Origin of the sequence: Cohnella soli, assembly GCF_042655525.1 — a bacterium.
In the GTDB taxonomy this organism is placed as follows: domain Bacteria; phylum Bacillota; class Bacilli; order Paenibacillales; family Paenibacillaceae; genus Cohnella; species Cohnella soli.
Genome location: NZ_JBHSMI010000067.1, coordinates 1 through 56465 on the forward strand (window position 1 = coordinate 1; position 56465 = coordinate 56465).

At 54.0% G+C, this 56465-nt stretch carries 60 protein-coding genes, 1 rRNA gene and 1 riboswitch; of the genes, 13 read left to right on the plus strand and 48 right to left on the minus strand.

Translation table 11 applies throughout. The features are described 5' to 3' along the window. Both ACFPOF_RS29500 and ACFPOF_RS29505 read right to left on the minus strand, forming a co-directional pair. Window positions 1–193, minus strand: a 16S ribosomal RNA gene (locus ACFPOF_RS29500); the annotation flags it as partial. A gap of 314 nt (window positions 194–507) precedes the next feature. After that, window positions 508–1386, minus strand: coding sequence for a nucleotidyltransferase-like protein (locus tag ACFPOF_RS29505; RefSeq protein WP_378139053.1), 879 nt, complete (start codon window positions 1384–1386; stop codon window positions 508–510). 167 nt (window positions 1387–1553) lie between these two features. Between ACFPOF_RS29505 and ACFPOF_RS29510 the strand changes: the two genes are divergently transcribed. Beyond that, window positions 1554–1916 (plus strand): DUF2614 family zinc ribbon-containing protein, encoded by a 363-nt coding sequence (locus ACFPOF_RS29510; RefSeq protein WP_378139054.1) that lies wholly within the window; start codon window positions 1554–1556, stop codon window positions 1914–1916. A 61-nt stretch (window positions 1917–1977) separates the two neighbouring features. On the opposite strand, the gene ACFPOF_RS29515 is transcribed toward ACFPOF_RS29510, so the two are convergent. From ACFPOF_RS29515 to gatC, 8 genes are all read right to left on the minus strand, one after another. Then, window positions 1978–3567: a glycosyl hydrolase family 18 protein gene (locus ACFPOF_RS29515; RefSeq protein ID WP_378139056.1), complete on the minus strand. Its 1590-nt coding sequence runs from the start codon at window positions 3565–3567 to the stop codon at window positions 1978–1980. A gap of 282 nt (window positions 3568–3849) precedes the next feature. Next, on the minus strand, window positions 3850–4281 hold the full coding sequence (locus tag ACFPOF_RS29520) for a Fur family transcriptional regulator (protein WP_378139058.1): 432 nt from the start codon (window positions 4279–4281) through the stop codon (window positions 3850–3852). A 123-nt stretch (window positions 4282–4404) separates the two neighbouring features. Then, window positions 4405–5031, minus strand: a complete 627-nt coding sequence (locus tag ACFPOF_RS29525) for a hypothetical protein (protein WP_378139060.1) — start codon at window positions 5029–5031, stop codon at window positions 4405–4407. A gap of 22 nt (window positions 5032–5053) precedes the next feature. Beyond that, on the minus strand, window positions 5054–5758 hold the full coding sequence (locus ACFPOF_RS29530; RefSeq protein ID WP_378139062.1) for an MgtC/SapB family protein: 705 nt from the start codon (window positions 5756–5758) through the stop codon (window positions 5054–5056). Window positions 5759–5847: 89 nt separating this feature from the next. Further along, entirely contained in the window at window positions 5848–6318 is a 471-nt protein-coding gene (locus tag ACFPOF_RS29535; protein ID WP_378139064.1) for a GNAT family N-acetyltransferase, read from the minus strand. Window positions 6319–6388: 70 nt separating this feature from the next. Then, on the minus strand, window positions 6389–7822 hold the full coding sequence (gatB, locus tag ACFPOF_RS29540) for an Asp-tRNA(Asn)/Glu-tRNA(Gln) amidotransferase subunit GatB (RefSeq protein WP_378139066.1): 1434 nt from the start codon (window positions 7820–7822) through the stop codon (window positions 6389–6391). Window positions 7823–7834: 12 nt separating this feature from the next. After that, a complete protein-coding gene (gene gatA / locus ACFPOF_RS29545) occupies window positions 7835–9295 on the minus strand; it encodes an Asp-tRNA(Asn)/Glu-tRNA(Gln) amidotransferase subunit GatA (RefSeq protein WP_378139069.1) in 1461 nt (486 codons plus the stop codon). Between the two features lie 19 nt (window positions 9296–9314). Further along, window positions 9315–9602, minus strand: coding sequence for an Asp-tRNA(Asn)/Glu-tRNA(Gln) amidotransferase subunit GatC (gene gatC / locus ACFPOF_RS29550; protein ID WP_378139071.1), 288 nt, complete (start codon window positions 9600–9602; stop codon window positions 9315–9317). Window positions 9603–9763: 161 nt separating this feature from the next. Here gatC and ACFPOF_RS29555 point away from each other — a divergent pair, with 161 nt between their 5' ends. Continuing rightward, complete coding sequence (locus ACFPOF_RS29555; protein ID WP_378139073.1) at window positions 9764–10855, plus strand: EAL domain-containing protein; 1092 nt, start codon at window positions 9764–9766, stop codon at window positions 10853–10855. 100 nt (window positions 10856–10955) lie between these two features. Here the strand turns inward: ACFPOF_RS29555 and ACFPOF_RS29560 are convergent, their stop codons facing one another. Beyond that, complete coding sequence (locus ACFPOF_RS29560) at window positions 10956–11339, minus strand: ATPase (protein ID WP_378139074.1); 384 nt, start codon at window positions 11337–11339, stop codon at window positions 10956–10958. 251 nt (window positions 11340–11590) lie between these two features. Continuing rightward, a riboswitch (cyclic di-AMP (ydaO/yuaA leader) is annotated at window positions 11591–11759 on the plus strand. Window positions 11760–11883: 124 nt separating this feature from the next. Between ACFPOF_RS29560 and ACFPOF_RS29565 the strand changes: the two genes are divergently transcribed. Continuing rightward, window positions 11884–13707: an APC family permease gene (locus ACFPOF_RS29565; RefSeq protein WP_378139076.1), complete on the plus strand. Its 1824-nt coding sequence runs from the start codon at window positions 11884–11886 to the stop codon at window positions 13705–13707. Window positions 13708–13737: 30 nt separating this feature from the next. Here the strand turns inward: ACFPOF_RS29565 and ACFPOF_RS29570 are convergent, their stop codons facing one another. The 19 genes from ACFPOF_RS29570 to uptA form a co-directional block, all read right to left on the minus strand. After that, window positions 13738–14517, minus strand: a complete 780-nt coding sequence (locus ACFPOF_RS29570) for an ABC transporter permease (protein WP_378139078.1) — start codon at window positions 14515–14517, stop codon at window positions 13738–13740. Further along, entirely contained in the window at window positions 14514–15425 is a 912-nt protein-coding gene (locus tag ACFPOF_RS29575; protein ID WP_378139080.1) for an ABC transporter ATP-binding protein, read from the minus strand. Before ACFPOF_RS29575 ends, ACFPOF_RS29570 begins: the two co-directional genes overlap by 4 nt. A 3-nt stretch (window positions 15426–15428) precedes the next feature. Further along, a complete protein-coding gene (locus ACFPOF_RS29580; protein ID WP_378139082.1) occupies window positions 15429–15623 on the minus strand; it encodes a PLDc N-terminal domain-containing protein in 195 nt (64 codons plus the stop codon). Continuing rightward, complete coding sequence (locus ACFPOF_RS29585) at window positions 15610–15873, minus strand: sigmaY antisigma factor component (RefSeq protein WP_378139084.1); 264 nt, start codon at window positions 15871–15873, stop codon at window positions 15610–15612. Before ACFPOF_RS29585 ends, ACFPOF_RS29580 begins: the two co-directional genes overlap by 14 nt. Continuing rightward, a complete protein-coding gene (locus ACFPOF_RS29590; RefSeq protein WP_378139086.1) occupies window positions 15866–16210 on the minus strand; it encodes a YxlC family protein in 345 nt (114 codons plus the stop codon). Before ACFPOF_RS29590 ends, ACFPOF_RS29585 begins: the two co-directional genes overlap by 8 nt. Beyond that, window positions 16191–16739, minus strand: a complete 549-nt coding sequence (gene sigY / locus ACFPOF_RS29595; protein WP_378139088.1) for an RNA polymerase sigma factor SigY — start codon at window positions 16737–16739, stop codon at window positions 16191–16193. The genes ACFPOF_RS29590 and sigY overlap by 20 nt, the downstream gene beginning before the upstream one ends. Before the next feature lie 188 nt (window positions 16740–16927). Further along, window positions 16928–18172: a M24 family metallopeptidase gene (locus ACFPOF_RS29600; protein WP_378139090.1), complete on the minus strand. Its 1245-nt coding sequence runs from the start codon at window positions 18170–18172 to the stop codon at window positions 16928–16930. A gap of 98 nt (window positions 18173–18270) precedes the next feature. Then, window positions 18271–18753, minus strand: a complete 483-nt coding sequence (locus ACFPOF_RS29605) for a hypothetical protein (RefSeq protein ID WP_378139092.1) — start codon at window positions 18751–18753, stop codon at window positions 18271–18273. Between the two features lie 27 nt (window positions 18754–18780). Beyond that, entirely contained in the window at window positions 18781–19215 is a 435-nt protein-coding gene (locus ACFPOF_RS29610) for a hypothetical protein (RefSeq protein WP_378139093.1), read from the minus strand. After that, window positions 19212–19358 carry a hypothetical protein gene (locus ACFPOF_RS29615; protein ID WP_378139095.1) on the minus strand — a complete coding sequence of 49 codons (147 nt, stop codon included), beginning with the start codon at window positions 19356–19358 and terminating at the stop codon, window positions 19212–19214. Before ACFPOF_RS29615 ends, ACFPOF_RS29610 begins: the two co-directional genes overlap by 4 nt. A 16-nt stretch (window positions 19359–19374) precedes the next feature. Then, the gene (locus ACFPOF_RS29620) at window positions 19375–19524 is read right to left on the minus strand and encodes a hypothetical protein (RefSeq protein WP_378139097.1); all 150 of its coding nucleotides are present in this window, start codon (window positions 19522–19524) and stop codon (window positions 19375–19377) included. A 40-nt stretch (window positions 19525–19564) separates the two neighbouring features. Then, window positions 19565–20458: a hypothetical protein gene (locus tag ACFPOF_RS29625; protein ID WP_378139099.1), complete on the minus strand. Its 894-nt coding sequence runs from the start codon at window positions 20456–20458 to the stop codon at window positions 19565–19567. Between the two features lie 20 nt (window positions 20459–20478). Then, the gene (locus ACFPOF_RS29630) at window positions 20479–21417 is read right to left on the minus strand and encodes a hypothetical protein (protein WP_378139101.1); all 939 of its coding nucleotides are present in this window, start codon (window positions 21415–21417) and stop codon (window positions 20479–20481) included. Next, the gene (locus tag ACFPOF_RS29635) at window positions 21411–22826 is read right to left on the minus strand and encodes an ATPase, T2SS/T4P/T4SS family (protein WP_378139103.1); all 1416 of its coding nucleotides are present in this window, start codon (window positions 22824–22826) and stop codon (window positions 21411–21413) included. Before ACFPOF_RS29635 ends, ACFPOF_RS29630 begins: the two co-directional genes overlap by 7 nt. Next, window positions 22823–23659 carry a hypothetical protein gene (locus ACFPOF_RS29640; RefSeq protein WP_378139105.1) on the minus strand — a complete coding sequence of 279 codons (837 nt, stop codon included), beginning with the start codon at window positions 23657–23659 and terminating at the stop codon, window positions 22823–22825. Before ACFPOF_RS29640 ends, ACFPOF_RS29635 begins: the two co-directional genes overlap by 4 nt. Then, entirely contained in the window at window positions 23656–24375 is a 720-nt protein-coding gene (locus ACFPOF_RS29645) for a CpaB family protein (RefSeq protein WP_378139106.1), read from the minus strand. The genes ACFPOF_RS29640 and ACFPOF_RS29645 overlap by 4 nt, the downstream gene beginning before the upstream one ends. Window positions 24376–24552: 177 nt before the next feature. Next, complete coding sequence (locus ACFPOF_RS29650) at window positions 24553–25179, minus strand: MBL fold metallo-hydrolase (RefSeq protein ID WP_378139108.1); 627 nt, start codon at window positions 25177–25179, stop codon at window positions 24553–24555. A 14-nt stretch (window positions 25180–25193) separates the two neighbouring features. Next, window positions 25194–25763, minus strand: coding sequence for a thioredoxin family protein (locus ACFPOF_RS29655; protein WP_378139110.1), 570 nt, complete (start codon window positions 25761–25763; stop codon window positions 25194–25196). A 60-nt stretch (window positions 25764–25823) separates the two neighbouring features. Further along, window positions 25824–26435 carry an undecaprenyl phosphate transporter UptA gene (gene uptA, locus ACFPOF_RS29660; protein WP_378139112.1) on the minus strand — a complete coding sequence of 204 codons (612 nt, stop codon included), beginning with the start codon at window positions 26433–26435 and terminating at the stop codon, window positions 25824–25826. Between the two features lie 189 nt (window positions 26436–26624). Here uptA and ACFPOF_RS29665 point away from each other — a divergent pair, with 189 nt between their 5' ends. Beyond that, complete coding sequence (locus tag ACFPOF_RS29665) at window positions 26625–27077, plus strand: cupredoxin domain-containing protein (protein WP_378139114.1); 453 nt, start codon at window positions 26625–26627, stop codon at window positions 27075–27077. A 111-nt stretch (window positions 27078–27188) separates the two neighbouring features. Continuing rightward, a complete protein-coding gene (locus ACFPOF_RS29670) occupies window positions 27189–27500 on the plus strand; it encodes a dehydrogenase (RefSeq protein WP_378139116.1) in 312 nt (103 codons plus the stop codon). A gap of 89 nt (window positions 27501–27589) precedes the next feature. Here ACFPOF_RS29670 and ACFPOF_RS29675 read toward each other — a convergent pair whose 3' ends face one another. From ACFPOF_RS29675 to yyaC, 8 genes are all read right to left on the minus strand, one after another. Next, the gene (locus ACFPOF_RS29675) at window positions 27590–27955 is read right to left on the minus strand and encodes a hypothetical protein (RefSeq protein WP_378139118.1); all 366 of its coding nucleotides are present in this window, start codon (window positions 27953–27955) and stop codon (window positions 27590–27592) included. A gap of 188 nt (window positions 27956–28143) precedes the next feature. Further along, window positions 28144–30285 (minus strand): O-antigen ligase family protein, encoded by a 2142-nt coding sequence (locus ACFPOF_RS29680; RefSeq protein ID WP_378139120.1) that lies wholly within the window; start codon window positions 30283–30285, stop codon window positions 28144–28146. Between the two features lie 457 nt (window positions 30286–30742). Continuing rightward, window positions 30743–31450, minus strand: a complete 708-nt coding sequence (locus ACFPOF_RS29685; RefSeq protein WP_378139122.1) for a PilZ domain-containing protein — start codon at window positions 31448–31450, stop codon at window positions 30743–30745. 42 nt (window positions 31451–31492) lie between these two features. Continuing rightward, on the minus strand, window positions 31493–33151 hold the full coding sequence (locus ACFPOF_RS29690; protein ID WP_378139124.1) for a histidine kinase N-terminal 7TM domain-containing diguanylate cyclase: 1659 nt from the start codon (window positions 33149–33151) through the stop codon (window positions 31493–31495). Between the two features lie 157 nt (window positions 33152–33308). Beyond that, window positions 33309–34496 (minus strand): class I SAM-dependent methyltransferase, encoded by a 1188-nt coding sequence (locus ACFPOF_RS29695; protein WP_378139126.1) that lies wholly within the window; start codon window positions 34494–34496, stop codon window positions 33309–33311. Continuing rightward, window positions 34493–35155, minus strand: a complete 663-nt coding sequence (locus tag ACFPOF_RS29700; RefSeq protein WP_378139128.1) for a DUF6483 family protein — start codon at window positions 35153–35155, stop codon at window positions 34493–34495. The genes ACFPOF_RS29695 and ACFPOF_RS29700 overlap by 4 nt, the downstream gene beginning before the upstream one ends. Continuing rightward, window positions 35148–35954: an alpha/beta fold hydrolase gene (locus ACFPOF_RS29705; RefSeq protein WP_378139129.1), complete on the minus strand. Its 807-nt coding sequence runs from the start codon at window positions 35952–35954 to the stop codon at window positions 35148–35150. Before ACFPOF_RS29705 ends, ACFPOF_RS29700 begins: the two co-directional genes overlap by 8 nt. Window positions 35955–35991: 37 nt before the next feature. Then, window positions 35992–36531: a spore protease YyaC gene (yyaC, locus tag ACFPOF_RS29710; protein ID WP_378139131.1), complete on the minus strand. Its 540-nt coding sequence runs from the start codon at window positions 36529–36531 to the stop codon at window positions 35992–35994. A 163-nt stretch (window positions 36532–36694) separates the two neighbouring features. Between yyaC and ACFPOF_RS29715 the strand changes: the two genes are divergently transcribed. The 3 genes from ACFPOF_RS29715 (at window position 36695) to ACFPOF_RS29725 (ending at window position 38249) form a co-directional block, all read left to right on the plus strand. Then, a complete protein-coding gene (locus ACFPOF_RS29715) occupies window positions 36695–36916 on the plus strand; it encodes a DUF1128 domain-containing protein (protein WP_378139133.1) in 222 nt (73 codons plus the stop codon). Between the two features lie 228 nt (window positions 36917–37144). Further along, window positions 37145–37300, plus strand: coding sequence for a hypothetical protein (locus ACFPOF_RS29720; protein ID WP_378139135.1), 156 nt, complete (start codon window positions 37145–37147; stop codon window positions 37298–37300). Between the two features lie 37 nt (window positions 37301–37337). Further along, the gene (locus ACFPOF_RS29725; RefSeq protein ID WP_378139137.1) at window positions 37338–38249 is read left to right on the plus strand and encodes a LysR family transcriptional regulator; all 912 of its coding nucleotides are present in this window, start codon (window positions 37338–37340) and stop codon (window positions 38247–38249) included. Window positions 38250–38306: 57 nt separating this feature from the next. Here the strand turns inward: ACFPOF_RS29725 and ACFPOF_RS29730 are convergent, their stop codons facing one another. From ACFPOF_RS29730 to ACFPOF_RS29745, 4 genes are read right to left on the minus strand one after another with little or no spacing between them, the layout of a single operon-like run. After that, complete coding sequence (locus ACFPOF_RS29730) at window positions 38307–39245, minus strand: hypothetical protein (RefSeq protein WP_378139139.1); 939 nt, start codon at window positions 39243–39245, stop codon at window positions 38307–38309. Window positions 39246–39250: 5 nt separating this feature from the next. Further along, window positions 39251–40861 carry a UDP-glucose--hexose-1-phosphate uridylyltransferase gene (locus ACFPOF_RS29735; protein WP_378139141.1) on the minus strand — a complete coding sequence of 537 codons (1611 nt, stop codon included), beginning with the start codon at window positions 40859–40861 and terminating at the stop codon, window positions 39251–39253. 24 nt (window positions 40862–40885) lie between these two features. Further along, window positions 40886–41872, minus strand: a complete 987-nt coding sequence (gene galE / locus ACFPOF_RS29740) for a UDP-glucose 4-epimerase GalE (RefSeq protein WP_378139143.1) — start codon at window positions 41870–41872, stop codon at window positions 40886–40888. Window positions 41873–41874: 2 nt separating this feature from the next. Further along, on the minus strand, window positions 41875–43056 hold the full coding sequence (locus ACFPOF_RS29745; protein WP_378139145.1) for a galactokinase: 1182 nt from the start codon (window positions 43054–43056) through the stop codon (window positions 41875–41877). Window positions 43057–43243: 187 nt separating this feature from the next. Here ACFPOF_RS29745 and ACFPOF_RS29750 point away from each other — a divergent pair, with 187 nt between their 5' ends. Together ACFPOF_RS29750 and ACFPOF_RS29755 are read left to right on the plus strand one after the other, a co-directional pair. Beyond that, window positions 43244–44107: an AraC family transcriptional regulator gene (locus ACFPOF_RS29750; RefSeq protein WP_378139147.1), complete on the plus strand. Its 864-nt coding sequence runs from the start codon at window positions 43244–43246 to the stop codon at window positions 44105–44107. 61 nt (window positions 44108–44168) lie between these two features. Further along, window positions 44169–44507, plus strand: a complete 339-nt coding sequence (locus ACFPOF_RS29755) for a hypothetical protein (protein ID WP_378139149.1) — start codon at window positions 44169–44171, stop codon at window positions 44505–44507. Window positions 44508–44946: 439 nt separating this feature from the next. On the opposite strand, the gene ACFPOF_RS29760 is transcribed toward ACFPOF_RS29755, so the two are convergent. From ACFPOF_RS29760 to ACFPOF_RS29770, 3 genes are read right to left on the minus strand one after another with little or no spacing between them, the layout of a single operon-like run. Continuing rightward, window positions 44947–46008, minus strand: coding sequence for an asparaginase (locus tag ACFPOF_RS29760; RefSeq protein ID WP_378139150.1), 1062 nt, complete (start codon window positions 46006–46008; stop codon window positions 44947–44949). A 36-nt stretch (window positions 46009–46044) separates the two neighbouring features. Continuing rightward, a complete protein-coding gene (locus tag ACFPOF_RS29765) occupies window positions 46045–47046 on the minus strand; it encodes a glycosyltransferase family 2 protein (protein ID WP_378139152.1) in 1002 nt (333 codons plus the stop codon). A 15-nt stretch (window positions 47047–47061) separates the two neighbouring features. Then, window positions 47062–48858: a phospholipid carrier-dependent glycosyltransferase gene (locus ACFPOF_RS29770; RefSeq protein ID WP_378139154.1), complete on the minus strand. Its 1797-nt coding sequence runs from the start codon at window positions 48856–48858 to the stop codon at window positions 47062–47064. A 180-nt stretch (window positions 48859–49038) separates the two neighbouring features. Between ACFPOF_RS29770 and ACFPOF_RS29775 the strand changes: the two genes are divergently transcribed. Next, window positions 49039–50274, plus strand: a complete 1236-nt coding sequence (locus ACFPOF_RS29775) for an NAD(P)/FAD-dependent oxidoreductase (RefSeq protein WP_378139156.1) — start codon at window positions 49039–49041, stop codon at window positions 50272–50274. A gap of 85 nt (window positions 50275–50359) precedes the next feature. Here the strand turns inward: ACFPOF_RS29775 and ACFPOF_RS29780 are convergent, their stop codons facing one another. After that, window positions 50360–50815: a hypothetical protein gene (locus ACFPOF_RS29780; RefSeq protein ID WP_378139158.1), complete on the minus strand. Its 456-nt coding sequence runs from the start codon at window positions 50813–50815 to the stop codon at window positions 50360–50362. Between the two features lie 444 nt (window positions 50816–51259). Here ACFPOF_RS29780 and ACFPOF_RS29785 point away from each other — a divergent pair, with 444 nt between their 5' ends. Both ACFPOF_RS29785 and ACFPOF_RS29790 read left to right on the plus strand, forming a co-directional pair. After that, complete coding sequence (locus tag ACFPOF_RS29785) at window positions 51260–52441, plus strand: glycosyltransferase family 4 protein (protein ID WP_378139160.1); 1182 nt, start codon at window positions 51260–51262, stop codon at window positions 52439–52441. Continuing rightward, window positions 52431–53699, plus strand: a complete 1269-nt coding sequence (locus ACFPOF_RS29790) for a hypothetical protein (protein ID WP_378139162.1) — start codon at window positions 52431–52433, stop codon at window positions 53697–53699. Before ACFPOF_RS29785 ends, ACFPOF_RS29790 begins: the two co-directional genes overlap by 11 nt. 646 nt (window positions 53700–54345) lie before the next feature. Here ACFPOF_RS29790 and ACFPOF_RS29795 read toward each other — a convergent pair. Both ACFPOF_RS29795 and ACFPOF_RS29800 read right to left on the minus strand, forming a co-directional pair. Next, window positions 54346–54606, minus strand: coding sequence for a hypothetical protein (locus ACFPOF_RS29795; RefSeq protein WP_378139163.1), 261 nt, complete (start codon window positions 54604–54606; stop codon window positions 54346–54348). Window positions 54607–54765: 159 nt separating this feature from the next. Further along, complete coding sequence (locus ACFPOF_RS29800; protein ID WP_378139165.1) at window positions 54766–56019, minus strand: RluA family pseudouridine synthase; 1254 nt, start codon at window positions 56017–56019, stop codon at window positions 54766–54768. Window positions 56020–56465: the final 446 nt, after the last annotated feature.

A 56465-nucleotide genomic window follows, 5' to 3' on the forward strand; every position in this document is an offset into this window, starting at 1 on the left:
CAAGCGATGTATCCGGTCTTAGCATTCGTTTCCGAATGTTATCCCGATCTGAGGGGCAGGTTGCCTACGTGTTACTCACCCGTCCGCCGCTAACCAAGTTTGAGAGCAAGCTCTCAAACAAGGTCCGCTCGACTTGCATGTATTAGGCACGCCGCCAGCGTTCGTCCTGAGCCAGGATCAAACTCTCCATAATAGTTGAAGCCGAAGCTTCTTATTACAGAGCCTTTTGAGGCTCATTCACTGCTGGTCTTACTTTTGTTTCTTACGCTCTATGTTCAGTTTTCAAAGTACAATTTTGTTTCTCATCTTTCGTCGTTCGCGTTAGCGGCGACTAGAAGAATATATCACAGTTCGTATCTTCAATGCAAGTACTTTTTTTAATTTCTTTTGCATTTCCGATTTCGTACTGCGCCGCGTCGTTTGTCTTTTTCAGCGGCGAGTTATAATTTATCACAGAACGAATGCCTAAGTCAACACTTGATTCGACATTTCTTTCACTTCTTTTCATCATACTTTCGAGGCGTATTTGAGCTCCAACAATCCGCTATAACCAAGGGGGGACGACCTGATCGTTTCCCTGATGCAACCCCGGCTGACAAGCTTCTGCAGAAGAACGGACAGTTCGAGCGAGAGTCCCGCCAGATCAGGATGAAGCTTTAATTCCGCAGGTGTCCACCCTTCCGCCCTACTCTCGATCAACCGAATGAGTAACGCGCACGAGGACTCCATTTTATTCAGAATCGAAAATTCGCAAGCAAGCAACACCAATTGCACTCGTTGTTCAAGCGTTTCTCTGCTTGTCGTCAATTCCTCAAATAACTTATAAATCCCCGGATTAACCCGTCGCATCTGCTCCCATACGGTCAATTCCGGCTGCATCCCTTCTTCCAGCAGCGCTATGTGCGCCCAATAATGAAGGGATGATAACACGTTCGAGTAAGCATCGAGCGCTTGGCCGTCCGCCAAATCTTGCTTCGCCTGCAAATACGAACGAACCAATCGGGAAAACTCGCTAAGCAGCTTCCTCTCCTTCATCAAAGGAGAGCCTTCCAATAACCGCGCGCGTAGCATCGCCAAATACCCACCTCGGTCGATCAGCAGATCCCCTTGAAGCAGCCAATAGATCACATTGCGATTGGAACCACTTACGATCCAGCTTTCCAGATGCTCGGGAGAAACACGCCTTACGAGTATCCGATGATCGTTCCACATCCAATGCTCCGTATCTTTGACCGGATCGGGCGCATCCGTCACGACAAGCGCCAGGCGGTCCATGCCATCGATAAGCTGCCGGTAGGAAAAAGGATTCGCCACGAGCAGGAAGCTGACGAGTCCTTCTTCTTTGCCGATCAAACCGATAATAGCGTCTCTTGGCGATTGCGACACTTTTTATTCACATCCTGTTCTAAACGTAGTGAACCACATCATAGCAAGGTGGTCTGCTCCACAAATGTAAGCTATAATGGAGTACGCGAATAAAGTTAAATTCTACAATAGAACTCGCGTTTCCTGCCGGGAATTGCGAATCATCGTAAGATAGGGGATAAATCGAAATGAAATGGAAAGCGAGCAAAATTTCATCGATGCGTACTTGGGGACTTCTCCTAGTGCTTGTCGGTATGGGCGTCATGGTATTCGGGACAAGCGGCATTCTGCTGTTCGGCAATGTCGGTAAAATTATCGCCGCCGTATTCATGGTGTTCGGGTTGATCAGTTGCTTCATAAGCATGGGCATCTACTTCTATGTCGGCGTTCTGTCGACGAGCGCGCCAGTTATCGATTGTCCAGAATGCAACAAAAAAACGAAAATGCTTGGAACGACCGACCGTTGCATGTATTGCCACACTATCCTGACCTGGGACCCGACGGTCGCGACGAATACAAACACGGAAATACCCTCGAGCCCGCAAGCTTAATCAGACGCTTTAAAACAGAACCCCTCCGGAGAAAATTCATCCGGAGGGGTTTCTTATGAGATCAATATCCGTTTTGCAGTGCTTGATCGAGCGCCGACCATACATCCTTCGATTCGAAGCCGCGCCTCCATGACGCAACGCCTGCCAAACCGTGCGTTATCGCTAGCTTCGCGCGTGCGGCAATCGTCGACGCGTCTTCAATCCATATTTTTTTGACGGCATTGCCGTCCTTGAATTCCACATACTTCTGACCTGTTTCTTCTGACAAAGCCGGTGTTAACTTCTTCTCGGCGACCAGTGAATTGACAGCGTTCATGCTCATCGTCTTCGAAGATACTTTCGTTCCGCCTTTGCCGTCCGGTTCTTCCGTCCAAATCCGCGTGTAGAACGGCATACCCAAAATCAACTTGCCAGGAGGCACCCTATCCTCCTCTATAATGCGCTGAACGGAGTTCTCCGCCCACGGCAAGGAGGAAACCGAACCAGCCGAAGGACTGGAAGCCCAATGTTCGTCATAAGCCATCACCATCATATAGTCGACAACGGCGCCTAGCTTCTCCCGATCTAGAAACGCCGACCACATTTCGCTGTTCGACTTTGGCGTAACGTCGACCGAGACAACCAAGTTCTGCTCGTGAAGAAGCGGCGTCAGCTCTCGGACGAATTGCACGAAGTTTTCTTTATCTTTCGTATATACATTCTCAAAGTCAAGATTAATCCCTTGTAATTTAAAAGCTTTCGCATACGCCAGCACCTGACGAATCATCGCGGACCGAGTGTCAAAAGTCGATAAAGCCTCATGCGTGCGGTCCGGTTCGAATCCGTTGCTGAACATTCCCCATACTTGAATGCCCTTCGCCCTCGCCCACGCGGAATAAGAAGCGTCGGCCTTGCTTCTAATGTCACCTTTGCCATCGAGAAGTTCGAACCACGAAGGGCTTACGACATTAACGCCGGCCATTTCCACGATCTGATCCGTGTCGGGGTTTTTGTTATATACGGCTTCCCATGTCAAGTTGATTCGCTTGCCCTCCATATGCCAGGCTACGAACGGTTCTTCATTCCCCTCCGACGAAGGGACTTGTTCAACGGAAAGCAGCGATATGCCACTTTTGGCCACATAACCAATATACCCGTTCTCTGACTGCGCTTTGTACCAACCCTCTTCTTCTCCCCATACCCGAAGCCGCGTGCCCGCTTCCAATTGCTCTACGATGGCAAACTTCTTGCCTGCGCCTTCGCGGAGAGCGATTCGCTTCTTCTTCCCTGCGACGGGTACTTCGGCATGCTGAACCTTTTCTCCCGGTAACAACAGCGTTAAGATATTTCCCTTTGTGCCGAACTCCGCTTTCAAACCGAACAATTCGGTCAACGGGGCAACCGGAAGCCACACTTTCCCGTTCGCGTTTTTGGCAGCGAATCGCAATGCGGTCGGTTTGCTGTTTAACGTCGCGTCCAACGCTCCGGTTTTGAAGTGCAGTACTTCTTTATCCGTCGTCAAAATAATCGATTCTGTTTTCTTCTCATAGGCAACGCCGTCACCGAGCAAGGAGCGTGCCGTATCGAGAGGGATAAGGAGCCCTTCACCCTTCCCATCGGCATATTCGCCAGTCCATGCTCCCTCTGCCATAATCGCTTGAGGTTTGGCCATATATTCAGGAGTCACCATTGAAGTATTGCCTTCGAGGGATATCTTCCACCACATCGCAGCCGCAGCAGCAACTACGAAACAAATAGCAAGTCCTATCCAACGGCCTGATCGCCGGCGTCTCTTGCGAGGACCGGCAGCAAGGTCGGTATGCAATTGCGTTCACTCCTTCTCAACTATAAAAGAAACGACAAATCGCCCTATAAAGTTGCTTAGCCAAATAAAAAACACGCGAAGGCGTCTACCTTACCGCGTGCTTTATTCCGACTGGCTTTGTGCCAATAATCAAGAATGCATCCCTCTGCACCCTGGACAAATTCCGTATATTTCCAGCCTGTGACCCAGAACGGTGAACCCAGTCGATGATGCGGCCACACGCTCCACTTCTACTACGGGCGGGTGGTCGAAATCGACGATCGTGCCGCATGTCGTGCACGTCACATGGTAATGATCGGACATATCCGCATCGAAGCGACTGGAATCGTCCCCGTATTTCAGTTCCCGCACAAGCCCGGTGTCGACGAAAACCTTTAAATTATTATACACGGTAGCGACGCTTAAGCTCGGAAACTGCGGCGACAGCGCCTTAAAAATCTCATCTGCCGTCGGGTGCGTACAAGACTCCATCAAAAATTGCAAAATCGCGTATCGTTGCGGAGTCATGCGGACGCCGCCCGATTTGAGCTGGTCCACGGCATGCTCGACCTTGAATTCCATGCCCTCACAGCCTTTCGTTAATAACGTCTGCCCATCGAGTTCATGTCGACGATGCTTAGTCTTTATTCTATTGTTCTCATTCGAAGGTTGTCAATGGAAGATCTGCCCCTAACGCGGGAAGGGTTAGTTTTCTTTGCGATGATCCGCCTTATTCTCCCACACCCACAATGCGATGCCGGCTCCCACAAGAAGAACGGCTCCGACGATCGCTCCCGACGAACGAAACAGGTGGTTCATAAAGTTGTCGCCTATGATGCCCACAAGCACGATGCCCACGCCGACGAGCAGAAGCATGCCGAGAGGAGAGATGCTCCGATGCGCTTGACCGTCATTAGGATTCAAAGGGACTTTCGTTAATGGAATCGAATGTTGCGACTCTCCGACCATCGGTTGTTCCGGGGAATGTTCCATGTAAGGAACATTCGGAGGAATCGGAGGCAACGGCTGTGCAGCATACGCGGCTTGAGCGACCTTGCGTTCATTAACCGCATCGGTGCTTTGGATCGCATCAAACAAACTATAGAAGTAGATGATCGGCATGAGCAAACTAAGCAGCACGATAGGCAACACATTATCGTCGTCCATCGAGAGGTAGACGATGCCCAAAATATCCAACACGATAAGCATCATTATGACGATTGCCTTTACCATCAAGCCGAGATACATATGGCCGATTCCCGGAATAAAGAATGCCAGGCTACCGGCGATCCATTTTTTCTTTGTTACCGGCTGAGCTACCGGGTAGTTCATCTTATTCCCTCCATGTAATAACCTATTCTACCACGATTCCGATGACGCCTTGCAGCCGGCTGATGTCGTTCGCAACTTCAAGCAATTGCCCTTTGCCCGGAAGCACGACGCTCATCGTAATTCGACGTCTTCTAGCATCGGGATCGTCAAGCGTCACTTCCGATTCTTCGAATCGCACTTTGACGAGTTTTACTCCATGGGCGTTAAGCAGTCGCTGAACGTCGTCGATCTGCAACACACCTCCCGCCGTCGTAATCGAGAACGAGCAATCGCTGCGACTGTTCACGAATTTTTTCTCTACAATATTCAGTCCCCATAAAATCAGCAGCACCATAATGACGGAGACAATCGCCGGCAAATAAAATCCTGCCCCTATTGTCAGGCCGATAGCCATCACGACCCAGACGGATGCCGCCGTCGTCAACCCGGTAATCGATTTGCCGGTAAACAGAATCGTACCGGCCCCGAGAAACCCGACACCGGTAATGACCTGCGCCGCAAGTCTGGCCGGATCGAGCCTTACGTTAGGCTCGTTCACAAAATCGGCGAATCCATACATCGACAACATCATGATCAAACAAGAACCCAGACAAACCAGCGTGTGGGTACGCAGACCCGCAGCGTGATTTTTGCGCTCCCGTTCGAACCCGATTAGTCCGCCCAGCAGCACGGATAGAAACAACCGGATAATCAGATGCACGCTATCGATTTCCCATGGGTTAGTCATGTGCATCACTTCCGGAAGCAATATTTTCTTCATTGTAGCACGCGAGAATTTGGCCATTCAACGGTTTTTCGGCGGGGACGAACCTAGTCTTAAGTCGAGTGGATCGGTTCGCGAACAAGTCGAAGCAGCATCACACCAGGCGAAGGACTAAACGTATCTCTGCCCTGAAAACCGAATCGTTCGTACAAAGAAATCGCCGGCAAATTACGCACTTCGGCAGTGACTGTCCAACAACTGTTCTCTCGCCCTGCCAACAAGCTCTCTACTAACTTTGTCCCGATTCCTCGCCGGTGGTGATCGGGATGCACCATCAGTCTGCATATCGTCCACATCGTGCCGTCAAGCTCGCACGAGACGGCGCCGATCAGTTCACCCGCTTCGCTCTCGAAACCGATGAAGCTTTCACCGCACGACTGCAGCGTCTCAACCGTATCCCTCAACGGCGGCAAGTCAGATACGCCGATGAGCGCCGCTTCAGCCCGGTAAGCTGGATGCTGCAACGCCCATATGGCCTCCGCCGTCTCCCGATCTCGAATGTCCAGTTCATGAATGCCGTTCATGCGCATGTTCCTTTCTTGAACAAAACGACAAATCCGCCGAAAGCGAATTTGCCGTTTTGGATAATTAGACTTAAGCGTTCAGACGCTCAATCAGCAATTTGTTGACGAGACCCGGGTTGGCTTTGCCCTTCGTTTCTTTCATGATTTGCCCGACAAGGAAACCGATCGCCTTGTCCTTGCCTCCGCGGTAATCTTCGACCGATTGCGGGTTGGCGGCGATTACCGAATCCACAATCGCCACGATGGCGCCTTCATCGCTAATTTGGACAAGTCCTTGCTCCTCGACGATCGCTTGCGGAGATTTGCCGGTTTCGAGCATGGACTTGAACACCGTCTTGGCGATTTTGTTGCTGATCGTACCTTTCTCGATCAATTGAATCATCTCGCCCAGCCCTTGGCCCGTCACCTTCACGTCACCAAATTCCAAATTGTTCGCGTTTAAATAACCGAGCAAGTCGCCCATAATCCAGTTCGCCGACGCTTTGGCATCGGTCGTATGCTTCAAGCTTTCCTCGAAGAAATCGGCTAGCTTCATCGAAGCGGTAAGAACGCCGGCGTCGTAGGAGGACAGACCGTATTGCTCGATGTATCGAGCCTGACGGGCGTCCGGCAGCTCCGGAATCGACGCTTTCACGCGCGCTTTCCATTCTGCATCGATATGGAGGCGGACGAGATCAGGGTCCGGGAAGTAACGATAATCATGCGCTTCTTCCTTGCCGCGCATGCTGAACGTCTTTCCTTGCGTTTCGTCCCAACGGCGCGTTTCCTGAACCACTTCTCCGCCGCCGTCAAGGATGTCCGCTTGACGCAGCTCTTCGTATTCGAGGCCGCGCTGCACGCCGCGGAACGAGTTCATGTTTTTCAACTCGGCGCGCGTGCCGAACTTCTCCTGCCCGTAAGGTCGGAGACTGATATTGGCGTCGCAGCGCAGGCTGCCTTCTTCCATTTTGACGTCGGAGACGTCGCAATATTGCATGATCGCGCGAAGTTTCTCCAAGTACGCTTTCGCTTCTTCCGGAGACCGGATATCCGGTTCGGACACGATCTCAACGAGCGGCGTACCGACACGGTTTAAGTCGACGAGCGAGCCGAAGCCGCCATCGATATGCGTTAGCTTGCCCGCGTCTTCTTCCAGATGAAGGCGAGTAATGCCGATCCGTTTCGTTTTGCCGTTCACTTCGATGTCGATCCAACCGTTCTGTCCGACCGGTTGGTCATATTGCGAAATTTGATACGCTTTAGGCGAATCAGGGTAAAAATAGTTTTTCCGGTCGAATTTGCACCATTCCGCGATTTCGCAATTGATCGCCATGGCGGCTTTCATCGCGTATTCGACCGCCTGGCGGTTCAACACAGGAAGTACGCCCGGATGACCGAGACAGACCGGGCAAGTATGCGTATTCGGCGGCGCGCCGAAGGACGTCGAGCAGCCGCAAAAAATTTTCGATTTCGTATGCAGCTCGACGTGGACTTCGAGGCCGACGACCGTTTCGTATTTGGACATCGATTTTTCCTCCTAGGACAATGCCGGACGCGAAGCGTGGAAGCCAGTCTGGCTCTCGAATGCGTGCGCCGCTCTTAGTACCGTGCTTTCGTCGAAAGGCTTGCCGATAATTTGCAATCCGACCGGGAGACCGTCCGCCATGCCGCACGGAATGCTGATAGCCGGCACGCCCGCAAGGCTGACCGGAATCGTGCAAATATCATTTAAGTACATCGTCAGCGGATCGCCGACTTGCGCGCCGAGCTTAAACGCCGGCGTCGGTGCCGTCGGACCGACGATAAGATCGTATTTCTCGAAAGCTTGATCGAAGTCGCGCTTGATGAGCGTGCGAACTTGCTGAGCTTTCTTGTAATAAGCGTCATAATATCCGGAGCTTAGCGCATACGTACCTAACATGATCCGTCTTTTTACTTCCGGTCCGAATCCTTCGCTTCTGGACTTGCGGTACAAGTCGATCAAGTTCGCCGGATTGTCCGCGCGCACGCCGTAACGAACGCCGTCGAAGCGAGCAAGATTGGAAGAAGCCTCGGAAGAGGCGAGCAAGTAATAAGTCGCGATGGCGTACTCCGTATGCGGAAGCGAAATTTCTTCCCATGTCGCTCCAAGCGACTCGTAAACTTTGAGCGCTTCAAGCACGCGTTCCTTCACTTGAGGGTCGATGCCTTGGCCGAGGTACTCTTTCGGCACGCCGATGCGCAGCCCTTTGACATCGCCCGTCAACGCTGCGGTATAGTCCGGAATATCGACTTTGGCGGACGTGCTGTCGCGCTCGTCATGGCCGGCGATCGCTTGCAGCACATAAGCGGAATCCTCGACATTTTTCGTGATCGGCCCGATCTGGTCAAGCGAAGACGCGAACGCGACGAGACCGAACCGCGAGACGAGGCCGTATGTCGGCTTCAAGCCGACGACGCCGCAATAAGCAGCCGGTTGGCGAATGGAACCGCCTGTATCGGAGCCGAGCGAGAAGTACACTTGCCCTGCGGCGACGGATGCGGCGGAACCGCCGGATGAACCGCCGGGAACGCGCTCCAAGTCCCACGGATTGCGAACGACGCCGAAAGCGGAGTTCTCGTTGGAACCGCCCATTGCGAATTCATCCATGTTCAGCTTACCGATCGTAACCGATTGCGCCGCATGCAGCTTCGTCACGACAGCCGCATCGTAGATCGGATCGTGGTTGGCAAGAAACTTCGAGCCGCACGTCGTGCGCAGCCCTTCGGTAACGATGTTGTCCTTGATGCCTGCCGGCAAGCCGAACAACAGCCCTCTTTCCCCGCCGTCAGCAATTTGTACGTCAAGCGCTTTCGCCTGCTCGCGCGCGCCTTCTTCGTTCAGCGCCAGAAACGCGCCGATCCGCTCGTCCGTACCGGAAATCCGTTCGAACGCATGCTCTACGAGCTCTGATACGGATAATTGCTTATGTTGAAGCCGATTATGTACTTCGGACAGTTTCAAATCGAAAAGCGACATGCTTAAATCCTCCTAGTCGTTATTCCAGCACGGCAGGCACTTTGAACTGCCCATTTTCTTCTTCAGGCGCGTTAAGGAGAACTTTCTCGATCGGCCAGGAAGCTTTTACCGTATCTTCTCTCATAACATTGGCCAAAGGAAGAACGTGGGTTGTCGGCTCAACGCCGTCCGTATTCAATCCGTTCAACTTCTCCGCGTATTTCAAGATTGCATTCAGTTGTCCGGAAAATTGTTCTTTCTCCGCATCGGACAGCTCGAGACGGGCCAGATTGGCGACATGCTCAACATCTTTAATCGTAATGCTCATAGTTGCTTCCCCCTCCTAATACCGCATATCCGCTCATTCTTTTCATTATATCGGACAAACTAAGGGAACTCAACGACACTTTGCAAGCCTAGGGCGTATCTGAAAATCTGCTGCCTTCGGAGTTTCCAGACACGCCATTCGCTTGCGGACAGGAGGATAAGATGCCCCGATACTATCGCGCGAAATTTCCGTCGCCGCTTCGGGATGCCGGTCTCGTCGAGTTCGCGTCGGACGATCCAGTCTTGCGCCGAACGCTCGGCAAAGCTGTCGAAAATACGTCGAACGATGTTACGTCTCCGCTTGCGACAACCTACGACGTTCCCGAGCAATTGCTAAAGTTACTCGGTCACCTGCAACGCAATATGTCCGTCGCAGACGCGGACAACGTTCGCTGCAGAATCGATTATGGCGACCCCCGAGTGTCGGCTGACCATCTTGAAGAAACGATAGACGAAGCCGATGTGCCGGACAGTAGTACGGACGGTTGGTTCCCGCTTTCCGCCCTTTTCGGTCAAATCGGCGGGATCAGCGTATCCGACTACATTTTGTATCGGATCTTCACTCCGCACCTTCAACCGATCGTGGCAACCGACCGCCGACCGATCGGTTACGAATTTCTGCTCCGTCCGTTGCCGGAACAAGCCCCGTTCCGACCGGCGGAACTATTCGAGACCGCGCGCCGTACCGGCCATCACGCATTCCTCGACCGCGCGGCGCGACATTCTGCCATTCGCATGGGAGCTTCCCATCTGCCGCCGGGGACGAAACGATTCGTCAACTTCCTCCCATCGTCGCTCCTTCATCCGGCATCGTGCCTGAAAGACACGTTCGACCTAATGAAAGCTACCGGAACGGCTCCGGAAGATTGCGTCTTTGAAGTGATAGAAACCGAACCGCTGGATGAGAACAAACTAGGTCGCGTTTTCGACGTCTATCGGGATCAACGGGTCAATCTTGCCCTCGATGATGTCGGCAGCGGTTTCGCTACGCTCGGTGCTGTCGAACGATTAAAGCCGGATTATGTAAAAATGGATCGCAGATGGGTCAGCGGTTGCGACGCGGATACGGCCAAGCAGAAATATATCGATGGTTTGTTGGAAAGAACGTCCCGGTTCGGGGGGAACGTTCTCGCCGAAGGGGTCGAGCGCGAAGAAGAATGGAACTACTTGCGCAACGCGGGCGTCCCCCTGTTTCAAGGCTACTTGTTCGGTAAGGCGATGCCTCTGCCCTCTCACGTGACCCTGTACGCTTAACGGCGCAACGCCGACATTCACGCAACCATTTTCGGGTCGGCGCGAATGTCGGCGTTGCTTTGTTCGTTTTAGCTTTCAGGCTTATGTGGCTCGAGGTGCTTTAAATCCACGCCTTCAAATTCACTTGGCGAATGAACTCTTCGCGGCTCAACACTTCCTTGCTCGTCTCTTCGGCCGGCTCATCTTCCGCTTGATCGCCGTTCATAATTCTTTTGAATAATTCCTCGTTGCGGGTTGCTAGAGCGAAATCGATCAGCGCTTCCTTCTCGATGCGCGCCGCTTCGAGCTCCAACATTGTCTCTTCCAATTCGATATCTCCGCCGGGCACGTAAAATTGCCTATTCGCTTTCGGAACCCGGATTACATAATCAAACGCGCTGTCGTTGTTCCGGTCATAAGCGATCACATAGCCGTATTCGCCTAAAGGCAGCTTCTGCTCAAACCGGTCATCGACAATGATGATCCTTTCCCCAAGCTTCAACATGTCGACTCTCCCCTCTCGCAACTATCGTTATAAGCCTATCCTACTAGAAATAGATTCCGATATGCAAATGTTGTCGCACCCGGCAAACAAACATTTCGAGGTACAAGCTTAATTAAGAGGCTACGATTAGAGCCGAACCCATGTATGCGCATTCATGGTCAACTATTGCCTTTGACGGGTATTTTCCGGCTGAAATCCCGATTTTACAGCAACGGCATCGAAGGAATATGATTTATCCATCCCATTCATCATGCATTGCAACGCTGAGTTTTCGTCACGAAAAGCGGGGGAACCACCGGCATCTTTTTGACAAATGCCAACCGGGGTGAATCGGCTGCGCCGTCATGAACGGCAGCCGTAGGGCGACTCTACGCGCCCGAATCCGTCAGCTAACCTCGTAAGCGTCCTTAGAGAGCGAAACAACTTCGGTTCGATTGTAACCGCGGGGGTCTTCCTCTGCGGTTTTTTGTCGTGCTGAAAGCCGCTGAATCGGACACATTAACAAGAAGTAGTTAGAATCAAAATCATTCGGCGGTGAAAAGACATGTTTTCCATCAAAAGATTGTTAATCGGACGCCCCCTCAAGTCAACGGCATTAGGGGAGCAGAAACTGAACAAAACAAAAGCGCTGGCCATCCTTTCTTCCGATGCGCTTTCCTCTGTCGCCTACGGCCCAGAGCAAATTTTGATCGTTCTCGCCACGCTTGGCGCGGCAGCGTTCTGGTATTCCGTTCCGATCGGGATCGGCGTGCTTGTCCTTCTGACGGCGCTCATCTTGTCCTACAGGCAAATCATCTATGCCTATCCGCACGGCGGAGGCGCCTACGTCGTTTCCAAAGAAAACCTCGGCGTATGGCCCGGTCTGATCGCCGGCGGCTCCTTGCTTGTCGATTATGTGCTAACGGTAGCCGTAAGCGTCTCGGCGGGCACCGACGCGATTACGTCCGCCTTTCCGAGCTTGCATGAGCATACAGTGCTTATCGCGATCGTTTTCGTCTTGTTTACAACGGTGCTGAACTTAAGAGGCGTGACGGAATCGGCCTCGATCCTCGCTTATCCCGTCTATTTGTTCGTGTTTGCGTTGTTTATCCTCATCGGGGTCGGACTTTATGACATCGCAACCGGCGCTGTTACCCCTGATGCTCACGTGTCCATCGGAACTCCGGTCGCCGGGATCAGCCTGTTTTTGCTGCTGAAAGCTTTCGCTTCTGGCAGTTCGGCACTGACAGGCGTCGAAGCGATCTCCAACGCCATTCCTAATTTCAAAACACCCGCTCCGGTGAATGCCTCACGCACGCTTCTTGCAATGGGCACACTGCTCGCTTTACTGTTCTCGGGCATTGTGTTTCTCGCTTATTACTACGGGATCAGCCCTCTGGCAGAAGTGACGGTCGTGTCGCAAATCGCGGAGCAAACGTTCGGCCGCCATTTCATGTACTTTTTTATTCAGGGAACAACTGCCTTGATTTTGATCCTCGCAGCGAACACCGGTTACTCGGCCTTCCCGTTGCTGGCAGTAAACCTGGCCAAAGATAAGTTTATTCCGAGAATATTTACCGCCCGCGGCGATCGGCTCGGTTATTCGAATGGCATTATTACGCTTGGCTTCCTGTCCATCGTGCTTATCGTCGCTTTCCAAGGGAACACCGAGCATCTCATTCCGCTCTACGCCGTCGGCGTATTCATTCCGTTCACGATGTCGCAAACCGGAATGATGGTCAAGTGGATCCGGCAAAAACCGAAAGGCTGGATCAGCAAGCTTGTGATCAACTCCATCGGCGCTCTCATCAGTTTCACGGTGTCGTTGATGTTCTTCATCACAAAATTCGAGCAAGTGTGGTCGGCTATCATCTTCTTGCCCGCGATCATCTATGTGTTCCACCGCATCAAGAAACACTACGAAGCCGTCGGCGATCAGCTTCGCTTATCGACGTGCGAGCCGTCGTTACCGATCGAAGGGAACGTATTTATCCTCCCTGTCTCGGGTATTACCCACGTCGTCGAGACGTCGATCAAATACGCTCAGTCGCTGTCGGCAAACCAAATTATCGCCGTTTACATTCCGTTCGAGCGGGAAGAGGAAACTGTTTTCGAAGAGAAATGGCACAAGTTCCATCCCGACATCCGGCTTGTCACATTGCATTCCCCGTATCGTTCGATTGTTCAACCGCTCATGAAATTCATCGACACCGTCGAGCGGAAAGCGAACGAATCCAATTACCAAGTCACCGTCGTCATCCCGCAGTTCATCCCGAAAAAAGGATGGCATAATATCCTGCACAACCAAACGAGCCTGATGATCCGCGCCCGGCTGCTCTACCGCAAAAACGTTATCGTGACGACGGTTCCTTATCATTTGAAAAAATAAAAAGGTGAATCGGAAGGCCGGCCCTGCTACCTAGCTAGGGTAGGAGGAGCCGGATGACGATGAACGGCGAACGGCCAGCAGTAAAAGCGCCGCTATGCAAATCGCCGCAGCGAATGCAGCCGTTCCCCATGTGACGCTGCCTGCTGTCAGCCGAGAAGCTGCAGCCGCATTCAGTCCGGACGGCAACCAGTCCAATTTCGGCTTTAACGTCGCCTGAACGATTTGCAGTGCCGTTACGAAGCCGAAAGCGGTGAATGCCGCTCCGGCGGGCGAACGAATAATCGCGCTGAAAGCAATCGTCGACGTCACCCCAAAAAGCAGCCATCCGATGTAAAGCAGCATAGATGACAGCGCGGCAACCGAATCCGGCTCTCCGATCAGCAGGAGGGTATAGTACCAAGCGCCGCCGTAGCCGAGCGCGAAAGAAACGACAACGAGCAAGCTGTGCATCATCCACTTGGCCAATACGTACGCATAGGGGGATGTCGGTTTAACGAGTATCCAAGCCGCCGTCCCGCTGCGTTTTTCCCCCGAGATCGTCCCCATGAAAGCAAGGCAAATGGCCAACATGCCGATCGTATCGTATTGCCCCAGCGTCTTGGCCAGCACTTCTCCCGGCTTTGGTATCGGAATTTGAATGATCGTCCCTTCAGGTAAAGAGCCGGCGGACGACAAAATATCCGGCATGAACTTTACGGTAATCGGTTGGATGAGCCCGAGCAGCAAGAACACCGCAGGGAGCCATATCCACTTTGCCGTACGAAGCGATTCCCGCCATTCCTTTAGCAACAGTACGCTCATAACGTTCATTCGTTCAACGCCTCCACAAACCATTGTTCCAACGACTTTCGCGCGACTTCGAATGCCAGCAGCTTTATGCCGCCTTCAAGCGCAGTTCTCAGTGCCGTTTCGCGCACGCCGTCGATGTCGTCCGTCTCGATGCTGCGGCTGTAACGACTTGTCGCCGACATTCGCACGCCAGGCAGCTTCTCCAGCGTTGCAAGCCACTCGCTCGCGTTGTCTCCGGCCTCGGTCTCGATTCTAATATACGGACGTCCAGCAGATTGCCGAATATGGTCCATCTCTCCCTGAAGAACAACGCTTCCCTTGTTCATCAAAATAATGTCGTCGCATACCTGCTCCGCATCGTGAAGTACGTGCGTGGACAGCACGATCGACATGTCCCGTTTCCATTGCTCCAGCATCGTCAGCACCTCGCGCCGACCGATCGGATCAAGCGCGGACACCGGTTCGTCCAGCAGCAGCAGACGCGGCCGATGAATAACCGCCTGCGCCAAGCCCAGCCGCTGCTTCATCCCCCCTGAATATCCCCCGACTCGCCGATCGGCCGCATCCGTCAATCCCGCTTGCTCCAGCAATATTTTCGTGCGGTTGGACGCTTCCTTCGCCGAAAGTCCGCACAGTCTGCCTGCCGTTTCCATCGTTTCCCTGCCTGTCATCCAGCCGAAGAACGCCGGCTGCTGAGGGAGAAATCCCATCCAGCGTCTGCGATCAGCAGGCAGTCCACCCTCCGCGAGCATCTCGCCTGAAGTCGGCTCAAGCAACCCTGCGAGAATGGACAGCGTCGTAGTTTTACCCGCTCCATTAGGACCTAACAGCGCGATGCAGCGGCGATCACCGATCGAGAAGCTGGCTTCGCCTAGCGCGATGGTTTGGCCGTAACGTCGTCCGATTCGTTGTGCCGTTAGCAGCTTCAATGGTCAATTCTCCTTCCGGCCGAGCGAGAAGAACAAAATAGGCCCGACGATATTCAAGCACACAATAATGAACACCCACACCCATTTGTTCCAGCGCACCGACTTCGCCCGGTACAGCACCGTTAACGCCGTCGCCATCAGCACAATTTGAATGACGGCTATGGGCAATAGCAACATGAGCAATTTAGAATCTATCATCCGAATCTCCTCCTGTTTCCCGTTCTTGCGTTGCGGCAAGTTCCCGCTTCCGCTTGCGTTTCTTCCATTGCTGCAACGCGATATAAGTCAATGTCGGCAGCGGCGCCTGAATCAGTCCCCATAGCCCCCAAAGCCACGGTTTGCCGCCTTCGCGGCGGGCGTGCAGGAACAGCAGCGTGCTTTGCGTCAGCAACAGCAACCCGAGCGACAACCAGAACCACCAGCTAGTCGCTAACATTTCCTCATTCATAGGTCGCCTCTTCCTTGCTTCGCTTTCGCATGCTGCGAATTTCCCCGACAATCAACGAGCTGCCGAAGAGCAGCGCCATGCCCTGCAATGCCCAGAAACCGGCAGTGAAGCCGGTTGCGAGCAGCACAACGCCAGCTATTGCCGGTACGGCCACCGACCAGAACAACAATAGCTCCCGCCACAGCTTTCGTCTCGCGATTCCGCGTCGTTCTCGAACGAAAGCTTCCCACGTCTCGATCGGCGCCGGAGAAGACGGGAAAGCTTCGTCCAGTCGATTCCATGTCTCATGCAAATCTGCTGCCAGCTTTTCGTCGCTTTCACGATCCGGCGTTGTCATGTGCATTCAGCTCCTCTCGCAACTTGCGGGTGCAATTAAAAATTCTCGATTTGACCGTTCCCGAAGGAACGGACATCATTTCTCCGATCTCCTCGTAGGTGTAGCCGTAATAATGTTTGAGAACAAGCGGCAGACGCTCCTCCGGAGACAGCTTATCCAGGCTTGCCAATAGTTCCGTCCACTCCTGCCCTCGGGAAAGGGACTCCCATTGCAGCGCCGACGCTCTGGCTTCCTCCATCAGCGTTCTGCTCTCCCGCTTTCGTTTCCGAATCGCGTCAATGAACAGTCTTGTGCCGATTGTAATAAGCCATGACGAAAATTTGGAGCTGCCGTCGTACTTTCCGATGTTTTCGATGGCACGAATCATCGTTTCCTGTGTAACATCTTCCGCCTCGGCGCGATTCATCGTTACTTTCAGCAAGTATCGAAATACCATTTCGTAATTATCGCGAAGCAAAGAGGCCAGTTCGGAATCGGATATTCGGCCTGCTCGATGCGGTTTTGCGGGTTGGGGCATGCCGCTTATCATCCGCCTTCCTCTTGGGCTGTGATCGCAAGTCGACAGTAATACGTTTCCCGGGATCAGATCGTTCATATAAAAAATAAAAAAAAATCATCGGGCACCGCAGTAACGGATTCCGATGATCATTGGTTCTGTATGGTCGGTTGGACGGCTACTTAAGTTGGACGGCAGCACGAGCAGACGAACAGATGGCGCTACGAATGCTGCTTTGAATAAATACCTTCGGGAGAAACGGTAAGCGCCCGACAGCCCGTTTCCGTAATGACGTAGGTGTTCTCGATGCCGACAACCCCAACGCCGGGAAACGTAAACTTCGGCTCGACTGCGATCGTCATCCCCGCCTCCAGCGGATCGCGGAAGCCTTTCGCCAGCACCGGCCATTCGTCAATCTCAAGGCCAATGCCGTGCCCGAGAAACTTCACCTGGTCCCGTCCGTAACCCATGAAGTTCGAAGACAGTCCTGCCGCTTCGGCCATCATGAGCGCTTCGGCATATATTTGTTCCGGGATAGCTCCCGGCTTCAGTTCTTGCTCGGCGCGGCGAATAATCGCTTCCGCCGTCTCATAGGCTGCCCGCAGCTCCGGGGACAGCTCACCGATGACGGCGGTGCGCGTCTGGTCGATCACATAGCCGTCGATGCAGCAGCCGATGTCGATCAAGATCGGTTCGTTGCGACCGATCGGGCGCAAGCTTGCGCTTTGCGGAGCTGCCGGGGAAAGGCCCCGCCCGCCCGTCGGTCCATCGAAATAGGTCGGTTCGGCCGCCGCATCACCCGCAGCAACGACACCGGTCATAATTTCCTGATTGTATCCTCTCATGCGCATCAATCCGATATGTCCGTGACTCCGCAGCTCTCGTTCGATAGTCGCCATCAGTTCCAGCTCCGTCATGCCTTCATGCAGACGCTCGCAACCTACATCAAGCGCTTGCGCCACCGCTTCGGCCGCACGCTCGATACGGGCGATCTCATACGGCGTTTTCACGCTGCGCGCCTGGCGAAGCAACCCGGACGCGTCCGTCAGCTTTGCTTGCGGCACGGCCTCCGTCAGCCTGAAATAGAGCTGCGTCGGCATCACATCGAGATCGGTGCCGATCAAGGGGACAGACGAGAAGGAAGAAGGCAGGGAACCTTCAGAAACCGTTGCGCCGAACAGTTCCGGGTAATCCGCCTCCAACTGCCGCCCAAAATTTCGAAACGACCCGAGCTCCGCCACTTTAACGTTCGATTCGCTTAAAGCCCGAGCTACGCTTCTTCTGACATAATAAGTCGACTCCTCCACCGCGGGCACAAACAAATAACCGGTCTGCATCGAGCCTGTATAATAGTAAATGCCGACGTTCTGCGTCACCAGGCAGCCGCTTAGCCCTTGCGATTTCATCATCTGTTGCAGCTTCAACCGTCTGTTCAGCCACTCCTCGCGCGGCGGTTCGATATGCATAGTCAGTAACGCTCCTTCTCGCTTGTCTATCCACGCTACCATTAGAGCAAATGTCGGGCGGCTCGTCAACTTGCAAATTCGACTCAAATTAGATCCCGTCAGTATACAAGCTCAGCAGAACCTTTCAAATCCCATGCGACCGGAGACAACACGCCAAACATGCGAGGATACGCAACATGTACAATTAGTACGACGCCGGGCCGTTCTAAGGTCACTTCGTAGTCGTAACTTTCGTTCCGGTAAGTGTACGGGAACGTTTCGCTATCGTTGACGACGACGAATACCCGTACATCGACCGCTTCTCGCAAAAAACTGCCAGGGAGCGGATTAAGAGACTCGTCCAATGAAAGATTGTTGCGCAAATATTCCCGAGCGGCCGTACTTGCCAGCGACGGCTGCAGAGAAAGTATGCCCATCTCGAGCTTATCGCCGTCGATCTGCTGTGCAGCCGCATGAGCGGCCCGATCCACTGCCCGCTTCGCGTCGTGAACAGTCCCCATCGCCATCTCTTCATCCATCTGCAAAGCGTGTAACATCCACCACAATACGATCATCAGCACGCTGAATACCAGCTTCGCCATAACGGACAATCTCCTTGCTTCCGAAGCTTAATCGCTCCTAGCAACATACTCGCTCATCTTCATTCCCCCGCCGGCAATTCTCGCTTCGCCAGAAGGCGGTTCCAAACCGATCAAGCGGTCGATCTGCAATAAATTCTCGTAAGGATAAGCGATTCGGAGCCGAATACCCGTCCCTCGGCGCAGCGGCGATGAAGCGTTCGTCGCCTCCTCTCCCGACGTGGAAACGACCTCGTATTCCAGTCTGACAGGATTGAATCCGTAGCCGGCGAGTCGTTCCCGGGATTGCGCAACCATTGCGCCGTCGATATAACCGAATCGGCCGCTTGCCCCGATCTCCAGCATATAGTCCGCTTCTTGTTGAAGGAGCGCTTGCCGGATGACGAGCACATGCTTGTAGATCGGGGAAAACATCAGCCAGCAGAACAACGTCGAGAAAAGGACGAACACAAGCAGTTGCTTCACGGGCTTATGCGCGAAATGGCGTCCGCCATCCGGTTGCCCGAGCCCGCGATCGTTTCTTTCGCTCCACCCTCGCCTTGCGCAAACGACGCGTACAGGAGCGTAACTGTCGCAATCAGAAGCATCGTCATCAACAACTGTCTCATGTGATTCCTCCCTTCGTTACGGCTGCAGATTGCCTAAAGTCGTGTTTGCCGTATTGCCGTGCGTCTCGATACGATCCCGCGTTCCCGTGTTATCAGCTGCAATGATCGCATTGAACATGAGTGCGACGACGATCAGCATCATCACCGTAATCAAAATATTGCGCATCTTCTCGCCTCCTCTCTAAAGTTCATTTTGAACATCCTCTCTACGGGTTTAACGCGTCAAACAGCTTTCCCGCCTCTTGCACCCACGGGTATAGAAAAATTTGAAACGTGTACAGGATCGGAATGCCCGCAAACACGAACAACACATAGGAAGTTGTCTCTTTGCGGCCTTCTTTCGCCAGCCTAATCTGCTCTTTGTAATCTCTTAACATTTCCCTCAACAAATCGTAAATGTCTTCGCTCTCATTCAGCCTCAGCGACCTTAAACATTCGGCAAAACCGTATGCTTCATCCGTCCCAAGCCGGGTTTTGAACCGCTTTAGCGCGGCATCGGCGTCATAATACCACTCGTTCAGCAGCAGCCCCATCTCGGAGCGAGTTTGCCTGGTTAACGGCAAACATTTCATGAGCTTGCCATGCAAATGAAGTCGCGAGCCCGTGTAATAAAGCAACTGACTGCTAACGGCGACGAGTTCTTTACGAATACGTTCTGTCCGATAACGTCGAAACGCCTGCAGCCACGTTTTGTCGCTCCACATCGCCGCACAACCGATGAGCGCCGCGAATAACAAATACCACGGGAACATGCCAGATAGAACGCCCTGATTCAGCAACGTATATAGCCCACCGGCGATCACGGGAAAAAGCGTTAGCAAACTTCTCCGGTGCGCCAAATACGACGACGGCGAGTACCGGATGCCGCAGCCGGAAAGCAGAAGTTTCCTTTCCTGGAGCGCCACGCTCGGCGCGTCAGCGCGCCATGTTCGGAGCCACCATGTCGGAGCCTTCCTTCCGCGCCAGTTTCTCCAGCTCACGTTCCAACGGGCCCTGGGCGTCGTGAAGGCACGCAACAGAATCGCAATTGCGATGAACGACGCAGCGAATTGCACGATGGCACCGAGCCCTGCCGATACGTTTCCTGTCCATTCCGCCATCCGTCTCCTCCCTCACCTGTTTATAGTTTTCTACGCGATAAATAAATGCCCATCAGAAAGGAGCCAAACAGCAGTAAAGCGGCGTTCAGCAGCATGTTACGGCCCCCCGCATCCCTGAAGTAATACTCGTAACTTCCTTGCGGATTAAGCCGGAAATTCACAATCAAGAACAGACCGAGAAACAAGATCGGCGCAAAATTCGCCATGCGGATTTCCAGCAGCTTATGCCGCTCGACAAGATTGGCCAACTGGGCTTTGCGCATGTCCGAGATCAACTCCTTTAAGTTGTCGGCGACATTGTTGCCTTCCTCGAGCGCGACTTTTAAAATATTGCCGAAGTAGTCCGCCCAAACGCTGCCGAACGATAACGCGAACTGACGCAAGCTGCCTTCGTCATCGCCGTTCACCGCCAGATTTCTAAGCAGTTGCTCGAATGCAAGCTGCACTTCGCCAGGTAATCGGCGCTCTTCGACGGCCCGCTGCAAAGCGATGCGAATATGCCGGCTTCCCGTTACGAGATAACTCTGATAGAACAACTCCACGGCGGGCAAGAAATCAAGCCTCGTCGCCAGCTGTCGATTCACGAGAGACAGCCGAAGCAGTAAATACGGGAGTCCTCCGCATATCAAGGCGAGCACCGCCGCCGACCGAACGGAATGAAAGACGATCGCCCCGCAGAATATCCCCGCGATAGCCATCGAAATCGAGCAGCCGAAAAAACTTGTTGGCTTCATCCTCCATTCGAGCGCCATCATTGCGTCTGTGACGTGAGCGAGCAGAGCGTTCGTACGGATAAGCCTCCGGCTTGCAAGCGAGATGCCCGCCTTCTTCGATTGGTGCGAGAACAAACGCCTCTTTAACGCTTCGCTATCCCACCAAGCCGTAAGTCCGTACCGAATACACGCGAACGTAATCCAGAAGAGGAATACCGCTAGTGCGGCGATTGCCGATTTCAGCATGGCGCCTCCTTCCCCGGTTCATCCTGAACGATGTCTGCTGCACTCGGGCAGATTCTCGCGGTTTTGTGCCTCGTTCTCTCGGAGAACGGTTGCGGAAATTCCCAACTTCCGGACGCTTCGTCGTATCGAATCAAATCTCTTACCGTAACAGCGCCGTCGCGCCACTCGAATTCTCCGACACGTACAAGCTTCCGCTCACCGCCGATCAGTCGCATTTCGAAGCCGATATGCGTAACGTGTTCGGTGATGCGCCTAAGCATCGATACCGGATTCATTCCCCGCCCATCCAACATACACATGTCCGTTATCGTATCGGGAACGTCCTCTAATGCGGTTGCGTGAACGGAAGTAATGCTCCCTTCGTGGCCGCGAGTGCAAGCACGGACATAAATGTTCGCGTCTTCGTCGCGAATTTCGGCATGGCAGATTCTTCGGGGCGATTGTCTGAGCGCCAGCTTGAAAGCTTGGCGCGGACCGTGCAGCGGATCGTCTTCTTCCGCCTCGTATTCGACGACGTTTTTTCCCGGAAAATCCCTGGCGAGATTAAGCTCGAACCGACTTTCGATCGTAACGATCCGTTCCTCGTCCGGCATGGCGGCGATGAGCGCTTTGATTAAATGCGTTTTCCCTGTATTCGTTGCACCGATCACTACCATGTTTAGCCGGCTGTGGACGATGAGCAGAATCAGTTGCCTTACCCTGTCATCCATCGTCCGATATTCTGGCCGGCAAAGCGTCTCCAGACTGAATCGTTTGACTGTGTACAGCCGAATCGTCAACGTCGGCTGCGCCGTAAAACCGAAGCCGGTCAACGTTACGCGCGAACCATCGAGCAGCAACACTTCAGCCCAGCGTTTACGCGGATTGATTCTATCGTTGTTAAACAGGACAAGATTCTGCTGGATCCTCTCGACGTGGCCGATTTCCTGAAACCGATATGGGGAAGCGACAGCCATCCCGTCACGCACTTCGAATATCCGCGTACCTACTACCTGAATTTCTTCGAGTCCTTCCCTGTTGCGCAACACGAGCTCAAGAACGTTCATCCCGATTACTTCCGCGAACAATGCTTCCGCAAGAGACGAGTAAGGTAATCCGCCGAACGAAACGTGCTGAAGCCGCTTCTTGATAATCCAATCTGCGATAATCGCTAGCATCTCCGCCCGCTCTTGCGGAAAACCGATTATCGCCCGATTCAGCTTCTCCGCGTATGCCCTTCTTTCTTCATCGCTCCATCCGCGCGGCGAAGCTAGCATATGGCGTACTTCTTCCGTATGCGACCTAAGCTCGTTCAGTCCGGCGGATGCTCCTTCCGCATGTTCTTCAGCGGCCGAAGCCGGTTGCAACGTAGCTGCGTAAGCGGTCGTCGAGAAACGAACGGGGGCATTAGATACCGACTCGATGCTCATAACAAGCCTCGCCGGTGCTTAAGCAGTTTTCTGAACCAGGGCATGTCGGTTTTACGCATTCTTGATTGCCAATCGAGCCGTTTAAGCATAGGGACCGCCACTTCATCGAATGCAGAAGAAAGATGATTTTGCTCAGCCAGCCATTCATCCAATCTTCCGCTGTCGAGCTGTAAATGCGCGCTTTCCAGCAGTTTCAGTTCTGTCCATTCGGCGCATCCGACTTCTTTGCGAATTTCTCTCATCCCGTATCCCCCCGTCATTCGTTGATTCCGCTTCAGCATGACCAGCCGGAATTGTTCCGGCGTCATGCCGAATTGCGATCCGACCTGAAAGGTCCACCGATGTACATCTTCTTGAAAGTGACTGAGACTGCCGGTCGTCACAAGATACCTGTCGTCCGCTTCCTGCATCGCGCACACGGTCGCCGCATTATCCCAATAGGCGCTTACATCTGCGATCGTCAGCTCAAACGCTTGCCTGGAAGCAGCTAACAGCCGCCGAATGTCCTCCGGTTCGTAATATTCGGCTTGCTCTCGGGCCATGTTGCCGAACAGTACGCGAAGCTCCCCTAGCGCCGTCGAACGGTACGCGTATTGTTTCAGCTTATCCCCATTCAACGTGCCAGCTCTTAGCTCCGGTCGGACGCCGTCCAGCGTAACTTCCGGCTTATCCACGCCCAAATACAAATGCGTCTTCGCGCTCTTCAAGTTCAAACACAAGTAGCCGACACTTCTCCCGGTCAACGCCGCGACTCTGTGCGCGGTGCCGAACGCCGCAAGAGATGTTCCGATGTTCGGCGTCGATCCAGCGAAAACCGCCAGCTTCCCCGTCATCTCGTCACCTCCTCGCCGGCCCCTCGAATCGTTGTCCCAATAGACGCTATAATCAACTTCGCTTTGCCTTCCTTGCAGGCGGAGTCGAGCATGAGCCACTGCTCTTCGGTTAGATTCAAGTTCACTGAATCGACCGTCCCGTTCGCGTCGCGCCGAGAAGCGTACATCGCTTCTTTATCCCCGTCCGCCAAGGAAAGCAAGTTCGGGTTTTTCGGATCGTCGATCTCGATATTCGCCGCCGTCTTCACGCCAGCGACCGTAACCGGACGCTCGTACATTTTGCGGGATGTCGTTTCTTCTCCGGACAAGTAGACAAGCACCTCGTCACCCGCGCGGATACCGCCGGCAATCGATTTGACGTATTCCCTCGGAATTTGAAAAGTCGATTGCCCTTTCGACGGCAACAAGCGGTATTTGCCGATTTTCCATGCGAGTAACGGTTCGTTGCTGCCGAGCGGGATGGCCGTCTCCATGCCGATTGCGTCTTTGACATCGGTGAGCATCTCTGTTGCCACGGCGGAGCGAGGCAACGTCAGCATCGTTAAATGCTCCTGTCCAAGCCTCGTTCCTGCTCCTATGAAAGCCTTCGAAGCAACAACCTGTACAGTCTCTTCCAGTCGAATTTGCCTAAGTTGCAATTCATATACGCCGTAGACTAGCACCCCCGCGAGAACGGCGGCCGACAACCCGATCGACGCTTGCCTTCTCCTGTTCATGTAACCCCTTCTTTCTGTTGGAAAATAAAAAAACGCAGGCGCGAAGGTTTCCCTTCGTCGCCTGCGTGCTTCGCAGTCGTTTGGATTTCATATGTTTGTGCTTCCAACTAGGCTCAATATAACAAATGAAAATACAGGTGTAAAGCGTTATTTTACATTTTACCACAACAATCGCCATTAATTGACGAACGGATTGTCGCGGCGCTCCTCGCCGATCGTTGTGTCCGGTCCGTGTCCCGGCAAGACGAGCACGTCGTCCGGCAGTGTGTAGAAATGGTCACGAATGCCCTTGAACAGAAGCTCCTGGCTGCAGCCAGGGAAGTCCGTGCGTCCAACGGAATGCCGGAACAGCGCGTCCCCCGAGAACAACAAGTCCCCGACTAGAAAACCGACGCTGCCTGGGGAATGGCCAGGCACGTGCATGACGCGGAACTTCTCGCCGAGCAATTCGAGCTCTTCTCCTCCGACGAGCAAATGGTCCGGTCCACGTCCTGAAATCGGCTTCGTGACGTCCGTCCAGCGAGAGGAGCCGTTCTTATTCGCATCCGTAAGCCAATCCTTCTCCGCCGTATGTATATACACCGGACAACCGTACTTTTCGCGTACCGTCTCAACGCCGCCGATATGGTCGAAGTGCGCGTGCGTCAGCAATATCGCCTCTACTTTCAAACCGTCCAGCTTGCGCAGAAGCGCGCCGTCCGGCGTACCAGGATCGATGACTACCGCATGCGTACGCTCTGCATTCACAATGACGTAAGCGTTCGTCTCCAACGGGCCGAGCGCAAACTTCTGGAAGGTCAGCATCTGTTCATCCCTCCTTACACTCTGGACAGAACGTCGCGGATTTCATCTAGAATAAGCTTCTGATAGCCGTTACCTTCGCCATATCTGCGTTTCACTTCTTCGCGTGCAACTGCCATTTTCTCCTGAAAATCCGGCGCTTCCCGGTCCGGGTTCGCTGCCTTGAAAGCATCCATTGCTTCTTGCACATATTTCGGACGCGCGCCCCATTTGCCTAGCAGATGGCCGCCGGTATCAACGAATAGTACGACCGGAATCGAGCGACCGCCGTTCGTCAGATGCTCATCCATCAGATCGAGATGCTCTTCCATAATGAACACTTCGGTCGGAATGCCCGCTTTGTCCATCGCCTTGATCACGACTGGTACGTTGCGTAAGCAATCTCCGCACCATTCGGCAGCGATAATAAGGCAGCGAAGATCGTCGCGGTTGTTCAACGAGTCGTAAAACTCCTCCAATTCCGCGTCACCGTGCCAATCAAAACGGTCCAAATAAGACTGGAACGCTTCTTTGTTTTTGTTCATGCCGTCGATGTATTGCTGCGGGGACAATCCTTTGCGTAATTTGCTTGCGATTAATTGGCTCATTTTGTAAACCCTCCATTCGGTAAATTCGTTTTGCATGGCGTTAACGAAAAATGACGGCGCTTAAATGCTTTTGCCGCGCTTGCGTAAGTATTGAAACAGAAAATAAGCGATAAGCAAAGCAATGGCGACCAGGATGATCGGCTGTACATATTGAGACGCTTCGCCTTTAATATTCTCCCAGTTATCCCCGAGCTTCTTGCCAAGCCAGACGAACAAAATCGACCACGGGATCGAAGCGAGCACGGTAAGCCAAGTGAACTTGGTCAAGTTCATCCGTGCCATGCCGGCTGGAATGCTTACAACCTGCCGCATGACGGGTACGAAACGACCGGTGAATACGATCATCGGCCCGTACTTCTCAAACCATTTTTCCGCGAGGTCGATGTGCTTGGGCTTCAGATGCAAATACTTCCCGAACTTATCGAGAAACGGCCTGCCTCCGTAACGCCCGATTGCATACAGCAGCCATTGTTGAAGAATCGCCCCGATGACGCCGCAAATAACCGCCGCCGTGAACGATACGTTCCCCTTGAACACGAGGTACCCCGCATAGCCAAGAACGATCTCGCTCGGAATGACTTCGATCGCGAGGCCGATAATGATGCCCCAGTAACCTAGGCTTTCGATCCAGATCAACGCTTGATCGAGCCAGTCGTGCAACGTATCCATCATTCGTCTCCAACCTGCTTTCTCTCCATGATAACCGTTTCTATTCTAGCATATCGCCCCTTCCGTCTTCCAGTTTCCGGAGTTGTTGGACAAATTGCCGGATGCTTGTCATGCGGGGGCTTGCCCATGCATAGACTGCGAATAGGTCAAGTAATCCATACGTACGATCAAAGTTGAAAAGGAGAGAGCCGAATGAACAAAATCGTTATCCTGAGCCGGAAAAAGATCCAATTGTACTCGGTTATCGCAGCCGTCGTCATACTCGCGGGAGCTTATATCGGCTGGCAGCAAACAAAACCTACGGCCGCGGGCGTTACGTCGGATGTCCCTCAAGTGCTGCAGATGGTCACAGGCGAGTTTTCTGCGCAGCTCGACAACGGCAAAAAAATCGAATCCTATCAATTTTCTCCGAGTTCGGTGTACGCCAAAAAAGGACAACCGGTCGAGCTTCGCCTTTCCGGCATCAACGGCCAATCCCACCCCTTCGTCATCGAAGGCCAGGACATCAAAGGCACGATCAACAAAGGCAAAACGACGGTCGTACGTTTCACCCCCAAAGAATCCGGCGTTTTTGCTATCGTATGCCAGACACATGCCGATCCAAAAGACGGCGGCCCGATGGTCGGCTATTTGATCGTGGAATAGGCTCCCTGAATCGTACGTGTTCAAAAAGTCCGGTTTTCAGCGTCCTCTAGTGACCCGATCTTTCGTCCATGCATAACGTATGGATAGAGAGGTCGGGTGATTTTTTACGCGATGAAAATGTCCCAAGAGAAACATACGGCTGCCCTCCCTTCCCCGCGCACGATTCGGCGAGCATGCGCCAACGAGTTGTATCGCACCGTCAAACGGCTGAAAGAGCACATCCCCGCATCTCTCGTTGAAAAAGCGGAGAAGCTGTACGTGGAGCGCGTCATCGGCAATCTGCTGTGGATCCACGATCACCGCAGCAACCGCAAAGCACTCGCCGATTGGTGGGACGATACGGTCCGCGACGACATCGCGAAGTTGTGGGGCGTGGACAAAGAAAGGTTGTCGCAAGCGTTCCGCAGCGCTTTCGGCGCTTGATAGCGGTGACACTGCCCTTTGTTGCAAAAGCACTCACAAAAAAGAGACCGCGATAAGCAGCGGTCTCTTCTGTGCGTGATCGATTAGGCTTAGCCGATGATAGCGAACGTTTGCACGCCAGCTGGAATCGTACGAGTACGGAAAAGCACACCGTTCGCGTTGAACGTTCTCAGCGTAAACGAAACATTGGTCAGCGTCCGGACGTTGTCGAAACGAACAACGCCAAAACGGTCGAATCTGGCGATCGAAATGAGCGTATTGCCGCGGGTCAGCCGAGCGAAAACCCCCGTCGTATCGAACGGAACCCCGTTGTTTTGTACCCAGACGACGGTTAAGCGGTGGAACGTCGGATTATTGCCGCTGCCCATGCTGCCTGAAAAATTGGCAACTTTAGCGCCGATTATACGGAATTTTTTGTTGTCCGCGCGGCCTGGCTTTGGACGTTGATTGGCCATGATCATCACTCCTTTATCGCGTGATGATGCATCGTATGTGACGACAAAGCTTGTCATCACGGACAGCCCCCCACGACCTCGTCCATTTTCGGCGAATTCCTCGATTGCCTCTGCCCGCCGGGGTTTATCGGGGGTTAGGGAGCGTAAAGGCAGTGAAAGCTACCCCTGAGTGAGATTTCAGACACGCCCTATTTGGCGGCTACGCTTTCTAGTAATTCCTGCGCTTCTTCCCGCCAATCGGCATCACCTTCCCGAACGACTTCGCGCAACAGCTTAATGCCTTCTTCGACTCTTCCTAGTAAAAGCATGCTTTTCGCCCCATTCATCCGAGCGGACGCGGACAGCCCGAATTCCTTGCTGTTGGCCGGGTGCGCCATCGCCGCCACTTGCCGGTCCAACTCGCGGTATCTCTCGAATAGCGATACCGCTCCTTCCGCCGCAGCGCGAGCTCCGGCCTCGTCGCCCGCGTCGCGGCGGGATTGCGCCAGCCCCGCCAGCGTGGCGACGGCGGCCGTCTGCCCTTCGCGGCTGAACCGCTCCAGCCGCGTCGCCTCGCGCAAGCCCGCAACCGCTTGCGCGACATTCCCGAGCTCGGCGTACGTATCGCCGAGCATCAAGCTTAGCCGCGGGGCGTACGGCTCGTACCGCCGCCCCGCTTCAAGCAGTGCCGCCCGCTCCCGCAGGGGCAGGAGCGGCGCCAGCGCCAGGCGAATCCGCGTCATCGCAGGATTCGCCTCAAGCGCCGCGCGCAGCTGCGCTTCGCGTGCGGCGGGCGCGGCCGCCATACCGGCGGCTGCGCGCTCGATGGCGGCGTCGGAACGCCTCGCCGCCCAGCCCCCCGCCGCTGAGGCGATAACCAGCAGGGCCGCAAGCGCTCGGCGGGCAACCAGCCCGCCCCTCACCTTCTTCGCGACTTTCTCGCCTGACCCTGCCGATTTGCCCGGTACTCCCATCGCATCGCTTACCGCTTTCCCGGCGGCCGGCGGAGTGCCATTCAAAACAAGCCATGTCAGCAGCAATAGCCAGACGAACGCATACGACCAGTCAAAATCAATTGCTGTGTGAAAGAGCAACAAGGCAGCCGGAGCGAGTGCGGTGCGATTGAATCGCCATATGCCCAGTAAATACGCACCTAACATTATCGCCAGCCAGGCCAATCCAATCAGTCCGCCGTCAAGCAATATATCTAAATAACCACTGTGCACTTCCCCGCCGACATAAGGCTGGCTTTGGTATAAACTAAACATGGACCTCCAGCTTCCGCCGCCGTTGCCGAGAAGCGGACGATCGAGAAACATGCGCCATCCGTCCTTATAGAACAACCAGCGCGAAGCGGCTGTTCCGTAATGTCCCGAGATTCTGCCCCCTGCTCCGGAAAAAGCGCTCCACCAAGCAACCGCAACTCCAGCCGCGGCTATAAGCCATGCCCAATGTCGCCTCATCGCTTCTCGTTCGTCCAGCGCCAACAGAGTCGCAGCTCCCGCAATCGCGCAAGCGAGGGCAAGCCATGGCGCAGCGGCTTGTCCGCCGCTCATCCACTGCCAGGACAACCAAGCAGCAATGCCGCCTCCCGCCGCCGCAATCCCGACGGCGACGAGAAGACGGACACGACCATCTCTACCCGGCTGCAGCAGCCAGGCCAGAGAGACGCCGACGGCGAGCGCTACAATCGCTCCTCTCGATTCTGTCAGCAGAAGCGCGCCTCCGTAAGGAATCGCCGTGACGGCGGCTAATCGCCGAAACTTTCCAATGTTCGCCCAACATTGCAACTGCACAAGCAGCAGCATCGCTAGAACCGCACCGTAGCTGTTCGGGTACTGCAAAAAACCGGCTAGCCTCGCCCCCGTCGCGGACAGTTCGGCGTCGTTGAAACGGAGCACGATATCGGTGAAGGAAATCCCTCCGTACCATCCGGCCCATCCCCCGGCAAGCAGCCATGCCCCCGTCGCTTGAACGGCCAGCATGACAGCGTCCTTGCCGAAATTGCCCCAGCGAACGATTCCAGATACGAGCAGCGTCCAGCAGCCATAAGCGCACCAACGAAGCACGGCGTCTTCCGTACCCAGGACGGATGCCGGACCAAATGCCAATTGTCCGGCGAACAAGACTGCCATGCCGAAAGGCAGCCATGCGCGCCAATCGCTTCCGCTCGCCCCCCCCATCGCCAACCTACTGGCGTAGACGATAGCGAAGGTATAGATTGCGATTTCAACGCGGTAGAAATCTGTGGAGAAAAACATGCCGGACCGATAAGCGCACCAACCAAGCGTTGCCGCCATGATTGTCGCGACCATGACCGGCACTATTTTCTTAAAACCACTCATCGCCATCCCGCTCCCTCCGCGACATCTGCCATGAACCAATGAACATGAGCAAACTTAAACGTTCTGTAACGACAAAAAGGGACTTTCCCAAAAGCCATTTTGCGAATCTTTTGTGCCCAGCGTGTTTCTCGTCCACATCCCCCGTCCGTTCGCCGATCCTCCCGATTTTGTACGAATTTTCATACACATACGCTCGTTCAGTTGTTAATCGTTCAACGCTCATTCAAAGCAATCGTCGGTTGTTCGTCGATTGTACCTTCGTAGAAAGGACCTCAGCCCCCACATTGAAGTGGTGGAATTGAGGTCCTTTCACTTGTGAATAGGAGTTTGCCTGTCATGCGAACACTTGTGAGACAGCCCTTTCCATCCGCACCCGTTCCAGCTATGTCCATTGTACTACAAACGCACAAAGGCGATTAGGGCGTGTCTGACAACTCCGAGGGTAGCAAATTTCAGACACGCCCTAACCGTTAAAAGTCCTTTTCTTGCCTAAGTCTTTCCTCGTCCGTGCATGTTTCTCCACCTGCCGTCGAAGAATGAGCGCGCGCAGCGGACGCAGCATCGCCGGTTCCAGCACTTGCATTCTCGCACCGCAATGCATCCGGTTCTCTTCATGACGCTCGCGACGCAAAATTTCCAACTCGCAGTCGAAGCTGAAGCCGATATCCACTTTCGCTTTCAGCCGGGAGTTCGCGGCAAAATTCGGTAAATCCGGACCCGAGAAGCGAATGCCCGATATGCTGATGTCGTGGATTGTCAGAACTTCGAACGGCTCGGGTATAGTTACGTAACCGGAAGCCACCATTTCCTGCATCATTTGCGCGCTGCCGCTCATTTCCACGCGCGGATGCTCGCGCCGTTCTTTGAATCGCTTTTGCACATCCGGCGGCTGTAATAAGGCGATCGCCCCTTCGTACTTCGCGAAGACGACCGACTGCATCGACTGAATCCCCGCCGGCGAGTACACCATCAGCTTCACCGTTTCGCCAAGCTCGAATTGTTCGAATTCTTTCAATTCAACCTCGAACAACTCGCCTTCCATATTGGTCATCACGCCAGTCGAAACGAAGCTTTTACTTTCGACAACCGTTTTGCAATGCAGCAATAGGTTTAACGGGAGCAAATCTTTCTCTAGTTCGAACATCGATCCTTTGTCGCCGGCTTGCTTCATGCCAAACCCCTTTCTTCAATCCCGCTGGCGCCTCTGCTGTCGTCAAATCGCCAGAACGACACGATTTCTTCCGCCGTTCTTCGCTTCGTACAGCGCCGTATCCGCTCTCGAGAACACATCGCGCAAATACTCTTTCGGATCGTCGAATCGCAGATCAATGCTGAGCTCCGTCAGCACGCCCATACTGATCGTAATGCTAACAAGCTCGTTACCTGCTGCTACCTGGTTCTCTCCGACGGCAAGCATGATTTTTTCCGCCAGCAATTCGGCTTGTTCGTGGTTCGTATGCGGCAAATACACAGTAAACTCTTCGCCGCCGTAACGCGCAAGAATATCGGTGCGACGAAGCTTCGTCTTGACGACATCCGCCGTACTCCGAATGACCTCGTCCCCGACAAGATGGCCGAACTTGTCGTTGATCTGCTTAAAGAAGTCGATATCGAACAAGAAGATGGAAAACGGGATTTGATATCTCATGTTCAGCAACACTTCGTGCTCCAACTGTTGCATCAAGTATCTGCGGTTAAAACAGCCGGTCAACGCATCGGTAATCGCCATCTGCTCCAGCTTCTGGTTTACCCTGAACAGTTCCTCCTGAATCGTGATCAGTTCCAGGTTGCGTTCGTGAAGCGCCTCGTTTTTCCGATTCATCTCCATAACGAGCTTACGCAACTCCGTAACATCATGGAACGTAATAATACGGCCCAGAATCAATCTCCGGTCGTCCAGCACCGGGGAAATCTGGATAGAGACATGCCGTCCGGCGTTCTCCTGCAGCGAAAATTCCATTTGCATTTTCTCGTGAGGATGGTTCGTATACCGATAAAGAAACTCGTATACTTCACCTTGAACTTGCAGCGGGGCAAGAAACTTCTCCATCTCGAACGTCTCGCCTTTAGAGATGCTTACGAACGGGGAGGCCCCCTTATTTACTTCCAATACTTTGCCGCTGTCGTCTACAACGATGATTCCCGTAGTCATATGCCCGAAAATATCCCGTTGGGCCAAACTTAAAATATCAAACATGCCGAAGCGATAAATCGCGATCACGAAACACAAGTCGGACAGCAAAATACCAGACGCCAGCAAACCGGGAACGATAGGCAGCCACTGCGCCAGCAATACGTTAACGATGACGTCGAGCAAGCCGAATCCCGTCAACACGAACATGCCGATTAAAGCAAGGGCAAGTTGTTTTCTTTGGTGCATGGAATTGACGGTTTTGAGCGCATGGAACATGTTCATCAGCGCCAGGAAGAAATACGCGAACTGAATAAGTACGAGCACCCAGAACAACGGCCCGTATTCCCTGTTCAGGTAGCTGCCGTCGATCGGGGACATAAATAGGCTGTTCGGGTTGACCAGGGCAGCGGTTACGCAGGCGAATGCCGGCAAAATCGAGACGAGCAGTCTTCCGGCCTTCAGCCGTTCGGCCCTCCCGGTCAAGAAATAGACGAAGATCAGCCAGCCCGGTCCCAACATCCCCATACCGAAATAAGCTACGTTAATAAACACCTGCTGTATAATAGGATCATCCGTAATTTTCGTCACGAATAGCCCTAGCGGCCATAACATCATGATGAAATGGAACGCCAAATAGACTTTGTGCGTCAACGTAATTCGATTAATCGCAATTACGCTAACGAAAAGAGCGAATAACAGGATGAACAAAATAAAATCGATCGACTGGAATAGTCTCAAAACGTTCACCTTTCGCAAAAAACCATGGTTAAGAAAAAGAAATATACTTGTTTGATTTTACCATATCATTTCTTTTTCCGACAACCGCTCGACATAGGCATGAAGTCACTTATTTTCAGTTTTTAGCTAAATTTAAGGACTTTTGACCCTTATTAAACTATGACTTAAGCATCAACGAATCAAAATTCATTTCCATATAAGGGGAAATACCCAATATATCCCTAAATGTTTCATATTCTATCTTTAGCGAATCCCGATCTGCTTTCCCGTTTTTCACAGCGCGGATGAGTATATTTTTGGGAGTATGCTCGACATCGATAAACTCTAGCAATTGCGTGCGGTAACCGGCAAGCTCGAGTAAATTCGCCCTGGCCGCATCCGTCACAAGCGCCGCGAAACGTTCTTTCAGAATTCCATGTTTCAGAAGCGGCTTTAGCGCAGGCTGCGACAATTGGCGGAACAATTCATGCTGACAACAAGGCACCGAGAGAATGACGCTCGCGTCCCACCCGATCGCTTTCAGTAGAGCCGCATCCGTCGCTGTATCGCAAGCATGGAGGGTGACGACCATATCGACCGAGGCATGCCCCATATAATCGTTGATATCCCCTACGGAGAACGTCAAATCGTCCCATTTCAGTTCCTTTGCCAATTTGGCGCAATTCTCGATAACGTCTTTTTTCAAATCCAGCCCGATGATATGGACAGGCAGCTTCTCCTTGATCGCCAGCAAATGAAACAGCGCAAACGTCAGATAAGATTTACCGCAGCCGAAGTCGACGATCGTCAGCTTTTTGCCTCTCGGGAGATCCGGGACAACGTCCGCTACCATCTCAAGGAACCGGTTGATTTGCCTGAATTTGTCGTACTTGGCTTTCACGACTTTACCTTCTGCCGTCATGACGCCAAGCGCATGGAGAAACGGAACCGGCTCGTCTTCCGGAAGAACGTACGACTTGTTGCGATTATGCGACAGCGGCGCCGTTTCCCCGCGTACGGCGGATTTGCGTCCAAGGACGGTTATGACGCCTTTCTTGTTCGCCATCACCTGAACGTCCGCGCTTTGCAACTTGAACAGCGCCTGCTTATATTGACCCATCGCTTCGTCAAGCTTCTCCGCCAGTCGTTCGGAGGTAACGTTCTCATGGTAGGCTTTGTTGCCGCGCAGTCGTTCGAATTGATAACTAAGGCCGCTCTTCAGCTTAACCGGCCTAACCGTCAGCTTCTTGGCCGCATCCTCATCTTTGCTTCTCGGCGAACTAAATGTCGCCTGGACGAGCCGCCCTTCTCCCGACGCCTCTTCCAACAACGCTTGCCAAGCTTCAGATTGCCCGTTCGTGCTCATCCTTCATTCTCCCTCGTCAGCGCATCCCATTGCCTGCGCCCCTCTTCCATTTCGTCACGCGGAAGCTCACCCGCCTCCAGCGCCGCGTCATCCATGGCGAACAAGCGCACGTAAAAAGCATGTCCTTCTTCCGAAGAAATCCCGTCCGTTTCGCCCAACTCGAATAGCAAATTTTCGGCAGTCGCGAACCGGCCTTCTTCCTCATGCCAGCTAAACAGCGCCTTCTTCGTCCCGGCTTCCGTTTCGTATGGTTCGAGGGCGGCGATCATAGATTGCGCACGTTCGCGCGTTCCCCCCCCTTCAACTTCGAGGCCGTTGCGAAGCGCAAACAGCGTTAATCGAAGCGCCTTCTCGAACCTTGGCACGCTCTCGTTCTCTTCGCCAAGAGATGCGTATATCTCCGCCTCTTGCTGCAAACACGAAGCTACGATGGCGACGGACTCTGCGTTCGGATTACCGGTCAGCGACAGCATCGAAAGCAAATCCTCGTCCGTCAGTCCGAGCGCAAGCCTCGAGCGAAGACGCAACTCGCGGCTCATAAACTCATCGATCGTCTGCAGCGCTTCTTGCGGTTTCCCAAGATCTTTCAGCCCGGCGGCTCTAGCGAGCACGGTTCCCGCCTGCGCAAGCAGCCGAATTAAATAGTCTCTTTCAAACACCCGTCTTCCCCCGAACCCGTTCGAAGAACGATAGGATCTCTTCGGCGAAACGCCTCGGTGCTTCTTTCATACCCATATGGCCAACCCCGTCCAGTGTGACAGGAATAATTCGTTCCCCCGACACCGGGAATCTTCTTTCTGCAGGTATAACTTCGTCCAATTCTCCAGCGAGCAGCAATACCGGCACCGGGGATTCGGCCAGTATACGAACGCGGTCCGGACGCTCCCGCATGCCGAGCGCGCAACCGATTGCTCCTTCGGCCGACGTCTCGTACCCGATCCCGATCGCTTCACGCAGCTGTGAGGATTGCGAATCGCGGTGTGCAGGCGCGAACAGCTTCGGAATGAGATTATCCACGAACGGGCGCACGCCTTCCGCGGCAATCGTCTCAGACGCTTTCAGCCGATTCGCCTTCGCAGCATCCGTATCGGGATACGCGGTCGAATGAACGAGAGCAAAAGACAATAACCGATCAGGATAGCGTTCTGCAAATGCAAGGGCGACATAACCGCCGAGCGAGTGGCCGATCAGATGCGCCCGTTCAAGCTGCAGGGCATCCATCAAAGCAGTGACATCGTCCGCGAGTTGCTCCATCGCATAGATGCCTTCTCGGGCAGAAGAACCGCCATGCCCGCGAAAATCCGGGGCAATCACGCGTCCGCAAGCGGCGATTGGCTCGATGACATCGCTCCAATACACGCTGCTACCGCAATATCCGTGAAGAAGGATGATCGGCTCGCCTTCGCCCGCTTCTCGGTAAGCTGCTGTCATTCCGGTTGCCAGATCGATCGTTTTCATAAAAAAACACTTCCTTATCTTCGGATTATCGTTACCTTTACCGTTGCCATTGATGTCCGAAACCGTCGCAAATCGCGTCCGCGATTGCTCTTGCCATGCCCATGACGCCGTAAAGCGAGGTCGACTGCAACGTCCAATAGGGTTTCGGCCCCGCAACGTTGACGACGGCGGCGATGCTGTAGTCGCCAATCGGCGCGAAGACGTCGATGACAGAACGGGCTGGCACGAGCGGTCCGAACCTAACGATATAACCGCCGACGTGCCCTGGGCGGCCGAGGCAGGCATCGACTGCGACAATGTTGTCCCTTTCCGCCAATGCGGGAAGCAAGCTCGGCAGCCGTTCCGAATCGCACGGTTCCTTTAATGTGCCGATGACGTTCGAGACGCCCCGATCCTCCAGTATCGAGCCGACAAAAGGACCTAAGCAATCGCCCGTCGAACGATCGGTTCCGATACACACAAACGTGATCTCCGCCATCCGGTGCCTGGCCGCAATCGATTCCGCAAAAGCGCGCAAACCCGACTCGTCCACTTTTTCACCGGCAATCGCCGTCTTGTCCGCCATTCCGCCGTTCACGCCCCGAACCGCCCCTTGCGTCGTTTTCTTTCAGGTTACCATGCCCGAGAGCGGAATGCCACACGACAGGCCGCCGCGACTCCGGACACATTTTGCTCCCTGGCACGCGCTCGCTATGCTACAATGGGAATATCCCTATTTCGCAAGAGAGGAAGTTTATCCGATGAATTTTAACGAGCCAACGCAACAAAACGTTGAATATATGATCGAAGCGATCAAGACGAAGCTGAGAATGGCGACGGGAGCCGCGATGCAAGCGTCCAGCTTTACCGTTGAGAAATACGAAGACTTGAAAGATATTTACGATATGGTTCAATCCAAAGATCGGTTCAGCATCAGCGAAGTCGAGGCGCTTGTATCCGAACTTGGCAGACTGAGAGCTTAGGGACTGTTACGCAATCTAAGTTGCACCAGACTATGCGACGGAACGCCTTCTCCTACTTTTAACGGGGAAGGCGTTTTTTGATGCGTTTTGTTTTCCTCGAGCCATATATTCAACTGGAGGCGTTTCCATCGAAAAAAACGATCGTAACTATGAAAAACCATCGATAACTCCCCTCCCGTCCGCGCTGTTATGATGATTCCCAAACAAATTGCGGGAGGCGAAAAAAAAATGTTGATTCAAGAGTACGCAGCCTATAGAATATGGAAAACCGAAAGAGAACTGGCCGAGAGTCGATTATTTCTTGAAAGCTTAGGTGACGGTTCACGCACTACTGGTCGCCGCGCCGCCGCTTGGATCTGGCTTATCGGGCTCGTACTGCTTTAACGGAAGCGCACGCCGCGCGAAGACAGGGGGAGATGCGGTGGATTTCGTCTATCTAAAATCTTTTCTGGAGGTAGCCAAATGCCGCAGCTTCACGAAAGCGGCTGAAAATCTAGGTTATGTGCAATCCAGCGTTACCGCTCAGATTCAGAAACTGGAGAACGAGTACGGTGTCGTATTGTTCGAACGCTACGGCCGCTCGATGAGGCTCACTTCGGCCGGCGAACAATTGCGAGTCACTTTCGAGAAAATCATCGAACTGTATGACGACTCTCTTCTCCTCGTATCGAGACTTGCCAAAGGCAACATCGAGATCGGCACGATCGACTCGCTCATGTCCTTCTTTCTGCCTCCGATCCTTCATCAGCTTTCGCATAGCTACCCGGATATGAATTTGCAAGTTCACACGAACACGGCAACGATAATTATGCAATCGCTGCGCAGCGGCATGCTCGACATGGGCATCGTCATAGACGCGCTGATCGAGGATGACGACATTGAAGCGATCACCATTCGGCGGGAACCTCTCGTTCTCGTCGCCAAGCCGGATCATCCGCTCGTCTCCTCCCCTCAGTTCGGGCTAGAGGGGCTGGACGGCCAGTACCTCATCGTCACCGAGCAAGGCTGCAGCTATCGCACGGCGCTGGAAGACCTTCTATCTCGCTGCGGCGTGAACTATCACGTATCTCACGAATTCAATAACCTAGAAGCGATCAAGCAATTCGTCGGGTACGGTCTTGGCATCGCCCTCGTTCCCCAGATCGTCGTTGTCCGCGAACTGATGGAGAACAAGCTGGCGGCGCTGCCTTTCTCCCACCCGGACATTACATTTTACTCGCAGATCGTCTACCACAAGAAAAAATGGCTCAACCCCGCTATTCGCTGCCTGATCGAATTGTTGCTGGACGCGGGCGATCAGAGAACGACGTTACCTGCCACTCAAATTTCCTGATCGGAACACGCAAAACCCGCCTCGCAAGCCGCGAAGGCGGGTTTCGTCATTTCGGTGTCATTTGATAACATGCGGCGTCAAAGCGGCGAACGCTTGTTCCAAATCCGTTTGTCTAATATCGAGGCCTTTTACGATTTTCCAGCTTTCGACATGCTCGACGGTCGCCCCCGACTCCACTTCCCGAAGTTCGCCAAGCGTCTCCAGTTCGAGGATGAGGTTATTCGTGTATAACTCGAACGATACGCCGAAGTCAGGATAAGTTCCGTCTTTTACCGGATTGAACATTTTAATGAACGTATCGCCGTGATTGCTGTACGCCGCCCATCCGGCTTCGTTATTGCTTCCGAATTTGTAAGGCGTCGGTCCTTCGTTTTGATCGACGAACACCGCCGATTCGGAGAACTTGATTCTTGGATCGTTTAAGCGGCTATATGGCCACAAGACAAACTTACGGTCAGGCAGCATTCCGCTGCTCTCCGACCCGGCCATCGGGACGACAGCACGTCCACCTGCGTCCATGACGGAAAGTGCCCATGGCGAGAAAGCGATCGGCCAAGCCCCTTCGTTCGTGATCCGATGAACGACCGTTACGTCGTCTTTCCCTTCAGAGACGAGCCGAATTTCGATTTCCTTCGAGATTTGGTTCCAACGCTCGGGCTTTGCCCTCAAGACGATCCCCGTCTCACCTAGCCGTTCCCAGTCGACCGGTCCGTTGTCCGGATACGTCGTCCGCGGTATGCGTTCAGGACTTGTCCATAGTCGGTGACCGCCGTAGATGTTCCATTTGCCGCCGCCGACTGGAGCAAACGCATCGCCTTCTTGAGTAATTTGCGAATCCACGTCTTCGAAAAACAAGTTGCGGCCGCCCACTGTAGAAAGATGGATGATACGAGGACCGAAATCAAGCGTTGCCAGCAATTCAATTTTCCCGTTGCTTAATGAGATACAGCGTCCCCATTTGTTGTGGCTTGTTTCTTTAATGACGATCCCGTTCATTTTGTCTATCCCTCATCCCGATTGGATATTAAGCCGGAACGATCAAGGAAAGCGCGAAACGCCGCACGACCTTGGTCGTCCCCTTTATACACGCCTGCATCTTGCAGCACTGCATAGAACTTGTCGCCCACTTCTGCCTGAAGCAAGAAACGAACGCCTTCCTCTGTTCCGTCGTTGCCGTACAGGTCGATTAATCCGGCGATCCAGTCCGCATGTTTCGCGAGCGGATGGTCGGGCGCGGAGATGGCCGCCGCATCGTAAGCGGTTCGGCCGGTCATCAGATCGGCAATCTGTCCAAGCTCCAGCTGCAAGCGGCCAGGCAGGACGGCGAGACCCATCACTTCGATTAAACCGATATTTTCTTTCTTAATGTGGTGAAGTTCCCGGTGAGGATGGAAAATGCCATCCGGATGCTCCGCGCTTGTGCGGTTGTTGCGCAAGACGAGATCGAGCTCGTACTCACCGTCATCCTTAACTCTGGCAATCGGCGTGATCGTGTTATGCTCAACACTGCCGTCCGGCCCTTCACTATGGGAAAACACTTCTACAGCAGCATCGCTATAGGCCCGCCATTTGGCGAGAATGTCGGACGCAACAGCGAGCAGCGCGGTACGGTTCGCCGAGCGGAGCCGCAGTACGGACATCGGCCACTTCACGATGCCAAGCTTCACGTCCAATTCGCTGGCGGACACGAACCAATCGTATACTTGGGCAGTCTCCATCGGGAAAACGTGACGTCCTGCCTGGAAATGGTCGTGGTTCAGTATTGAACCGCCGACGATCGGCAAATCAGCGTTGGATCCGATGAAGTAGTGCGGGAATTGCTCGACGAAATCAAGCAGACGCGCGAACGTGACCGGCGAAATTTTCATCGGTTCGTGCTCGCCCTTTAAGACGATGCTATGCTCATTATAGTAGATATAGGGCGAATATTGGAAATACCAATTTTCTTTTTGCAGCTCTAGCGGCAGCACGCGTAAGTTTTGGCGGGCGGGATGATCTTGCCGACCGGCATAACCGACGTTTTCTTTGCAGAGCAAACATTTCGGATAATGCGACTGAGGCAAAGTCTTCAGCAGCGCGATTTCTTTCGGATCTTTCTCCGGTTTGGACAAATTAACCGTAATTTCGAGAACGCCGTCATCGGTTCGATGCTTCCAATAGCCGTTTTTACGTATCCGATCCATACGAATATAATTGGTATCGATATTAAACTTGTAGAACCAGTCCGTCGCCGCGGCGACGCCGCTACGAGCCGCCAGTTCGACGAATGCACGCGCGGTTTCAGACGGACGAGGCATGAGCAGCCCCATAATCCGGGCATCGAACAAGTCCCGATAAGTGAGCATATTGTCGGGTACAAAACCGAGTGCGACCGCTGCGTCCAACAACGGCTCCAGCAGCGGAACCGGGCTGTCAGGCAAAGAGGCCGGATCGACGACTTCGTCGCCGGCAGGCTCCTTCACCGCATACAAATCAAGCAAAGCGTTGCGAGAATAATCGATATCCATACGGTCGACAAGACCGTTATGCAAAGCGAAAGCGATCAATCGCTCGATAGCGACGGCCAATTCCTTCTCGGAAGGCACGTTCGTTGATGGCGATGTCGTATGCATTCTGCGAACCTCCCAATCCTTCGATTACTTGCCGTAACCGTTCGGATGCTGTTGATGCCAGCGCCATGCGCTGCCGATAATGTCTTCTAATTTGTCGCGAGTCGGCGTCCATCCGAGCTCCGCGCGGGCGCGGGCCGAAGAAGCGATGAGCACGGCCGGATCGCCGGCGCGACGCGGCTCGTGTTTGGCAGGAATGGCATGGCCGGTCACTTGACGGGACACGTCGATCACTTGCTTGACCGAGTAGCCATTGCCGCTGCCGAGATTGTAAATCGCGCTTTCCCCGCCTTCGCGCAGGCGGCCGAGGGCGCGAATGTGCGCATCCGCCAAGTCGCTGACGTGGATGTAGTCGCGAATGCACGTGCCGTCCTCCGTCGGGTAATCATCCCCGAATACGGAGATGAATTCGCGCTGTCCGAGCGCGACTTGCAGCACAAGCGGCACGAGGTGGGATTCCGGCGAGTGGTCTTCGCCGATTCGGCCCGAAGCGTGCGCGCCCGCCGCGTTGAAGTAACGCAAAGAAACGAATTTGATGCCATGAGCGATGTCGAACCATCGGATCATTTTTTCCATTGCTAGCTTCGTTTCGCCGTACGCATTCGTCGGAACGGTGCGGTCGTATTCGTCGATCGGCACTTTCTCCGGTTCGCCGTAGGTGGCGGCAGTCGAAGAAAACACGATGCGGCCGACGCCGGCCTTCTGCATTTGCTCAAGCAAGCAAAGCGTGCCGTATACGTTGTTGTGATAGTATTTTCCGGGATCCTTCATACTCTCGCCGACAAGGGAATTCGCCGCGAAATGGATGACGCCATCGATGTCGTTTTCCTCAAACACTCGGGCAAGGAAGTCCGCATCGCGCAGATCGCCTTCATACAGCTTGCCTCCGAGCACCGCTTCCCGATGTCCCTGGTACAAGTTATCGACGATAACGACTTCTTCGCCTTGCTCAAGCAGCGCCGCAACGGTATGGGAACCGATATATCCCGCGCCTCCGGTAACAAGAACCGCCATGTTTAAGCCTCCCCTTTCCATTCGCGAACGCCGTCGCCGATGTTGCATACGTAGAACGCCGGCTTCAAGCCCGTTTTCGCTTCGTACTTCTCTCCGACTTCAGCGATAAACCGTTCTACCGAGCTTTCATGGACAAGGGATACGGTGCAGCCGCCGAAGCCTGCCCCCGTCATCCGCGAACCGAGCACGCCCGGAACGCTGCGCGCCGCATCAACCATGGCGTCCAACTCGTCTCCGGTCACTTCGTATAAGTCGCGCAAAGAATCGTGCGATCCGTTCATCAACCGGCCGAATGCCGCGAGATCGTCTTTGGCAAGAACCTCCATCGATTTGGCAACGCGATCGATTTCTTCGACGACATGGCGGGCGCGACGGCGCACCGTTTCGTCCTGGATCAGATGCTCGTTCGCGGTGAATTCATCCAGAGAAAGTTGGCCGAGCAGCGTCAACTCGGGGAAAGCTTCGCTGAGATCGCGAACAGCCTGCTCGCATTGCGCACGGCGTTCATTGTATTTGGAATCGACGAGACCGCGGCGTTTGTTCGTGTTGCCGATAATAAGCCGATATTCGCCGGAGCGGAACGGCACGAGCTCGTACTTGAGCGTATCGCAGTCGAGCAAAATCGCGTGATCTTTGCGGCCGTTCGCAACGGCGAACTGATCCATGATGCCGCACTTGACGCCGACGAATTCATTCTCTGCATGCTGCGACCAGAGCGCAATCTCCACGGTGTCGGTCGGCTTGCCTTCCAGCGTCAGGAGCGCGTACGCGGTGACGACTTCGATCGACGCCGAAGAAGATAACCCCGCTCCGTTTGGAATTTCGCCGTGGTACAGGAAGTTGTACCCTTGGCTCAGTTCGATGTTCCGCTGAGCCAATTCCCACACGATGCCTTTGGGATAGTTCGCCCAGTCATCGGCTTCGTCGAACGCGATATTGTCGAGCGACACTTCCCTCTTGGCGGGAAAGTTCGTGGATGCAAATGACAACTTGCGATCCGAACGCGAGGAAATCAACAGCGTCGTTCCGAATGTAAGCGCGGCCGGGAATACCGATCCGCCGTTATAGTCCGTATGTTCGCCGATCAGATTCACCCTGCCAGGCGCATGGAATACCCGTACTTCGTCTTCCTTACCTCCGAACAGTTCGACGAATTGTTGTTTCAGCTCCGATATTTGTGCCATTTCAGCGCTCAGCTCTCCTTCGTAACAATTGAATTTGATCTCAGTATAACGGACGATGGCGTTTCCGCAATATGGCGGGATATGCTTTCCACATGGAGAAATGTGACTTTCTTTAAAAGCATTTCGTTCTGCAGCATGGTATGATAGAGGAAATTTAGCAGAACTGAACGAAAGGGATAGCGATCGTATGAGCAGAAAACCGACCTACCGTGTCGCTTCGAACCCGGTCAGCTTCCAAGCACGGGAATTGACTGTTCTTTTCGCCGGAGAAAGCCAAACAAACCCGATGCATCGCATCGGGCCGAAAGTCGTGGATTACTATTTGCTTCACCACGTCCTGTCCGGCAAAGGCGTGTTTCGCGCCGGCGAGTTCGAGTGCGAGCCGTCTGCGGGCGACAGCTTCCTTATTCATCCTGGCAAGCTGGTTCATTATGTTTCAGATGAGAGCGACCCTTGGCTTTACCGGTGGGTCGCTTTTGCCGGTTCCGAAGCAGCGTCTATCGTCCGCGAAGCCGGCTTAAACGATGACAAGCCGATCATCCGAGCGGGCAGCTTGCGGGAGCCTGGCGAAAGATGCCGCGCCATCTTCGAAGTTTTCCGCGCACGCGGCAGTTCTGCATCGCTTGCGGCGACCGGACATCTGCACCTTCTGCTCGCTGCCTTAAAGGAAGCAAGTACGGACATCGGTGCGGAGACGTTGCGACCGGACTCGCATACCGAGGAACTCGTCCGACAAGTAGCCGGCTACTTGTCGACCCAATACGCCGAGCCGATCACGATCGAACGAATGGCGGAGACGCTCGGCTATAACCGCGCCTACTTGTCGCGTATATTTAAGCAGCGGACCGGCGTTTCGCCTGTCGTTTTTTTGACGCAGCAACGGGTCGATCATGCCAAGCGGTTGCTTCGCGAACGACCGGAGTTAACGATCGAACAGATCGCGTTCTCCGTCGGCTTCCACGACCCACTGTACTTCTCCAAGCAGTTCCGTCGCCTATATGGCCAATCCCCGACCGATTACCGCATCGCGATTGGGAAGTCGCTGAAGTGAGACAGATGTGCTTTTATCTAAGGGGAGACGGGGTTAGATGACTGGGAGCCGCGGCTGCTAGTTGTCTGGGGGATCATTATTTCGGCGCGATGGCGGGATTGAGGTTGATAGCGGTCTGGGGGATCATTATTTCGGCGTGATGGCAGCGATCGAGGCTGGTAGTGGTCTGGGGGATCATTATTTCGGCGTGATGGCGGCGATCGAGGCCGCTAGTGGTCTGGGAGATCATTATTTCGGCGTGATGGCGGGGATCGGGTCTGCTAACGGTCTGGGAGATCATTATTTCGGCGTGATGGCGGGGATCGGGTCTGCTAACGGTCTGGGAGATCATTATTTCGGCGTGATGGCGGAGTTTGCATCTGGTAGTGGTCTGGGAGATCATTATTCCAACAGTGGATGAGCTTGAAAATGGAGGGTAGTAAATTTGTGCCTTAATCAAGGCTGCAACATACAGTAATACTCGAGTCATGAAATAACGACGATCAGGACGATTAGCCGCGCGAGGAGACGTTATTTTGGAGAAACGTGGACATTCGAGCGTTTAGCCGCGCGGGGCGACGTTATTTCGGAGAAACGTGGACATTCGAGCGTTTAGGCGCGCGAGGCGACGTTATTTCGGAGAAACGTGGACATTCGAGCGTTTAGGCGCGCGAGGCGACGTTATTTCGGAGAAACGCGGACATTCGAGCGTTTAGCCGCGCGAGGCGACGTTATTTCGGAGAAACGCGGACACTCGGGTGATTAGCCGCGCGAGGCGACGTTATTTTGGAGAAACGCGACCATCCGAACGTTTAGCCGCGCGAGGCGACGCTATTCCTAGCGCCGCCCCGCACGCCCCCTTACCGACGCTCCAGCTCGAACACGGCTTGCCAGCTGCCTGCAAGTTCTTTGGCGTCGTTAAGAAACTCTGCCGGGAATACTCGCTCCAGCCTTGCCTGCGTTTCTTCCGAAGCGCCGCCCAACTGCTCGAGCAGTGCCTTAACGATATGAGGCCACGCCACTTCCGTACCATCGCTTACCGTAAGTGCGATACCGAGCTTCTCCTTCCGCAGCCCGAAAGCGAATACGCCGTGAGCGCCGCTCTTCGCGACGATATTCGGATCTCGCAGCAGCTCGCTCGCGAGGCGGCCGGGGCCTTCGACCAGCTCCGGATAAGCTTGCATCGCTTTGGCAACTTTGGCCGCTTCCACAGCCGCTTTCGCTTCCTCTCCCACCTCCGCGTCAGCCGCAACGTCCGTCGCAAATTCCGGGCTCGCTAGCCTGCCGTAAGCAAGCGCAAGGCGATCGAGCGGCATGGAAGCGACGGGAAACCCGCAGCCGTCCTTGCCTAACAACACCGGGGCATCCTCCGCCTCGGTCCAACGCTTCAGCACGCGCAATATTTGTTGCTGCGCCGGGTGGTCCGGATGAATGTAGCCTGCCAGCGGCCAGCCTTTCAGTTTGCTCCAGGCGAGCACGCCGAGATGTTTGCCCGCGCATGTATGCAGCAATTTGCGCGGCTTGCCTCCAGCGGCAATATAGGCATCGCGAGCGGAGCGCCCTACCGGCAGCGTCGGCTGAACCGCGAGCGCATCCTCGTCGATGCCGGTTAGCCTCAAAATCTCCTCCAACGTCGCGATTTGTTCCGCGCTTCCTCTATGCGATGCGGCCATCATCGCCAAATGCCGCTCTTCGTAGCCGTATGCGTCGGCGGCTCCTTCGAGCAGCGATGACACTGCCTGAACCGGCTTTGCCGTCGATCGAACGTACGCGGAAGCATGCGCATCTCCCGCTGCGTAAAGCAATCGGCCATCTTCCGCGGACACGACGCTTATGCGCCCGCGGTGCACGTTCTCGGTTCGTCCGCCTCTTGTCATCGCGAGCAACGGAACATCTCCGGGTATCGCTAACGGCTCATTCATCGCCTATCTCTCCTTCATGTCATTCATATCTGCAAATTAGCGTCCTGCGCCGACCCATTCTTTTGTCCTCTCGCGAGAACGCTCGCTCTCCTCGGACGTGCCCTGGAAATTGACTGCTTCCGATACGAGATAGAGCGGGCGGCCTTTCGCTTCCTCGTATGTTCGCCCGATGTACTCTCCCAGCACGCCGAGCAGCGACAGCGTTATGCCGTGAAACAGCAAGCTGATCGCGATAAGCGATGTCCAGCCCGCCGTTGTCGTTGACGTGAAGAAACGCTGGTACAGCACGACGAACAAGTAAATGAAACCGATCGCCGAAAGCACGAAACCCAGCACGCTGGCGATCTTGAGCGGTTTCGTCGAGAACGAAGTCATCGCGTCTAGCGACAGTTTGATCATTTTGCGCAGCGGATATTTCGTCTCCCCCGCAAATCGTTCGTCGCGCACGTATTCGACGGAATCCTGCTTAAACCCCGCCCAACTGACCATGCCACGAATGAAGCGGCTGCGCTCGCGCATCGATGTCAACGCGTCGCATACTTTGCGATCCATCAAGCGAAAATCTCCCGTATCGACGGGGATATTGACCGACGTCATCGAACGGAGCAACCGATAAAACGCCGCGGCCGTCACTTTTTTGAACCACGACTCCCCTTTGCGTTCGATCCTTTTGCCGTACACGACGTCGTACCCTTGACGCCACTTGGCGACCATTTCGGCGATCAGTTCCGGCGGATCTTGCAAATCCGCGTCGATCAGCACGACTGTACGCCCGGACGAATAGTCCATTCCCGCCGTGACAGCGATTTGATGCCCAAAATTGCGGGAAAAATCGACCAGCTTGACTGTAGAGTCGACCTCGCAAAAGGTACGTACGATTTGGGCCGTCCTGTCGCGGCTTCCGTCGTTCACGAACACGATTTCGTACGTCTCGCCGAGTCCGTCCAACGCTTTTTTTAACCTTCTATACGTTACTTCGATAACTTCCTCTTCGTTGTACATCGGAACGACAACCGATAAGAAGCACGTTTGCTGCACTGCGTTATCCTCCTCTTAAAATCCCCAGCTCGGCAGCCACTTCATGAACACGTTCATCCAGTGTCGGCTGATCGTCATGCCCGTATACAACGGATAAAACCAAACGAATACGCCCGCAACCACAATCATAAACGCCGTTGTGATCCTTCTATCGTAGTATGGCTTCTCCTCGAACCAACGAAGCATCCAGACGATCGACAAAATCAGAATCGGCACCATCGGGAAGTAATGGTATAAAAACGTAATGCTACGCGGAGCGACCATCCACGGCACGTAAAAAGACAAATAGCCGACCGCCAGCGTCAGCACGACCCTGTCTTTGCGGCGCGCTCCGAGCCACCATGAGGCGAGTAAAGCTAGCAGCCCGACCCACCAGATAATCGGATTGCCGATCGCGGCGATACTTTGGGCATCCCCCTTGGCCAAATCCTTGCCTCCGTAATACCATACCGGGCGGACCATAACCGGCCATGTATACCATTTCGAAGCGTACGGGTGCGGTTCTTTGACACCTTTGTGGTAATCGTACATGTTTTTCTGATATTGCCACAAATCTTTATAGCTGTCCTCTGCTTGAGTCGCTTTCAAATAAGGAATATATGATGCTGTATATTCGACTACCGGAACCGCTACGAACAGGACTACGGCAGCCATAACGGTCAGTACGAGACGTTTGATCGTGCTCGAGCGTTCGCCTTCCTCCCGACCTTCTTTCCAGCGGCGGTACAGCGTCCAGAAGAACAGAATGGCCAGGCCGGCTCCTCCATACAAGTAATTCCACTTCACGGCGGACGCAGCTCCGAAGAATACGCCGCTCAGCGCCAGCCAGCCGAAGCTGCGCCTGAAACCTCCGCCGCGCCAGACGGCTTCTCCATACCTGTACATGCCATAGTACATGAGAATCGTAAACGTAACGCCCGTAATATCAACGTTCGCCATTCGCGAATGGACGATATGGAATCCTTCGAGCACTAGCAACAATGTGGCGAGGAAAGCGTAACGGGTTCTCGCGAACATGCCTTTTGCCGCAGCATAGAATACCGGCACCATTAGCGTGCCGACGACGGCCGCCATAAAACGCCAACCGTAAGGCGTCATGTCGAACAGCTTTACGCCGATTGCCAACACCACTTTGCCCAACGGCGGATGGGTGTTCTCATACGGCTCTATTTTCTCAATAAACTCGTAAGCCGTTCGACCGTGATAAATTTCATCGAAATACATCGAATTACGGTAATCTGGCCGGTACGGCGCGTATTCTTGCTCATCAAAAACGGCGTTGCCGTCACCGACGGACGTCGTGGAATTGTTCTCCCCGAGCGTTATCGATTCGACCGGAATCGGCACAGTTACGTCTTTCGTGAAAAATGCCGCTTCATACAGCCTGTAGCCGGTACGAACCGTCGTAAATTTCATGTAGCGGGCTTCGACCGATTTCTCTTCCAGCTTCCACGTGAATACCCGGTTCGTTTTGTGCTCTACTTCCAAATACGGCTCCCAGGTACGTCCGTCGAGGGAATATTCGATCTTGGTGTCGCCTTTGGCGCCGGGCCCTTCGTACAATTCGGATCGATCGACTTGCCGGGCTTGTCCGAAATCGACCGTAAACGTATCGCCCGACTTGTCCGGCATCCAGTACGTCTGCGGTGCGGATCGGTTGCCCAAATCGGTAAAAGACATGATTGCAGATACGACTGTTAGCAATAACACAAGTACAAGATCAAGCGGTCTCCACCGCCGATCTTCCCGTTTATGAACGGTTATCGATCCCCATTGCACCGGATCGGAATTGGTCGTTCCCTTCCACTCCATGTCGAGCCTCTCTTTCGCCTCTCTGACGCGTAATCAATCTTTTCTATTGTAGTCGAAAGCGTCTTCCACTGGAAGATATCGGGCTTATTTCGTTCGGATTCCCGCATACGCCTCGCTTATATTCGGCATGCTAGTCCCTGACATGCTAACAAAAGCAACATGCGAGGGGGTTAATCGCGCATGAATTTGCATTATGGATCGCTCTACTGGCCAAGCACGTTCCCGGATCATTCGACTTACCCGGCCTTGAACACAAACAAACGAACGCGTGTCGCAATCATCGGCGGCGGAATGTCCGGCGTTACTTGCGGTTATATGCTGGCGAGAAGCGGCATCGATGCCGTCTTGCTCGAGCAGCGTCAAGTCGCGTCGGGCAGCACATCTGCCAACACAGGACTGCTGCAGTATTCGAACGACAAAATGATGACGGAACTCGCCCTTTCGCTCGGAGAAGACAAAGCCGCGGCGTTCTATCGCGCCTGCGAGAATGCGGTAGAGAAACTGATCCGGATCGCGGAAAATCTCCGGCGGGACGTCTGGTTCAACCGGAGAAGCAGCCTGTATTTTGCCTCTTCCGCTTCGGACGTGCCCGCGTTGGCCTTAGAATTTGACGCTCTGCGCAAGCGGGGGTTCGCCGCCGATTGGTGGGATGGAAAGCTTATCGCCGAGCGGTTCCCGTTCCGCAAGGAAGCGGCAATCGTGACTCGCGGCGACGCGGAAATCAATCCTTTTCGCTTCGTGCACGCGATGGCGGAAGATGCGGTCAGCGTCGGGCTAGACATTTACGAGCAAACGGCCATGATATCTGTTGAACGAACCGACTCCGGAAAAAGTTACATCGTGCGGACGACGGAAGGTGATGTTCATGCCGACTATGTCGTGTACGCCGTCGGTTATTCGCCGGAAAATGCCGGAGGCAAATGGATTCAAGCGTCAATCAATCGCTCTTACGCCATCGCTACCGCCCCCCTCGACAGCCTTAGTGGCTGGCATGAACGTTTTATGTTGTGGGAAACCGCCAGGCCCTATCTGTATGCAAGAACGACACCGGATAATCGGATCATCGCTGGCGGATTGGATGAGAACGTCCGTTATCCCGTTCTGACAGAGCGCGACCTGCACGCCCGCTCGATGCGCTTATTGGCTGAAGTGAATAAATTGTTCCCGGAGTTTCAACCCAAATTAAGCTATGAGTGGTGTGCTTCTTTCGGTGAATCTGCAGACGGTTTACCTTGGATTGGAGAAGATCCCGACCGATCGGGGCAGTTTTACTTGCTCGGTTACGGCGGCAACGGTTCGATCTACAGTCTGATCGGGGCCGAAATCATCCGCGACCGCCTGCTTGGCGAGCCGAATGAAATCGCTGATATCGTTCGGCCCGACCGACCGATCGGAAACCAATTACCCGCTCATTAAGCAACCGAACCGTATGCGTCCTCATCGTTCGAAAGAGGCAAAGCCGCTTTCGCGTGAAAGCGGCTCTCACAACTACATTTTTCCGTTAAGTCGATTCCCCGTCCTCGCCAACATACGACGCATCTTCCCTGAGCAAGACGTATTGTCCGGATTGCACGGCTCGCGCGCATAGTGCTGCCTCGTCTTCCGGTACTCCAATCTCGACCAGCACTTCCGCACTGCCGGAGCCATCACTGAGCAGCATGCTAGGAAGTACGGCCCCAGTCGGCCCCGCTCCGATTGCCGACAGGCCTACCGGGTAGCCGACACCGAGTGGCACTGATGCGGCAAAAGGCGTATTCACGTCGTCATCGTCGCGGACTTCCTGGATTCGGTACAGTTCTTCCATGCGAACATGTCCGTTCGCCGAAAGCAGCGGAGCGCCTTCCCTATTGTTAACGACGACGCGGAGATCGTCCTCTGCCGCGCCGGCTTCCCGAAGCGAATGAATAGCCTCCAGTACCTGCTCTTCGTTGTCGTAAATGCCAACGATTACAGCCATTGTTCATCACCTCCGCCCAAATGGGCTTTTCCGTAATATGGACTTGCAGGTTATCTTCAATGGTATACCCCGAATGACGCGCTTTGAATCGAAACCGGACGTACCTTGGTGAATAGGGATTCTAACGGATAAACCTTCGTTACCGATGCTCTCCTTCGCTTGCGCGAACAGGGGAGTTTTTCTTTTTGCCACGGAAAAAGGGATGAAAAACGGCTGACGCGCGTAGAGTAGTTAATCGGCTCTGCAGGAGACACATCCACGATAGACGCCGAAAAAAGAAGAAGCTCCGTCAAATCGGATCAATGCCGGCATATATATTATCGAGCGGCGGGCACTCGACTTCGTCCCTGCAGGTAGACCCATGTATTTTCGGCGCGGGCATGCAAGTTGGTCCGCATATTTGCACGAAGCGGTATGCAATCGAGTATGGGAGGTGCAACGTCGGTGAATAACCGTTCTACACAAATCGCGTACGTCAGCACGTACGTACCTAAGAAATGCGGGCTTGCGACTTATACGCACCATCTGCGGGAAGCAATCTCGTATGCCACAAGCGCTCGACAGCCCGATCTCGTCGTTCCTTTATGCAATCCGGAAGAAGTCGGGGATTATAAGGAACCATGGATGCTTCCGTTGCTGAAGCAGCACGAGGGAGATTATCATGCGATTGCAGAAGCGATTAACCAAAGCTCGACAGACATCGTCTCTTTGCAGCATGAATTCGGCATTTTCGGCGGGGAAGCCGGGGAATATGTCATCGATTTCCTCAGACGTCTTCGCAAACCGGTCGTCACAACGTTCCACACCGTATTCGAGAATCCTCGCCCACCCTACCGCGACGTTCAGAAAGAAATCACGCTGCTTAGCGACCATATGATCGTCATGAATCGCAAAGGCATGGATTACTTACACGACAATTTCGGCACGCCTTACGGCAAAATGTCGTTCATCCCCCATGGCACGCCTATTCCAAGTCGCTCCGACAGAATGAAAACGAGACGTGCGGCGGGGTGGGAACATCGCAACGTGCTGTTTACGTTCGGACTGCTCGGTCGGGGCAAAGGGATCGAACTCGTGCTGCGGGCCATGGCGTCGGCCGTTCAAGCCGTGCCCGATATGCTCTACGTCATTGCCGGCCAGACTCATCCCGAAGTACGAAAGCATGAGGGTGAAGCATACCGCGAGGAACTGAAGGCGCTCGTCCGCGAGCTAGGGCTTGAGCACCATGTTTCATGGATCGACCGTTACGTGCCGGAGGAGGAACTTGTCTCGCTCATATCCGCATGCGATCTATATGTCACGCCGTATCCCGGCATGGGGCAAATTACGAGCGGCACGCTTGCTTATGCCGCCGGGCTCGGCAGGCCATTCTTGTCCACGCCTTACGAATATGCACGGGATCTCGTGCAAGGACGGGAAGATATGCTTCTTCCTTACGGCGACCATGAAGCCTGGAGCGCGAAACTGATCGAACTGTTTACGTTTCCCGGCATGCTCGGCGAATGGCAGCGTACGATCTCCGAAATCGGCAAGAGCATGCATTGGCCGCACGTGGGGGCGCAGCACCTGCGGCTGTTTCAACTTATTATTAGCGGCAAAAGGGACATCGTCGCCGGTGTCGTCTAACGGCAGTCCGTTTCGGCATTCCCCTTCCCCGTCGGCACTGCCTTCCATCTCACATTTGCGCCGCCTGACGGACGATACGGGAATACTGGAACATGCGCTTGGACGCATTCCGCGACGACGCGAAGGTTATACGACTGACGACAACGCCAGAGCATTGTGGACGGCAACGGAATGGCTGTCCATTGGCCCGGGACCGGAATGCGATAGCGGACAGTCCGAGACCCGGGAAGAGCTTCATCGCCTCGCGGACATCTACTTGGCTTTTATGTTATGGGCGCAAGACGAGAACGGCTGGTTCAAAAACAACTTCGCCTATGACCGGTCGTGGGAACGCGAACAAGTATCCCACGATTGCCAAGGGCGTTCGTTTTGGGCGTGCGCCGACGCATGGATTCGATTGCACAGCCCGCAGCGCGACACGGCAAGAGCGATCGTCGAGAGAACTTTGCCTACGCTCGGCAAAATAGATTCGCTGCGAGGCCAGGCTTTCGCTATGGCGGCCTGCGCGCATTTGCTGGATGCTTCCGTAAATGGCATTATCGCGCTTCCGGAAGATGTTGCGAAGGAATTGAGGCATCATGTGTCAAGACTGGAGCAAGTGCTGAATCGCGCGTTCCGCGACTTTTACGACGACGATTGGCGCTGGTTCGAGCCGGCGTTGACTTACAGCAATGGCGTTCTCCCTTGGGCAATGCTGCGAACTTATCGTTACACGCGAAACGCGGAAACTTTAAAAACAGGTCTGGAGAGCCTTTCGTTTCTATTGCGGGTAATGAGGACAGAGGAAGGCTGGTTCCGCCCCGTCGGCAATGAAGGCTGGCGCACTTCCGACAGCGATACCGCAAGCCGCTGGGATCAGCAGCCGCTAGAGCTCTTTAAGCTCGCGTTGGCGTTGGAGGAGGCCGCTGCTGCACTCTCGTTCAACGAGCGGGATCACAGCGCCCGGCTTGTCGGCAGCGGATCGTACGCGAGCGGAAACGATCATATGAGCAGAGTGGCAGTAGGACGTATCGGTCTCGAGGGCAATGCCGAAGGTAGCGACGTCAGAAGCAATTCGGCGTATTATCGCGCTTTGCGGAATCTATGCAAAGATTGGTTTTACGGATATAACGATTTACGAGTCAAAGTCGTTGATCCGAAAGACGGCAGCTGCTGCGACGGACTGACGAAGTTCGGCCCGAACATCAACTGCGGCGCGGAGGCGGCAATCTCATACTTAATGACTGAAGCCATTTGTCAACGATCTAGTAGCTCGTGACCGAGGCGTTGCCGACGAGCTCATACCTCATGACAGAGGCATTTTGCCGGCGAGCTCGGACATGTCACAAAGAATCCCAATCCGGGCGACATCGTCCGGATTGGCAATCTGTCATTAACCCATCTATGTGCCAGTTGCTCGAATTTTTCGAGCATCTCCCTGCACGGAGCTTCTCCCACAGGCCAGTTGCTCGATTTTTTCGAGCTTCTTCCTGCGTGGAGCCTCTCCCTCAGGCTAGTTGCTCGATTTTTTCGAACATCTCCCTGCAAGATGCCGCTCCCTCAGGTTAGTTGCTCGATTTTTTCGAACAACTCCCTGCACAAAGCCTCTCCCTCAGGCCAGTTGCTCGATTTTTTCGGCCATTTCCCTTCACGATGCCTCTTCCTCAGGTCAGTTGCTCGATTTTTTCAAGCAACTCTGGCCAATTGCATGCTCTCTCAACGAAACAACCTAACCGCTTTCTCCGTTACGGACAACCAACCCATGACACCTGCTTTTTCCGCCACCGATTAAACAAACAAGCTGCTTCTCTTCCAAAGATCCAACACTTTTCTAGCCGTTTCTTTTTGCAAGCCAAGCAACGAGCTTACGTCCGACAAAAAAATTCGACTGATCTCAACACTCCGAATCTCAACACTTCCCGTTCTTATACAGGCAACTCAAGGAGCCCCATGCCTTCCAGGTTCGCGTTCACCCCGATTAAAGCCCGGAAATCCTTGCGGCGTTCTTCGGGTTGCTGCTCGAGCTCGTCCAGGCCATACGGAAAGTACGAATAGCCGAGAACGGGGTACAACACTTCAAGCAGTTTTTTTGTTCCGGTCAAGTTCCGCTCCAGCATCTCCCGACGTTGACCGCCTGCCTCCTTCGTTTGTTTGTTTAACAAATTTGCGAAAACCTCTTCAAACATTCCATTCTTCTCCTGTCAAATAAAAGACGCCGCCTACTCCAATTAACGGAGTCGACGGCGTGCTCTTCACGCGCATAAAGTAGCATTTGAACGTTCACCAATAGAATAACAAGTCGGGTACTTCTCGAAAAGAAAAATATCCGTTAGATCGTTCGCAATTTACGAACCGTTTCGCAGCTTGTTCAGAGCTTGGGCCAAGTCATCGGGCAATGGTGCGGTCACTTGCTGTTTCTCTCCTGACCACGGATGACGCCAGATCAGGCGTTCCCCATGCAGTGCTTGTCTCGATATGACGTTCCGCTTCCCTCCGTACAAACCGTCTCCGGCCAGCGGATGGTTGATTGACGCCATGTGGACACGGATTTGATGCGTCCGTCCCGTTTCAAGCCGCAGGCGTACAAGCGTATGATCGTCGAAACGTTCCACCACTTCGTAATGGGTCACCGCCCGATCTCCAGTATCGCTGATTCTGCGCCGAGTAGAGTGATGCCGGTCTTGTCCGATCGGCTTGTCGATCGTGCCTTTATTGCCTTCGACGCGTCCTTCCCCGAGCGCGACGTAGATACGTTCGACTTCTTTTTCCCGCATCGCCTTGTCGTATTGATAATGCGCAAACTCGTTTTTAGCGTATAACACCGGCCCCGTCGTGTCCTTATCGATGCGGTGGACGTGCCGAACGCGCAAATCTTGCCCGGACATTTCGTAATAAGCGGCGACCGCATGAGCGAGTGTCTTGCGCTGTCCTTTCTCGCTCGGATGCACTTCGATACCTGCCGGTTTATTGACAACGAGCGTAAACTCGTCTTCGTACAGAATATTTAGTTCCATCCAGTCGGAAGGGAAATCCCGACCTTCGCGCGGGAACAAATGCAGTCGCAAATGCGGACCTTGAAGCACGCATCCTCGGGTTTGCATCAGCCGAGACAGTTGCTTCGGCGGCAGCGGCAATTGTTTGGCGATCGCCGCCATCGGCGCGCCAGCCAGATGATCGGGAAGCCGGATTTCCATCCATTCCCCTTTAATGCGCCCCATGCCCAATAGAGAGTTTGGTGGGGTTCCTTTGCCAGACGCCGGATGACCGCTGCCGCCTGCGCGAGTCCCGGAAACGCCGCCACCTCTTGGAAGTCGCGTTCCTGCCTGTCCCCCTCTGCCGGATCCGGCTGAAGCGCCGGCATTTACTCCCCGGGACTGTCCCGCGTATCCATGCGCGCTGCTCTTTCGGTTCGCCTGTTGCCGGGATACGTCCGATCTTTCCTGGAACGATTTGCGTTCGCCTTTGCCGCTCTTTTCACTATAACTTCCACGCGCCCCGGCTGCTCCTCCGCCGTTCCTTCCTCGATCCCGACGCCCGTTCCTCTCGCCGCCTGTCTGCCCCGATCCGCCTTGTCTCCTGTTTCGTCCTGCTCCTGCCATGCCGATATGCCTCCGATTCTGCGCGTTCAACGATATTCCGATGAAGTAGAAAAGAAAACCTTACGGCCTGCTGCCATAAGGTTGAATATTTACCGAGTGCCTGAGTTTACGATAGTAAGAGGATAACATAGCCCTGCTTTCTCTTTCAACGCGAGGCGCGAAGAAGTTCTATTGCTGGACGGACGCTAAAGGATATTGGTCCTTCTTCTGCAACGATGAAAAACATCGTTACAATGACGGGACGGGCTGGTCGAGGCCTTGGTACGATGTTTTTCATCGTTATTGACTCCTAACAGCCTCAATTCGGTCCCTTTCTCCCCGCTAACGATGAAAAACATCGTTACAGTGACGGGACGGGCTGGTCGAGGCCTTGGTACGATGTTTTTCATCGTTATTGACACGCCGCAGTCTCAATACCACATCAAGAACGCGAGGCCTGCTGCCCC

Coding starts and splice junctions, on each gene's coding strand:
- ACFPOF_RS29530 (WP_378139062.1), bottom strand. CDS start 5,758: ATGACTAACCCATGGGAAATCGATAGCGTGCATCTGATTATCCGGTTG.
- sigY (WP_378139088.1), bottom strand. CDS start 16,739: ATGATAAGCGGCATGCCCCAACCCGCAAAACCGCATCGAGCAGGCCGA.
- ACFPOF_RS29775 (WP_378139156.1), top strand. CDS start 49,039: ATGAATTTGCATTATGGATCGCTCTACTGGCCAAGCACGTTCCCGGAT.
- ACFPOF_RS29715 (WP_378139133.1), top strand. CDS start 36,695: ATGAATTTTAACGAGCCAACGCAACAAAACGTTGAATATATGATCGAA.
- ACFPOF_RS29670 (WP_378139116.1), top strand. CDS start 27,189: ATGAAAATGTCCCAAGAGAAACATACGGCTGCCCTCCCTTCCCCGCGC.
- ACFPOF_RS29795 (WP_378139163.1), bottom strand. CDS start 54,606: ATGTTTGAAGAGGTTTTCGCAAATTTGTTAAACAAACAAACGAAGGAG.
- ACFPOF_RS29655 (WP_378139110.1), bottom strand. CDS start 25,763: ATGAGCCAATTAATCGCAAGCAAATTACGCAAAGGATTGTCCCCGCAG.
- ACFPOF_RS29625 (WP_378139099.1), bottom strand. CDS start 20,458: ATGGCGGAATGGACAGGAAACGTATCGGCAGGGCTCGGTGCCATCGTG.
- ACFPOF_RS29520 (WP_378139058.1), bottom strand. CDS start 4,281: ATGGAATTCAAGGTCGAGCATGCCGTGGACCAGCTCAAATCGGGCGGC.
- ACFPOF_RS29650 (WP_378139108.1), bottom strand. CDS start 25,179: ATGCTGACCTTCCAGAAGTTTGCGCTCGGCCCGTTGGAGACGAACGCT.
- ACFPOF_RS29635 (WP_378139103.1), bottom strand. CDS start 22,826: ATGAGCATCGAGTCGGTATCTAATGCCCCCGTTCGTTTCTCGACGACC.
- ACFPOF_RS29640 (WP_378139105.1), bottom strand. CDS start 23,659: ATGACGGGGAAGCTGGCGGTTTTCGCTGGATCGACGCCGAACATCGGA.
- ACFPOF_RS29615 (WP_378139095.1), bottom strand. CDS start 19,358: ATGAGACAGTTGTTGATGACGATGCTTCTGATTGCGACAGTTACGCTC.
- ACFPOF_RS29760 (WP_378139150.1), bottom strand. CDS start 46,008: ATGAATGAGCCGTTAGCGATACCCGGAGATGTTCCGTTGCTCGCGATG.
- gatA (WP_378139069.1), bottom strand. CDS start 9,295: ATGTCGCTTTTCGATTTGAAACTGTCCGAAGTACATAATCGGCTTCAA.
- galE (WP_378139143.1), bottom strand. CDS start 41,872: ATGGCGGTTCTTGTTACCGGAGGCGCGGGATATATCGGTTCCCATACC.
- ACFPOF_RS29730 (WP_378139139.1), bottom strand. CDS start 39,245: ATGAACGGGATCGTCATTAAAGAAACAAGCCACAACAAATGGGGACGC.
- ACFPOF_RS29600 (WP_378139090.1), bottom strand. CDS start 18,172: ATGCATATCGAACCGCCGCGCGAGGAGTGGCTGAACAGACGGTTGAAG.
- uptA (WP_378139112.1), bottom strand. CDS start 26,435: ATGATGGATACGTTGCACGACTGGCTCGATCAAGCGTTGATCTGGATC.
- ACFPOF_RS29535 (WP_378139064.1), bottom strand. CDS start 6,318: ATGAACGGCATTCATGAACTGGACATTCGAGATCGGGAGACGGCGGAG.
- ACFPOF_RS29735 (WP_378139141.1), bottom strand. CDS start 40,861: ATGCATACGACATCGCCATCAACGAACGTGCCTTCCGAGAAGGAATTG.
- ACFPOF_RS29590 (WP_378139086.1), bottom strand. CDS start 16,210: ATGACAACGCCGGATCGTGAAAGCGACGAAAAGCTGGCAGCAGATTTG.
- ACFPOF_RS29510 (WP_378139054.1), top strand. CDS start 1,554: ATGAAATGGAAAGCGAGCAAAATTTCATCGATGCGTACTTGGGGACTT.
- ACFPOF_RS29570 (WP_378139078.1), bottom strand. CDS start 14,517: ATGAACGTTATGAGCGTACTGTTGCTAAAGGAATGGCGGGAATCGCTT.
- ACFPOF_RS29720 (WP_378139135.1), top strand. CDS start 37,145: ATGTTGATTCAAGAGTACGCAGCCTATAGAATATGGAAAACCGAAAGA.
- ACFPOF_RS29780 (WP_378139158.1), bottom strand. CDS start 50,815: ATGGCTGTAATCGTTGGCATTTACGACAACGAAGAGCAGGTACTGGAG.
- ACFPOF_RS29705 (WP_378139129.1), bottom strand. CDS start 35,954: ATGAAAACGATCGATCTGGCAACCGGAATGACAGCAGCTTACCGAGAA.
- ACFPOF_RS29645 (WP_378139106.1), bottom strand. CDS start 24,375: ATGAACAGGAGAAGGCAAGCGTCGATCGGGTTGTCGGCCGCCGTTCTC.
- ACFPOF_RS29630 (WP_378139101.1), bottom strand. CDS start 21,417: ATGCTGAAATCGGCAATCGCCGCACTAGCGGTATTCCTCTTCTGGATT.
- gatB (WP_378139066.1), bottom strand. CDS start 7,822: ATGTCCAAATACGAAACGGTCGTCGGCCTCGAAGTCCACGTCGAGCTG.
- ACFPOF_RS29745 (WP_378139145.1), bottom strand. CDS start 43,056: ATGGCACAAATATCGGAGCTGAAACAACAATTCGTCGAACTGTTCGGA.
- gatC (WP_378139071.1), bottom strand. CDS start 9,602: ATGAGCATTACGATTAAAGATGTTGAGCATGTCGCCAATCTGGCCCGT.
- ACFPOF_RS29580 (WP_378139082.1), bottom strand. CDS start 15,623: ATGATAGATTCTAAATTGCTCATGTTGCTATTGCCCATAGCCGTCATT.
- ACFPOF_RS29605 (WP_378139092.1), bottom strand. CDS start 18,753: ATGGCGAAGCTGGTATTCAGCGTGCTGATGATCGTATTGTGGTGGATG.
- ACFPOF_RS29695 (WP_378139126.1), bottom strand. CDS start 34,496: ATGAGCACGAACGGGCAATCTGAAGCTTGGCAAGCGTTGTTGGAAGAG.
- ACFPOF_RS29565 (WP_378139076.1), top strand. CDS start 11,884: ATGTTTTCCATCAAAAGATTGTTAATCGGACGCCCCCTCAAGTCAACG.
- ACFPOF_RS29525 (WP_378139060.1), bottom strand. CDS start 5,031: ATGAACTACCCGGTAGCTCAGCCGGTAACAAAGAAAAAATGGATCGCC.
- ACFPOF_RS29560 (WP_378139074.1), bottom strand. CDS start 11,339: ATGTTGAAGCTTGGGGAAAGGATCATCATTGTCGATGACCGGTTTGAG.
- ACFPOF_RS29770 (WP_378139154.1), bottom strand. CDS start 48,858: ATGGAGTGGAAGGGAACGACCAATTCCGATCCGGTGCAATGGGGATCG.
- ACFPOF_RS29665 (WP_378139114.1), top strand. CDS start 26,625: ATGAACAAAATCGTTATCCTGAGCCGGAAAAAGATCCAATTGTACTCG.
- ACFPOF_RS29515 (WP_378139056.1), bottom strand. CDS start 3,567: ATGGCCAAACCTCAAGCGATTATGGCAGAGGGAGCATGGACTGGCGAA.
- ACFPOF_RS29585 (WP_378139084.1), bottom strand. CDS start 15,873: ATGAATGAGGAAATGTTAGCGACTAGCTGGTGGTTCTGGTTGTCGCTC.
- ACFPOF_RS29680 (WP_378139120.1), bottom strand. CDS start 30,285: ATGGCGATGAGTGGTTTTAAGAAAATAGTGCCGGTCATGGTCGCGACA.
- ACFPOF_RS29800 (WP_378139165.1), bottom strand. CDS start 56,019: ATGGCAGGAGCAGGACGAAACAGGAGACAAGGCGGATCGGGGCAGACA.
- ACFPOF_RS29685 (WP_378139122.1), bottom strand. CDS start 31,450: ATGAAGCAAGCCGGCGACAAAGGATCGATGTTCGAACTAGAGAAAGAT.
- ACFPOF_RS29675 (WP_378139118.1), bottom strand. CDS start 27,955: ATGGCCAATCAACGTCCAAAGCCAGGCCGCGCGGACAACAAAAAATTC.
- ACFPOF_RS29555 (WP_378139073.1), top strand. CDS start 9,764: ATGCCCCGATACTATCGCGCGAAATTTCCGTCGCCGCTTCGGGATGCC.
- ACFPOF_RS29750 (WP_378139147.1), top strand. CDS start 43,244: ATGAGCAGAAAACCGACCTACCGTGTCGCTTCGAACCCGGTCAGCTTC.
- ACFPOF_RS29620 (WP_378139097.1), bottom strand. CDS start 19,524: ATGCGCAATATTTTGATTACGGTGATGATGCTGATCGTCGTCGCACTC.